This is a genomic window from Bradyrhizobium centrolobii (assembly GCF_001641635.1).
Classification (GTDB): Bacteria; Pseudomonadota; Alphaproteobacteria; order Rhizobiales; family Xanthobacteraceae; genus Bradyrhizobium; species Bradyrhizobium centrolobii.
On sequence record NZ_LUUB01000097.1, the window covers coordinates 1 to 55087 of the forward strand.

Consider the following 55087-nt stretch of genomic DNA (forward strand, 5'->3'; position numbering starts at 1 on the left):
CTGCCGCGTCCACCGCAACCCGGCCCGCGAATCGTGACGACGTACGATCGCCCCTCTTGGTGGACCGGGATGGCCGAGAGTCGTAAAGGTGTTTTGCCCGACGGAGCAAGCAAAATTTACGGTTTTCAGAAACCGCAATCTCGATATTGCTTGTTCACGAGGCGGAGGTGCGAGCCCACCTCCACGAAGTCCACGCCGATGCACTGACGTCCTCGGCGAAATTCACCAAGGCCCTCGCATCGAAGATGTTCGATGTTTATTCGCCAGCGCCTTTCGGACGGAGAATAGGTTGCAAAGTCATGTTGGGCGATGGCCGGCCCCCTTGCAAAGCCTTGCGATGGACTGACGGACCTCCGGGGACAAACTGTTGACGTGCTCCGGATTCCTGGGATCGCCCTTGGCAACACCGCCCCCTTGGGGATGGCCGGCAGCGTACTCAAATGAGAACTGAGATTCCCAAAAAGAGGGTGCGTAACAGCATTCTCCTCTCCACCCATCACGATGATCAACGAATATTGTCCCTCTTTTGGGCTGCCTGCGTTCAAGGAGTCGCGAACGTTGCGCGGAATAATTTGAAGGCACGGCGGTCTATTGCAATGCTGCAGTTGAGAAAGCTTGGCCTTGGCGGTTCTGGTTCGGCCTGATCGGGGGACGGTGGTTCGGCTTTGCGGTCGCGGCTGCATGCTGGCCCTGCTCATGTTGGCTTCGCTTGGGGCACGCGCAGACGGTTGCCCCAAAGCATCGGACGAAATTGCGACGGACCGCCCGGATGTCACGAATTCAAGCCTCGTCGTGCCCGTCGGCAGCTTCCAGAGCGAAAACGGCCTCAACCTGAGCACGCGGGACGGCGGTCGGACTCTCGACGGCAGCAACAGCCGCTGGCGGCTCGGCATCGCTCCGTGCCTCGAGGTCTTCGTCGATCTCCCAACCTACTTCGCGAATATCAGGCCGCCTGGTGTTTCGGGATTTTCGGATGTCGGCCCCGCCGTCAAATGGCAAATCAGCCCGATGCCGGGCAAGGTCGACCTGTCGATGACGATGGGCGTGCTGCTGCCGACAGGCCCAGCGGAGCTGGCCGGCCGCGGTGCACAGCCCTATCTCCAGTTTCCCTGGTCATGGGAACTGCACGATGGCTGGGGATTGAGCGGCATGTTCACGGAGTTCTTCCGCCCCGCGGACTTTACGGCGAAGCAGATCACCGAAGCGACATTCGTCATCGAGAAGAAGCTGTCTGACAGGATCAGCGTCTTTACGGAGTACGTCGGCGACTATCCGCAAGGCGGCGTGCCGAGCCAACTCGTCAATTCAGGGGCGCTGTATCGTCTCACGCCGACGCAACAGATCGACTTTCATCTCGCCGTGGGACTGAACCACAATTCGGCGAACTACATTGTCGGCATAGGCTACTCGTTCCGCGTTGACGGCCTTTTCCACCAACCCGTGCGCTCAGGTGGTCGGACGCCGTAACGGCCGACCTCCGCGCGCACTCGATAACGCGTCGTTCGACACGCGGGCGCATTGACTAATATAGGGTACCCCCCTATCTTATCGGCATGTCGCACACGATCAAGCACAAGTCGAAGCTCATTGGCCGCGTCAGGCGCATCAAGGGACAGCTTGAAGCGGTCGAGCGGGCGCTCGAATCGGAAATTGGATGCGCCGACGTTCTGATGCTGGTGGCTTCGGTCAAAGGCGCAATCAGCGGTCTCACGACCGAGTTGCTCGAGGACCACATCCGCCATCACGTCGTGGACCCCGCCCACGAAAAGGATCCGGAGAAAGCCAAAGGCGCCGCGGACCTGATCGACGTCGTCCGAACGTATTTGAAGTGAGTCACATGACCGATCTGTCGCAACTGCTCCAACAGAGCAGCGCACACGCATGGCTATTCGTGCCCAGCGCCATCCTGCTCGGCGCGCTGCACGGCCTCGAGCCCGGTCATTCCAAGACCATGATGGCGGCGTTCATCATCGCCATCAGGGGGACCGTGCTTCAGGCCGTGCTCCTCGGCCTGTCGGCGACCATATCCCACACCGCCATCGTCTGGGCGGTCGCGCTCGCGGGGCTCTATTTCGGCCAGGAAGTGTCCGGCGAACGGAGCGAGGCGTACCTGCAACTGGCATCCGCCGTCATCATCATCGGCATCGCCGGCTGGATGGTCTGGCGCACATGGCGGGAGCAGAACGATGAGCACGACCATCACCATCACGACGAGGCGCACTCCATCTCGCTCGCCGGGCTATCGCTTTTGCTGGAGGTCTTTGAAGACGGCGTGCCGCCTCGCTGGCGGATCCGGAGCGAGCCCGGCGCGCTGCCGGCTGCCGGCGATATCCAGGTGACGACCATTCGCGGCGACGGCTCGGAGCAAACCTTCGCGTTCACCGCCCGCGATGGCTACCTGGAGAGCGTCGAGGAGATTCCGGAGCCGCACGCGTTCAAGGCGCGGGTCACGTTCGCCGGCAACACCACCGAGGTTCTGTTCGAGGAGCACGATCATGACCACATGGATCTCGGCGAACAGGACGACGCGCATGCGCGCGCCCATGCGGCCGATATCCGCAAGCGTTTTGCGGGACGCAACGTCACGACCACGCAGATCGTCCTTTTCGGTCTCACCGGCGGACTGATCCCCTGCCCCGCCGCGATCACCGTGCTGCTGCTCTGCATTCAGTTGAAGCAGTTCAGCCTGGGCTTCGTCCTGGTGCTATCCTTCGGAATCGGGCTCGCGATCACCATGGTGTCGGCAGGCGTATTGGCAGCGCTCAGCCTGCGGCACGTGGAGCGTCATTGGAGCGGCTTCAGCCGCTACGCCCATCGCGCGCCCTACGTGTCGGCGACCTTGATCGTTCTCGTCGGCGCTTACACCGGGTGGATCGGCTTGCACGAACTCATTTCGTGACGAGGGGCATGATCGCCTCGCGAGCGCTAGCGGGGAACGAACGTCGAGACGGACACGATCAACGACACAGCAGAAGCACCAACACGGTCTTGCGGAAGGTCTCGTCATCAATCCTTCCGAACAGCTTGAAGCCCGACCAAAGACCGACGACCATGAACGGGACGCCGCCCGCATAGAGCGCCAACATGTCCTTGGTGATGGTGCCAGCAGCGACTTGAGACAGCGAGATTCTACAGCAAGTTATTCTGCCGTGCCGACTTTCAGCTCTTCGTGCTCGCGGTCTTGTCGAGCGCGGCGCGCAGGCCTTTTGCAAGTTTGATTGCGTCGTCGTTTGCCCAGAAATGCATGAAGAACATCCGCGGCTGCTCGTTCAGCATGTGGCTGTGCAGCGCGGTCACTTCGATTCCGTTTGTCCGCAATGCAGTGATCACCGGGTTCACCTCCTCACCCGTCAGCACGAAGTCGCCAGTGATGGCGGCTTTGCCGCCGCCCGTCGGCTGGAAGTTGATGCCGATTGCAACGCCCATCGGCCCGACCGGGGTCAGCGGCATGCCGCCTTCGGTGACGGGATCGCGGCGCGGCACGTTGAACTGATAGACGCCGCCATTGGCCTGTCCCTTGACGCCGATGATCTGGTCGAGCTGAGCGGTATCGAGATCGACGGCGGGCGGCGGGCTGGCCGATGCTGCTGCCGTCAGCGGCGTCTTGCTTTCGGCAAGGGCGTCATGGATGGCCGACGCGAGCTTGGCCGGATCGCCGTGTCCCAGGATATGCATGTAGAACGTTGCGGGGTTTGCCCGCAGCAAGTGATTGTGCACGGCGGTGATTTCGATGCCGCTCGCAATCATCCTTGCCATCACCGGATTGATCTCGGGCTCCAGCAGGACCAGATCGCCCATGGCCATCACGCCACCATGGGCGGGCTTGAACGCCACCCAACCGCCGAGCGCGAGCGCCGGCTTGATGGTCACGCCATCGAGCGTCACGGTGAGATCGGACCGTGGAAAGCCGTAGCGATGCACATCGCCGCTGACGGCTGGCTTTCTGCCCAGCGTCTCATCGACCTTTTGCCAGTCGACATCCTGCGCCTGGGCCGTCGAAATGAGTGGCGGGACGAACCCGCGCCAATCGGCGTTCTGCGTGTTCGCGCCGAGGGCAAAGAGGCAAGCGCTGGCGCCAATCAACACGGAGATTCTGTTTCGCATTGCTCTACTCCTTGAATCGAATTTCGGGGTTGTTGCGGACCGGTCGCGACCTCAATTCTGCTGCTTGATCTGGCCGCTGCTGTCGACGACGAGCCGGACTTGCTTGCCGTCCTTTACCGCCCGGACGACCACGCCTTCAGCGGTCGACTTGATGTCACTGACCTCTGAGTAGCCGGCGGCCTGGAGCTTGGCGACAAGCTCCGCATTAGTCAGGGCTTGCGCGGGCGGCAGTCCGCCCACGATTGCCAGCAACGCGGCGGCAGAACAGATGATCCGTTTCCGCATGATTGTTCTCCTGGTTGGAACTCTGCCCCAGGTGAAGTTCGTTCGATCGCCGGCCAATCGCGCGCCTCCTTCGTTGCGTCACGGCACCAGCGATAGAGCGTTTCGTAGAGAAGAGGCCCGGCATCCAACCGTTCCAGATCGCCCTCGCACATTCGCGACAAGCCGAGCGAGGCGGCGAGCAATCCGGAGGCTTTGGAGATCGAGGCGCGCCGTCCCGTACCATGCGGATCAACGGCCAAACCGCCGTCGACGCGGACGTCGATAATCGCCGGCGCGTTGCTGGCGCCGAGCGGTCGGGAAGCTTATCGGGAGAGATTGAGCAGTATGGAGACATGCTGCGCCCTTCGTGATCAGGACGCGATTCTTGGGCATGTCGCCTCGCGGGGAGATCGCTTTCCCCGTCGGGCGAATTAAATATCCGTGGCCAGCGATGTCAACATGTGTGCGTTCACGATTGGAACGGAACCGAGCGGCGATTTTTCAGTTTGCAGCCCCGGAAACTGGCCCGGATCTAGGCGCTCATCTCCGCTCTACGATCGAAATGCGCGAAGATCGCGCTCGTCAACGCCCCCAGGAGGCTCCAGAACACGAGGCTGGTCATCGTCACCGCGACCATGAACTGATGCGACAGCGAGGATGGCACGTTGGTCTCGACGTGCTCCAGCTCCGGCGCGCCGATGAGATGCGGCAATATCAGTAGGATCACACCGGCGATTGCCGCCGGCACGGAGCGGCGGAAGACGATCAAGGCGAGGCCCGCTGCCGTCGCCAGCACGGCGGTCAGCCACCAGATCTGGCGCGACAGCAGCGGCGCAGCGGGCACGCCTGGCAATTCCGGTGGCAGGCCGAGGCCGGGCGCGATCGTGAATACGGCAAAGCCCGCCAATCCCCACATCAGGCCTTCGTGCCAGGAGACGCTCTCGCCGGTCGCACCGCTGCGGACCGCGAAGAAGCCGGCCAGAAGCAGCGCGAAGCCGATCGCGGTCAGCACGTTCGCGGCGGCCGTATAGGCGTTGCGCTCCAGCCCCTCGCGCGGCTCCCATGCCTCGGCGCCATGGTCATGATCGGCATGGCTATGGCCTGCATGATCATGGCCGGCCGCAGCCGCCTGCGGGGCCGCCGCGGCGTCATGCTGGTGCGTCTCCGCCGCCTTCTCGAAGACCTCGGCCTTCAAGATCAGCGGAACGGTGCCGAACTGCTGAGCAACCGTGACGATGAGACCAACGATGAAACCGGCAATGACAGACGAGAAGACGATCGAGCGAAATGTGCTCATGCCACCCCGGTCAGTGGCAGGGGAACGCGTTCGAATGGCGCACGTCGTGCGCGGCGTTGTGGATGACATCGATGTGGGAGAAGCCGACGACGCCGACGATGAAGACGCCGAGCACCATGGCCATCAGGGCCTGCGAAAGCCGCCCCACCTGTCCGGACGCGACCGGCAGATGCGTAACCTGGGCATTCGTGAGCTGGGATTGGCTCATAGCTGTTCTCCACTTGCGATTTGGCCGTCTTCTAGCAGCTTCCGGGCGATGTCGCGACTGGTAAGATGCAGGCTCGTGCCTGCCGGAATGGCCGCGCGGGCGATCTTGGCGCTTGCGGCTGCCCGGAATGCCCCCTCAGACCGCCGGAAATAGCCGAGGCAGTCGTCGACCGAGGGCTCCGCGCCAAGCAGCGTCCGAAATGCGCCCCGATGCACGGCGCAAATCGCGCCGTGTCCCTGGACTGGAAAGACCAGGGACGTGATGTCGGTGCGCCAGTGCACCTCGTCGTTCAAGTCGAGATCGCGCGTCCCCGCCCGAGCGGATTGATCAGGCGGACGATTTCGCAGGCCGCGACCAGGCCAACGAGCCAGACGGCGCTGAGCAGCCCGAGCCGGGTCACGATGGCGGCGGTGAAAGCCATCTCCCCGCCCAGGAACGGCGTCGCGGCAAACAGCACGAGCTCATAGGCGGCGTAGGCGCAAATCAGCGTGAGTGCCAGGATCAGCGGCGTGCGGTTCTGCGGCAGCGCGCGGAGAACGGCCGACGAGACGACGGTCGCTGCGAGCGCGGCGGCGCCGATGACAAAGCCCCAGGCGATCGTGCTGGCATCGATCGGATAATGCAGCGCGCCGAATCCGATGGTCTGGTTGACGAGCCACGCGCCGGTCATGACGAGCAGCGCCGGACGCAGCGGCAGCATCGCCGCCGCCACCACGGCGAATGCCGCAAACGGCGTCGCGCAGGCCAGCGCAAAGCTCGCCAGCGCGCACGATACGGTCAGCAGCGCGAAGCAGAACAGCGGCACATGGCGCGGCTCGACCGGATGCAGGCGGAAGCGGTCGGCGTGAGGCGGCAGGATATCGAGAGCCATGAATGATCTCCTTGCCGGACTCTTAGCATATTTTGCGAATTTCATCTGATATCGCCGGGAACCTATCAGGTTGATACGGCCGGCACGATGCCAGGATGGGGCGTTGTGGTCTACGAAAAGTAGACGAGGCAGCTGGCAGACCTGCGATTGCGACGACAGGTCAATCGGCGCGGTGCGCCGACGGCCCGGACGGCTGCTGCCAGGCCTCGCCCGTCCGCTGCGCAAGGGCAAGACGCAGCGCGGCTTCGAGGTCACATTGCTGGAACGGCTTCTGAAGGATGGGAGTATCCCCAAAGCCCGAGAGCAGGCTCGCAGCCCCGTAGCCGGTCGCGAAGACGAAGGGGATGCCCCGCCCGGCGATGCAGCGCGCCACGTCGAAGGTCTGCCGTCCGTTGAGATTGACGTCGAGAACCGCGACGTCGAAAGTCAGCGCGGCGGCCTTCTCGAGCGCCTCATCGACGCGGGAGGCGACGCCGGCGATTTCGCAGCCGGCCTCAGCCAAGGTGTCCTCAAGCAGCATCATGACCAGCGCCTCGTCCTCGATGACGAGAACTCGCAGACCGGCCAAACCGATTTCAGATGCCATCATTCCTCCCGTCAGCGGCGGCTTCCAGGCCATAGGCAGCCAGATTGGCGCGGATTTCACGCAGAGGCGCGCGAATGACGCAGACGACACCCTCGCGCTCGAACCTCAGATCGACATGCGCGCCGCCGAATTCGTGCGGCAGGCCCTGCTGGATCAGCCGCGTTCCGAAGCCGCGCCGCGACGGGGCGACAACGGCAGGACCGCCACGCTCGATCCAGCGCAGCTCGAAATAATCGTCCACGTCCCATCCGACCTGGATCTTTCCGGAGCCGCTGGAGAATGCGCCGTACTTGACGGCATTGGTCGCGAGCTCATGCAGCGCCATCGAGATCGCGAGCGCGGCCGTGGGCCTGATCCGCAAGTCGGGCCCGCCGATCGCGATCCTGCCGTCCGCACCCTCGGCGTACGCACCGAGAGCCTCGACGACGACCTCGCGCAACTCCGCCGATTCCCAGTTCTCCCGAACCAGCACGTCGTGCGCCTTGGAAAGCGCGATCAGGCGGGCATCGAAGGCCTTGCGGCCCTCGCCGAGGCTCGGCGCGTTGCGCAGGGTCTGCAGTGCAAACGACTGCACGGTGGTCAGCGTGTTCTTGACGCGGTGATTGAGCTCGTTGACGAGCAGCTCGCGATGGCGCTCCTGGCGCTTGCGCTCGGAAATGTCGATGGCGGCGCAGACCGCACCCTGGAACTGGCCGGTCGGGTCCACGATCGGCGAGGCCTGGAAGATCGCGGTTGCGGACGCGCCGTCGTCGAAGCGGATCTCCAGCTCCTCGTTGCCGACTTCCTCGCCGCGCGCGGCGCGCTGCAATGGCAGCTCGGACGCCGCAAGTTCCCGGCCGGCGCGAAACAACCGACAGGCGGGTCGCTCGTCCGGCGGCGCCGACAGCGACATGTTCGCATCGGGCCGCACCCGCAGCAGCCGCGAACCATAGGCATTGCCGAAGATGCGCTTCGCGCCCCGATCATGCGTGAACCACACCGCCGCCGGCACCGTGCTGACGACGGCTTCCAGCCGCGCCGCCTGCTGGCGCTGCGTCTCTTCGGCTTCTCGCCGGATCCGCGCTAGTTGCAGGTTGGCGCGCACGCGCGCCAGCAATTCGCGCGCCGAAAACGGCTTGTTGACGTAGTCGTCGGCCCCGGCCTCCAGCCCCTCGACGCGCGCTTCTTCGCCGGCCCGCGCGGACAGGAGGATGACGGGCAATCCGCGCAGTTGATCATCGCCGCGCAGCGCGGCGAGCAGCGCGATGCCGTCGAGGCGCGGCATCATCACGTCGGAGAGGACGAGGTCAGGCCGCTGCCGCCGGGCCGACTCCAGTGCGCCCTCTCCGTCTGAAAACGCCTCGACCCGATAACCCTGCGCATCGAGCAGACGTTTGACGTAGTCGCGCAGGTCGGCGTTGTCATCGGCGAGGATGATCCGCTCGCCTCGCCCGCGCGTCAGCGCGTCCGGCGTCTCCGGGGCGCTTTCGAGGACCACGCCGCTGCGCAGATCGGTCCCGCCGCCATCCTGCGGTAGCCAGCGCAGCGCCTCCTGGACGTAGGCTTCGACGCGGCTTCCGACCGGAAGCGAGACGGTCGCCTGCTCGGCGACGCGGTCGGCGGCCAAATGCGCGCGACCGAACGGTATCGTCACGGTGAACACGCTGCCGCGGCCGAGATCGCTCTCGACCGCGAGGGCGCCGCCGTGCTGCTTGACCAGTTCGTGAACCAGCGCAAGGCCGATGCCGCTGCCCTCGAACGTCCGGCCCCGTGCCCCCTTGATCCGATGGAAGCGCTCGAACAGGTGCGGCAGCTCATGGCCGGGAATGCCCGTACCGGTGTGTCGCACCTTGAGCTCGGCCGCGGTTCCGTCGGCGCTGACGCGCGTCTCCACCGCGATCTCGCCATCGAAGGTGAATTTGAACGCGTTGGAGATCAGGTTGAGGACGATCTTCTCCCACATCTCGCGATCGACAAAGACCGGCTGCGGCAGCGCCGGGCACGCGATGGTCAAGCACAGCCCCGCCCGATCGGTCGCCGAGCGGAAATTGGAGGCGAGCTCCGCGGTGAAGGCGGCAAGATCGGTCGGCGCGAAACTGGCGCGCATGCGGCCAGCCTCGATGCGGGAGAAATCGAGGAGGCTGTTCACGAGCCTGAGCAGCCGCAACGAATTGCGATGTGCAACGTCGAGCCGCTCGCGCTGGATCGCATGCAGCGCCACCTGCGAGGTGTCGTTGAGCGCGTCCTCGATCGGGCCCAGCATCAAGGTCAGGGGCGTGCGGAACTCGTGGCTGATGTTGGAGAAGAACGTGGTCTTGGCGCGATCGATCTCGGCCAGCGCCTCGGCGCGCCGCCGCTCCTCCTCATAGGCCTGCGCATTGGCAAGGCACGCGCCGATCTCGCCGGCGGCGAGCTCGAGGAAATGGCGGTAATCGTCGTCGAACAGGCGGAACGGGTTGAGGCCGGCGACGAGGATGCCCTTGCGCGCGGTCTCGCCGCGCGCCGGGATCGGGATCACGGCCGCCTGGCGCGGGCTCTGGTCCCAAACGCCACGCGGAAACGCGGCCCCGAACCGCGACACGAGGAGGGACACCAGCTGCGACTTCTGCTTGCGAATGACATCAGTGAGCGACCAGGGTGACGGCGCATCGAGCGATATCCTGACGACAGCCGCCGGGTGGTCGCCGTCGAAGCCGGACGAGCCGACCAGCGTGATGTCGCGGCCGTCGGGCTCGACGAGGTAGATCAAGGCGAACGGCAGATCCTTGGCGTCTGTTGCGAGCGCATGGCCCGCGCGACGGCAGGCGCCCTGAAGCGTGCGGGCTTCCGCGGTCGCCGCCGCGAGTTCACGCAGCAGCGCAAGCTGCCGATCGCCGATGACGCGTCGCGTATCGTCCGTATTGGCGCAGATGATGCCGCCGGTCGTCCCGTCATCGTCGGGAACGGGACTGTAGGAGAACGTGTAGTAGGTCTCCTCCGGGTAGCCGCTCCGCTCCATGATCAGGAGCTGCTCCTCGACGTAAGTCCCCTCGTCGCCCCGCATCGCGGTCGCAAGCATCGGCTCGATCTCGGACCAGATCTCGCGCCAGACCTCCGCCGTCGGCCGGCCCAGAGCCCAGGGATGCTTGCCGCCGATGATCGACTTGTAGGCGTCATTGTAGAGGTAGATCAGCTCGCGCCCCCAACCGATCCAGATCGGCTGACGCGACGTCAGCATGATGCGTACGGCAGTCTTCAGACTGCGCGGCCATGACGCCGGCTCGCCGAGCGGATTGGACGACCAGTCGTGGGCGCGCAGGCGGGCGCCCATTTCTCCTCCGCCTGACAGGAAATCTGCGGGAGCCCGGGCCTTCGTTAGCTCATAGGCGCTGCTCACATCTGACTCCGACGCACACGGCACGCGGAAGCGAATGGCACATGACCGCGTTCGCGATGCCCCAGCATCGCGCCCGGTATTTCTTGTTTGAGCATGATCCTCTCGGAAAGCCGCCGCACCCTGTTCCGGACCATGCGCTATGCGGACTTCCTTTCCGTGCGCATCTGGACGACCGCCCGCTCGCCGGCGTCGACGAGCTGGCCCAATCGGGTGCGTCCCGTCAGCGCGCAGCGAATGATATTTTCGGCAATCGCCCTGCGGAAATCGTGGCTCTCGCCATCGGGGCGATTGCGGCAAATCCGATCCAGCGCCAGCTCCATGTTGATCCGTGTACGGGTGTCGAAATGCTCGCCGATCATTCGCCCGGCCTCGATGAGTTGATGTCCGGGCACAAACGTTCGACGGCCGCGCGGAGTTCCTTTCGAGGGGAAAGCGCAGTGCCGCGTGACACCCTACCGCGCGAAGGCGCGGCTTACGTCCGACCTCTCGCGCGCTGGGCCTGGGCCCAGGCAATCTCGACATCCCGGGGCGGCGCGTCCAGTTGCCGGATCGGCGTCAGCTCGCCGGATGCAGAGATAATGGCGGTCTCCTCGCGGCGGCAGCGCGGGCAGACGAAACGGACCTCATGCGGGGATGCCGACCAGCTCGACCGTTTGACGTTGGCTGCCATTGGCCAGGCCTCGCAATGCGAGCAGGATACCAGGAACCGACCGGGATCGAGCATACCCATCTTAGCCTCCGGCCTGCCCGCCCCCTTCAATGATTAACTCATGTGAATCGTTCCGGCACGCTGATACCTCAGCGCGCGCCCTTGAGCGTGCAGGACGTCGTGCAGGTCACCGTCGTACCGCGGTCGCACGCCTTGCAGGCGCTGACGCACTGGTTCATGTCGCGCGGATTGTAGGAGCTGTAGTTCCGCACCGGGCAGGCCGCGGTCGAGCCGGTGACGTCCTGCTCCGGCTCGCAGGCCGCGGTCATGAGCGCAACGAGGATGATCGCAACAACCCGCATGGGATTGCCCTGTGAGACCTGGCAAAGCGACATCTGCGGGATGCGCTGCGCGACAGCGAACCCCGGCATTCCCATCGAGAGCAATCGCGCATCGCGACGCTCACATCCCTTAGAGGATGCGCGGCAAATATTAAGAACGGATTGCAGCCGACGTCAGGCCGCGGCCCTGTTCGCGATAGCCTGCCGCATATCGCCCGCGAGCTGGTAGTAGTGGTCAGCGAGCTTGAGATAAAACTCGCGCTTGGCCGTGTCGGTGGCGAGCTTGGCGATCAGCTCGCATTCGGCGCGCAGCGTCTCGAAACGTTCCAGTCTGTCCTGAAGGTCGGTCATCGGCGTGTCCCCATCTAACGCCTCAAGGACGATCAACCTAAGCCCGGGAAATAGGTCACCGCCAACATCGTTATCGCGTAGAAGCAATTTTTCCCGACAGAGGCGGCAACGGTCCGCGAATGGCTATTTGCTGTCCATTCGCCAGGCCCCGTCCCAATCGGCGGTCGGCGGATTGGCCTCGAACTGCGCGATGCGGCCGAGCATCGTCAGCGACGGGCCGTCGGCGGGGACGCTCTCCAGCGCCGCATTGAACGCGGCGCGTGCATCGTCGAAGCGGCGCGCGCGATAGGCGGCAAGGCCCTCGGCGTAATGCGTGCGCAGGATCTCTTGCGGACCGGTGAGCGCGCCGGCCCTTCCCATCACCTCGAAGACTGCTTGCGGCGCGCTCTGGCCGACAACCGCGAGACGGTCAATCTCGCGCAGCTCGAGGCCCGATCCGACCCCATCTGCGGTCGTCTGCGAAATCAGGATGCGAGTGCCGTACGCCTTGTTGACGGCCTCGAGGCGCGAGGCCAGGTTCACCGCATCGCCCATCACGGTAAAGCTCATCATCAGGTCGGAGCCGATGCTGCCGGTCAAAACCTCGCCGGTGGCGATGCCGATCCGCAAGTCGCATGGCGCCGGCATGGCGCGGATGCCGAGCAGATCCGGCAGCTGCTGCTGGAGCGCGGGCACCTGATCGGCCATGTCGATGGCGGCGTGGCAGGCAAGCTCTGCCTGCTCCGCCTCCTCGATGAAGGGCGGCCCCCAGTAGGACATGATGGCGTCGCCGATATATTTGTCGATGACGCCGCGATTGTTCCTGATCGGGCCGGACATCACCGTAAAGTAGTGGTTCATGACCTTGACGAGGCCGCGCGGGGTCATGCCCTCGCTCATCGAGGTGAAACCGCTCATGTCGCAGAACATGATGGTCATCACCCGGCGCTGGCCGTCGATGGCCACCTCGGGCCGGTCGATCAACCCCTGCACCACCTTTGGATCGATGTAGCGGCCAAAGGTCTCGCGGATGCGCTCGTTCTGACGCAGCTGCTCGATCATGCGGTTGAAGGCGGCAGCGAGCTCACCGATCTCGTCCCGGGTCGAGACGGTGATGGGCTTGTCGAAGTGGCCCGCCTCGACCTCGCGGGTGCCGGCCAGCAACAGCCGCACCGGCCGCGTGATGCCGCTGGAGACCAGCAGCGCAAAGGCAAATCCAACGACCGCCGCGAGAAGCGTCACGACGCCCGAAACGATGATCGCCTGATGCTGATGGCCGATCACCGTCGACGTGCTGGCGTAGACCTGCTTCAGCATGTCGGCGCGGATCAGATCGATCTTCTGGTTGAACTGGTCGCGTATGGCGTCGATATGCTCCAGCGTGTTGCGAGCCTCCGCTGCCTGCTTGGCGTCGACTTGCTTGAGGAGCTTTGCGTGGTCCTCGTTCATGTCGCGGCGCAGCTCGGTGACGGCGGTTTCGATGCGGGTCTCGATCCGCGCCAGCGCGGCATTGTCGGAAGGAGTCCTGGTGTCGTCGATGATCGCGTTGATGAGGGTGCGCGCGCGCTCGGCCTCCTCCTCGATCTTCCGGTCCGCTGCCTCAAACTCACGAAGGCGCGCCGCGTAAGCCTCCTCGTCCGATGGCGACTGCATCTTGGTCATGACCATGCGCCGCAGCGCCACCGCCCGTTCCAGCGAGCGGATATTGGCGCGCGCCAGGTCTCCGTAGGCCGGGATGTAGCGGTTGGTCAGCTCGTCGAGCAGAACACCAACCTGGCTGGACATCACCATCGACAGGATCGCCGTGACCAGCATCAGGACGATCAGTCCGAGGGCGATGCCGACGATCTTGCGTCGGATCGACTGGTTGAAAATCGGCATGGGTGCGGGCAAAGGGCTGAAAGGATCGGTTCCGGAACTGAATATACCGGATTGGGCCGCGGGAACACGCGCAATCTGGCCAGGTCTAGGCGTCCTGAGCCGCCACGACTGACGTACGCGCCCCATTCGTTAACAAGCATTTAAGTGGCCCGGCTTTCCTCTTTCCGAAAGTTCCCGGACGTTCCATCCGCATTTTGCCGCATTGTTGCGTGAGCGTGCCCAACGCGAAACGGTGCCACATCATCACTGCGGCATCGTTTCTGAGTCTCAAGCCGCATCCGGTCGCGGACTTTGGTTTGTAGTGGTTTCGCAGGGGGACCATGGAATGAACCAGTGCCTACGCTCGCTCGCGTATGTCCTCGCTATTGCCGCACTTTCGCTCGTTTCGACAGAGGCAGTGGCGAAAACCAGTCACAAATCATCCGCGCCGAAGAAGACGCATGAGGCCAAGGCCGGCAACAAGGCCGGCAAGCAACGCCAAGCCGCAACGGCCAAGGCCCGGCACGCCAGGCATGCCGATGCCAAACGCAAGTCGAACAAGCCGGCGGACGACGAGCCCTCGGACAAGCCGGCCCCGCCGCCCCTCACCGGCGATCTCGCCGCGGTGAAGGACGCGATCGACCTCGCGCGCAAGGGCAAGACCGACGACGCCACTGCAGCGCGCGACCGGATCGCCGACCCCGCCGGACAGAAGCTCGCTGAATGGTTCATCCTGCGCCATTCCGAGACCACGGCGAATTTCAACCGCTACGCAGCCTTCCTTGCCGCCAATCCGGACTGGCCGAGCAACGCGCTGTTGCGCCGCCGCGCGGAAGCACATTTGTGGCAGGAGAAGAGCGACGCCGCCACCGTGCACAAGTTCACGATGGACCGGCCGACCAGCGCCAAGGGCAAGTTCGCGCTCGCCCGCGTGCTGCTCGCCGAGGGCGATCGCGACCGCGCGCAAAACCTGGTCCGCGATGCCTGGCGCACCGACGAACTGTCCGAACGCAGCGAGGAGGACGCCTTTGAGGCGTTCCGCGATCTCCTGACCGCCGACGACCATCGCGCCCGCATGGACAAGCGCCTGGGGGCCAAGGACTATGCCGGTGCGAGGCGCGCGGCCAAGCGGCTCGGCAGCGACGCGCTTGCGATCGTCAAGGCCTGCGCAGGGGTCACCGGCAAGGCGAACAACGCCAAGGATTATCTCGACGACGTGGCGGCCGAGGCACGCCGCGATCTCGGCTATGTCCTGTGTCGTGCACAGTGGCACCTCCAGAAGGACCGCATCGATGACGCCGCCGAGGTGATCCTCGCCGCCGCGCCCGACACCATGGCGGCCCAGGACACCGACGCCTGGTGGCGCGAGCGGCGCCTGCTCGCGCGCAAACTGCTCGACCAGGGCAAGGCCAGGACGGCCTATGACGTGGTGCGCACGGCCGCAGTGCCCGAGAAGGAGGTCTATCGCGTCGACTACCACTTCATGTGCGGCTGGATCGCGCTGCGGTATCTGGACGATCCCAAAACGGCGCTGGCGCACTTCGCTGCGATCGACGAGGGCTCGGTCAATCCGATCGCGCTGTCGCGGGGCCATTACTGGCGCGGCCGCGCGGCGGAGGCGATGGGCGCGACGACCGATGCGCGCCTGAGCTATCAGGCGGCGGCGCGCTATTCGACCGCCTATTACGGCCAGCTCGCCCGCGCCAGGCTCGGCCTCGACCGGATCGAGCTGCGCGCGCCCTCACCCGTTCTGGCCTCGGCCGACACGCCGCCCGCGGACGAGCGCGTGCGCGCCGCCGACATGCTCTATGCCATCGGCGAACGCGACGTGGTGTTCTATTTCGCCGACGATTTCGCCGAGCAGAGCAGCGACGTCGCCGCCCTCGAAGCGCTCGGCGAACTCGCCGGTCGGCGCAACGACGCCCATGCGATGCTCGAGATCGGCAAGTCCGCCCTGGCACGCGGGCTCGCGCTCGACCATTACGCCTTCCCGATCATCGGAATCCCGGCGCACAAGCAGGTCGCGCCCGAGATCGAGCAAAGCGTGATCTATTCGGTGGTACGCACCGAAAGCGCCTTCGACCAGCGCGACAAGTCGCCCGCCAACGCGGTCGGCCTGATGCAGGTGACGCCGGAAGCGGGACGCGACACGGCCAAGCGCTTCGGCGTGACCTATGACTGGGACCGCATGGTCTCAGATCCCGTCTACAATACGCAGATGGGCGCGGCCGAGCTCAGTGCGCTCCTGTCGGAATACCGCGGCAACCAGATCATGACCTTCGCCGGCTACAACGCCGGACGCGGCCGGGTGCGCGAATGGGTGCAAGCGCACGGCGATCCCCGCGACCCCAAGGTCGATCCGGTCGACTGGGTCGAGCGCATTCCGCTGTCGGAGACGCGCAACTACGTGCAGCGGGTGATGGAGAACGTGCTGGTCTATCGCGAGCGCTTCGAGGGCAGCAGCCTGGCCACGGCGAAGTCCGAGCAGCGCGTCACGACGCACGAAGTGAGCGCGGCACCGACGGCATCGGCCGCAGCCCCCTCGCCCTAGGCTCGCACCGCCGGGGCTGGACGCGGCGCGAAGCTGGACGCGGTGACTGCGGCCGACCTTTCTGCGCGGCCTGCATTGTTCGGCTAGCCGTCAACTCCTTCCGTGGTAAGAAGGTCGTGCGCGCGCAGGTATGCCTCTGTCAGCGAGCGCGAGAGCGCGCCCATCTGCATCATGCAGCTCCAGGTCGAGATGGCCGCCAACACCGTGATCGCCTCGAGCGAGCTTCCGTAGGGCCAGAGCATTCCCATGGCCGACGGCTGATAGCGACGGTAGCAATCATAGTCGCAGTACCGCCGTTGCGTGGACATATGCCGGATGTAACTCGAGCCCAGCGGCTGGGCGCACGCGCTGCAGGCGGCGCCGTGGCGAGCTTGTCCCTGATTGACGAGCATGTATTTCAATGTCGTGCCCTCTCCTGCCGAAAGACGCATCCGCCGATCACCCCGACCGCCTGTCCGCTCAAGACGCTGCTCGCGTTTGCGTCCCGATCGACGACACCGCTTCGTGATGTCGTGCGTAACACTCGTGGTCGCAGTAGGGCAGCAGCGTCCTGACGTCGCGCAGATAGCCGCCGCTGATCTCCTCGCAGCACCACAGACAGTACGTCTTGCGGAAAGGGGTTCTGCCATTCACCAGTATGAACCTCATGTGGCACCTCCCAGCGCGAAGCAGTAGACCGTGTCGACCAGAGAGGCGGACGGCGGCGGGGCGCAAAGATGGTTGCGGCCGTCTGGATTGTCCCTGTTTCGTTCTACCTTCTGGGACGGGATCAGGATGTATTTCCCGTCTTCCCGGCGCCGCGCGTAGATCCTGCCGTCGAGGTACCGTATCTCGGTCGGATAGCAATCCGCGTTGTTGCAGCAGCTCAGCGCCGGATTGTCGGGCATGTGCCAGTTCGAATAGAACTTCTCGTGCAGGGGCTGATCCTGGGGCGGATGGTGACGATGTGCACCATCCTGTCCAACCTCCTCAGCCTCCGCTCCCGTCATCAGCGGAAGCGGCAGCGCCATCGCCAAGAGGAGCTTGCAAGCACGGTTCAACACGCAGCCTCCCGATTCAGAATTGCCTGATGGAGCGGATTCGGCGGCTAATCCTCACGCCGCCTGAAATCGGAACAGCCATCGGCGGTCGCGTTCGCGGCGCGCCCTGAAATGGTCGACGCATTTCCTGGAGCACAGCGGCGCTCGCCAGGAATAGTATCGGATCAGGCCAAACTTCCCGCCACAAACAGCGCAGCCTTTTGCGGCGGGACGACGCTCGGAATGTTCAGACCTATCGCACATTATGGTCTCCTCCTGGCCTCTTATGGATCGAAGCTTCCCTGGTGCGCTGATGCTCACCTTGGTCGTCACTGAAATGCGGCTTCTCAATCGTGACCCGCCAAGTCATGCGGCAGGTCGGGGCAGCGGACGCAGAGCTTGGCTCTTTGTGTGCGGCACACCGAGCTTCTCGGCACTTTGTGCTCCGCAATCGACTCCTCTCGATTGGCTGTGAGGCTAGTCCGCATGCAACCGATCCCTCAATTGTACGGAGGTAAATGCGCGCTATGACTTGGGATGGGCGAGCTATACCTAGGTTTGTCCCGTAGTTTTCCGGACTTTCGCCGCGCCTGCGCAACGAGACGGCGCAAGGCGCGCAAGCTGCACGGAGCCCGCGAATTTTGGGCGCGCGCAGTCCTACTTTGGTCGGGAGGAATTGCCCCCCTGGTCGCAAAATGCTCTACTTGCCTTGCCGCCAGCGAGCCGGGACGCCTGCGATGATGCCTGGCCAGATCGCGAAATTTGGGAATTCGGCCGCACAGTTCCTGCTCGGCGGCCTTGCGGCGCTTCGATCATTCGGCAACGGAGAGAAGGACAAGCCCGCGGTCGGAGACGGCTCGCGGCAAGATCTCGATCTGCGCGACGCCGTGAAGCAATGGCGCGAGGTGTTCGAGCACAATCCGGTCATGTACTTCATGGTCGATCCGAACGGAACCGTGCTCAACGTGAATACATTCGGCGCCGCACAGCTGGGCTACACGGCGGCCGAGCTGATCGGCCAATCCGTGCTGAACGTATTCTTCGAAGAAGACCACGACTTCGTTCGCGGGTGCGTGGCGTTGTGCCTGGAAACCGTGGACCAGTCGCATACCTGGGAGATTCGCAAGTTCCGGAAGGACGGCTCGCTCCTCTGGGTCCGTGAAAACGCCAAGGCCATGTTGCGCGGCGACGGCACGCCGATCGTGCTGGTCGCCTGCGAGAACATCACCCAGCGCAAGGAGGCGGAGGATGCGCTGCGGCAGAGTGAGGCCTACCTCGCCCAGGCGCAGGAGTTGAGCCACACCGGCAGCTTCGGCCTGAACCTCACGACCGGCGAGATCGTCTGGTCAAGGGAGACCTTTCGCATCTTCGAATGTGACCCGGCGGCGAAGCCGACCTTTGACTTCGTCTTCCAGCGCATCCATCCGGAAGATCGCGATAGGGTCCGCAAGACCCTTGATCGGGCCTCCCGTGAAGCAAGCGATTTCGACCATGAGTATCGCCTGCTCATGCCGGATGGGTCGGCCAAATATCTCCATTCCGTGGCGCGCGCAGTCCGACCTGCATCCGGACGCATCGAGTTTGTCGGAGCCGTCACCGATGTCACGGTTGCAAAGGAAGCGGAACAGCGGCTGCGTCGCAGTGAAGCCTATTTGGCCGAAGCCCAGCGCCTCAGCCAGACGAGCAGCTGGGCCTGGGACGTGCGTCGTCAGGAGTTCGCCTACCGATCGGCTGAACTCTACCGCCTGTTCGGGTTTGAGCCGGACCAGATCGATGTACCGGCACGGGCTTTCCAGCAACGCATCCTGCCGCAGGACTTTCGACGGATGGCCGAGGTGGAACGTCAGGCAGTCCGGCAAAAGGAGCCCTTCGAAATCGACTTTCGGATTGCGCGTCCGGACGGCTCGATCAGACGCGTCCATACGGAGGGACATCCCGTCATCGGCAGCGACGGCGAGGTGGTGGAAATCATTGGCACGCACGTGGACGTCACCGAACAGTTCACGGCAAAAGAGGCGCTGCAAAGGGCATTTGACGAGCTCAAGACATCCGAGCAGCGTTTCCGCGACTATGCCGAAACCGCATCGGACTGGTTTTGGGAGACCGGGCCGGACCACCGCATCACGCGGATATCGGAACACGCCGATACGGCCGGTGCGGCGCCGACAGGCTTGATCGGCATGACCCGTTGGGACATTCCGCCCGATGCCGAGCTCGAGTCCGAGAAGTGGGAGCAGCATCGCGCGGCTCTCGATGCCCATCTTCCGTTCCGCGATTTGGTTTACCGCATCAAGGATCGCAACGGATCTCCAATCTACGTGCGCACCAGCGGCAAACCCTTCCATGACGCGAGCGGCAATTTTCTCGGCTATCGTGGCGTCAGCACCGATGTGACGGCGGCGATCCGCGCCAAGCAGGCCGAGGAAGCGCTGCGCAAAGCGCAAGCCGAGCTTGCCCATGTCACGCGCGTCACGACGCTCGGCGAGCTCACCGCCTCGATTGCGCATGAAATCACCCAGCCTCTGGCCGCCGTGATCTCCAATGCGGACGCCTGCGTCGCCTGGCTCGACCGCGACCCGGCCGACCTGAAAGCCGCGCGTCGCTCCGTGGAATGGATTGTCGAGGACGCCAATCGGGCCAGCGAGGTGATCCGAAGGATCAGGGCGCTTGCGAAGAAGACCGAGATCGAGGTGGTCCCACTCGACATCAACCAGGTCGTCAGGGAAGCCGTGGCCCTCGTTCAGCGCGAGCTCGCCACCCATGCGGTGTCGGTGCGAATGGAGTTGACGTCCGGTCTGCCCCGGATTTGCGGCGATCGGATCCAGCTCCAGCAGGTGCTGATCAACCTGGTCATGAACGGGATCGAGGCCATGCAAGGCAATGTCGACCGCCCGCGTGAGCTGGCGATCCGCTCGAGCCAGGCGGGCGAGGACGGCGATGCCCGCCTGCTCCTCACCGTGACGGATCGCGGTGTCGGCCTTGGCAAGGACGTGACGGACCGCATCTTCACGCCGTTCTTCACCACGAAATCGGGCGGCCTGGGGATGGGGCTATCAATCTGCCGATCGATCATTGAGGCTCACGCGGGCCGGCTTTCGGCCTTTCCAAATGAGGGCAGCGGTGCAACATTCCAGATCGCCCTGCCCTTGCCGCACAAGGACGCGTCGTGACCGACAATGCCAAGCCGACACAGACGCAGGCGAGCGCCGATAATCCGATCGTCATGATCGTCGATGATGATCCGTCGATGCGCCGCGCACTCACCAATCTTTTTCAATCGGTCGGCCTGAGGGTCGAGGCCTTCGGCTCGGCGGCGGAGATCATGGAAGCCAAACCGCCGGTGGTCCCCAGTTGCCTTGTGCTCGACATCCGCCTGCCGGGCTCGAGCGGACTCGACCTCCAGGCGGACCTCGCCAAGGCCAACATTCACACGCCCATTATCTTCATCACCGGTCATGGCGATATTCCCATGACCGTCAGGGCCATGAAGAGCGGCGCCGTCGATTTTCTGACCAAGCCGGTGCGCGATCAGGACATGCTGGATGCGGTCCAGGCCGCGATCGAGCGGGATCGCAAGCGGCGCGATGCCGAGAAGACGGTGTCGGGCGTGCGGTCCCGCTTCGAGAGCCTGACAGAGCGCCAGCGCGACGTCCTCAGCCTGGTCGCATCAGGGCTGATGAACAAGCAGGTCGCCGCTGAGCTTGGATTGGCTGAGATTACCGTGAAGATCTATCGCGGGCAGATCATGCGGAAAATGGGCGCGAAGTCATTGGCCGATCTCGTCAGAATGACCGAAGCGCTCGGAATCCGACGCACAAAGGGAAATTTACAAACCTAAGTATGCTTTCCAATCTCGCTCCGGGGGCCCACTTTCCGATGGGCGGCTGTGCCGCGGCCGGCGGCTCCCCGATCAGGAGCGATCCTTTTGTCAGTGCCTTCGATTGTTTCCGTCATTGATGATGATCCGTCCGTCCGCCTTGCGACGAACAATCTCCTGGCGTCGCGGGGATACACGGTCTACACCTTTGGCTCCGCTCACGAATTTCTCCAATCGGCCGAACTGAACGCGACCTCCTGCGTGATCGCGGACGTTCAGATGTCGACCATGAGCGGCGTCGATCTGCTGATGCATATGCGCGGCCTCGGGCACCTCACGCCTTTCATCTTCATGACGGCTTTTCCCGACGACGCCGTGCGCGAGCGCGCGCTGAAAGCCGGTGCCATCTGCTTTCTGGCGAAGCCGTTCTCCACGCCGGCCCTGCTTCAATGCCTGGAGACGGCACTGTCGGAGCCCGGTGACGCCACGATGTGACGCGACCGCGCCGAGCCCTGGCGCTCAATCCACCTTGATGTTGGCGGCCTTGATGATCGGCCACCATTTTGCGATCTCGGCCTTCTGACGGGCGCCGAGGGCTTCCGGGGTGAGTTGATCCTGCGGCGTCATCTCAAGGCCTTGGTTTTCGAGCTGCTTCTTCACGGCGGGATCATTGAGTGCTTCGACGGCCGCGGCGTTGAGCTTGGTCACGATCTCCTTCGGCGTGCCCTTCGGCACCCACATGCCCGACCACAGCGTCATGTTGAAGCCCTTCAGGCCCGCCTCCTCCGCGGTCGGAATCTCCGGCGCCGACGACAGGCGCTTGTCGTCGCTGATCGCGTAGGCGCGGATGGTGCCGGCGCGAACCTGGTTGATGGAGTTGGAGGTCTGGTCGACGATGACGTCGATCTGGCCGGCGATGAGATCGTTCAGCGCAGGTCCTGTGCCGCGATACGGCACGTATTGCAGCTTGATGCCGGTGACGTTCTCGAAATAGACGCCGGCGATGTGGCTGCCCGAGCCCGCGCCGGCGGTGCCGGCGGTCGCGGGCGACGGGCGCGACTTGAGCCACGCCAAAAGATCCTTCAGCGAGGTCGCAGGCACCGCGTTCTTGCTGACGACGATCATCGGGTTGCTGGGCAGCAGCACCACCGGCTCGAGATCGGCGACGAGATCGTAGTTGAGCTTGTAGACGGCGCCGTTGGCGACATGGGTGCCGAGATGGCCGAAGGAGACGGTGTAGCCGTCGGGCGGCGAATGCACGGCGCGGCCGACGCCGATCGAGCCGCCGGCGCCGGTGACGTTCTCGGTCACCACCGCCTGGCCGAGCGTCACCCGCATGCGCTCGGCAAGCACGCGCGCCATCGCATCCGACGGCCCGCCGGCCGCGAATGGCACGATGATGGTGATGGGATGTGAGGGAAAATCATCGGCGCGCGCAACGCCCGTGAACGCGACAATGCCGATCAGCGCAGCCCAGACGGCCTTCTTCATTGTGTCCTCCCCGTGATTTTCTTTTTCTTCACCTCTCCCCGCTTTGCGGGGAGAGGTCGGAATTCAAGCGCAGCTTGAATTCAGGGTGAGGGGAGCCTCCGCAAATTCGGCTGTCACCGCCCTCGCGGAGACTCCCCCTCACCCCAACCCTCTCCCCGCGAGCGGGGCGAGGGAGAACTACGAGCTCGCGAGCGGCCTTTCGCTCGCGCTAGAACTGCGAGAAATCGATCGGCTTGTGGCGATCGAGCGTGCGGGTGACCGGCGGCAGCGGATATTTCAGGCCGGTCGCGCAGTTGAAGAGCATCACGCGATCGTTCTTCGTGACGCGACCATCCGCGAGGCTCTCCTTATAGGCGGCATAGGTCGCGGCGCCCTCGGGGCACAACAGCAGCCCCTCCTCGCGCGCGACCTCGCTCAGTGCGGACGAAATCTTGTCGTCGTCGACCGCGATGGCAAAGCCCTTGCTCTCGCGCACGGCACGCAGGATCAGGAAATCGCCGATCGCCTGCGGCACGCGGATGCCGGAGGCGATGGTGTGGGCGTCCTCCCAGCGCGTCGCATGCTCGGTGCCGGCCTCATAGGCACGCACCATCGGTGCGCAGCCGGATGCCTGCACCGCGACCATGCGCGGGCGCTTCGAACCGATGAAGCCGATCTTCTCGAGTTCGTCAAAAGCCTTCCACATGCCGATCAGGCCGGTGCCGCCGCCGGTCGGATAGAAGATCACGTCGGGCACGTCCCAGCCGAGCTGTTCGGCGAGTTCGAGGCCCATCGTCTTCTTGCCCTCGATCCGGTACGGCTCTTTCAGCGTCGAGGTGTCGAACCAGCCGACCTTGGCCTTGCCCTCGCCGACGATCTTGCCGCAATCGTCGATATAGCCGTTGACGCGGTAGACGGTCGCGCCCTGGAGCTCGATCTCGCTGACATTCACTTCAGGTGTATCGGCCGGGCAGAAGATCGTGGTCTTGATGCCGCAGGCCGTCGCATAGGCCGCGAGCGCCGCGCCCGCGTTGCCGTTGGTCGGCATCGCCATGTGCTTGATGCCGAGCGCCTTGCCCATCGACACCGCCATCACGAGCCCGCGCGCCTTGAACGACCCGGTTGGCAGGCGTCCCTCGTCCTTGACGATGATCTCGCCGCCACCGAGCTTTGCCCCGAGCTTCGGCAGCCGGATCAGCGGCGTCGCTACTTCGCCGAGCGAGACGATGTCCTTGCATTTGCGCACCGGCAAGAGCTCGCGGTAGCGCCACATGTCGGTGGGGCGCTGGGCCAGCGCGTCCTTGGTCAACACCTTCTTCACGCCGGCGAGGTCATACCGCAGCAGGAGCGGCTTGCCGGCCTTGGAGAGGTTGTGGACCTCATCGGCGGGATAATGATCGCCTTCCATCGCGCATTCGAGATGCGTGACGAAGGTCGGACGTTCGATGGTGAGGTTGTCGTTGTCTTGCATGGCTCGCTTCTTTCTTCTTGCTTATTCCGCCAGTCTCTCCCGTCCGTCATTGCCGGGCTTGACCCGGCAATCCATCGATTTGCTTGATGGATGCGCGGGTCAAGCCCGCGCATGACAAGCAGAGAGTGCGGCTAGATGTTCAGCACTCGCCCGTAGGCATCCAGCACGGCTTCCTTCATCATCTCCGACAGGGTAGGATGCGGGAAGACCGTGTGCATCAGCTCTTCTTCCGTCGTCTCCAGATTCATCGCGACGACGTAGCCCTGGATCAGCTCGGTAACCTCCGCGCCGATCATGTGGGCCCCCAAGAGCTGGCCCGTCTTCTTGTCGAAGATCACCTTGACCAGGCCCTGGTCCTCGCCGAGCGCGATCGCCTTGCCGTTGCCGACAAAGGGGAAGCGGCCGACGCGAATCTCGCGGCCATTCTCCTTGGCCTTGGCTTCCGTCAAGCCGACCGAGGCGACCTGCGGGTGGCAATAGGTGCAGCCCGGGATCATGTTCTTGTCCATGGCGTGCGGATGCAGGCCCTTGATCGCCTCGACGCAGATCACGCCCTCATGCTCGGCCTTGTGAGCCAGCATAGGCGGACCTGAGACGTCGCCGATGGCGTAGATACCAGGGACGTTGGTCTTGCCGTAGCCATCGATCACGATGCAGCCGCGGTCGGTTTTGACACCGAGCTTCTCGAGGCCGAGATTCTCGATGTTGCCGACGACACCGACCGCAGAGATCACCCGTTCGAACTCGGTCGTGACCGGCTTGCCCTTGCCGTCGTCGATGGTGGCGACGACGCTGTCGGCCTTCTTCTCGAGCTTCGTGACTTTGGTCGAGGACATGATCTTGATGCCCATCCTTTCGAATCGCTTGCGGGCAAGGCCTGCAATCTCCGCATCCTCGACGGGCAGGATCTGCGGCAGCACCTCGACCACGGTCACGTTCGAGCCCATGGTGTGGAAGAACGAGGCGAACTCGATGCCGATCGCGCCGGAGCCGACGACGAGGAGCGATTTCGGAATCCGGTCCGGGATCATGGCCTCAAAGTAGGTCCAGACCAGCTTCTTGTCGGGCTCGAGCCCCGGCAGCACGCGCGGCCGCGCGCCGGTCGCGACGATGATGTGTTTTGCCTGGTAGGTGCCCTCGCCGAGCGAACCCTTCGGTCCCTCGACGTCGGACTTCTTCACGATGATCTTGCCGGGCGCATCGATCGAGGCGGCGCCCCAGATCACGCTCACCTTGTTCTTCTTCATCAGGAAGCCGACGCCGTCGTTCAGCCGGTTCGAGACGCCCCGCGAGCGCTGCACCACGGCCTTCGGGTCGAACGAGACCTTCTCCGCCGACAGGCCATAATCCTTGGCGTGCTGCATGTAGTGATAGATCTCCGCCGAGCGCAGCAGCGCCTTGGTCGGGATGCAACCCCAGTTCAGGCAGATGCCGCCGAGATACGACTTCTCGACGATCGCCGTTTTAAAGCCCAGCTGGGCAGCGCGGATCGCGGTGACATAGCCGCCCGGGCCGGAGCCGATGATGATGACGTCGAAGGATGTGTCGGCCATTATCTATACTCCAGCCAAATTCCGCCCAGGATCGCCGTCCAGACGAGCGCAAGCGCGCCCGCGCCGATGGTCATGATCCTGAACTGCGTCGTGGATACGAGGTCACGTTGAAAGGCAACTAGCGAGGCGATGATGATGGCGATGAGCAGGACGTACGGACCGTAGATCACGTACATGGCTGCCGCTCATCACACCATCATCATGACGGGGTTTTCGATGAGCTGCTTGAACGCGCCGATCAGCTCGGCGCCGAGCGCGCCGTCGATGGCACGGTGATCGCAGGACAAGGTCACGCTCATCATCTGCGCGATCTCGATCTTGCCGCCGCGCACGACCGGCCGCTCCTCGCTGGTGCCGACCGCGAGGATGGTCGCGTGCGGCGGGTTGATCACCGCGGTGAAGTGGTTGATGCCGTACATGCCGAGGTTGGAGACGGCCGTGGTGCCGCCCTGGTATTCCTCGGGCTTGAGCTTGCGCGAGCGTGCGCGCGCGGCAAAATCCTTCATCTCGTTGGAGATCGTCGAGAGCGTCTTGGTCTCCGCCTTGCGGATGATCGGCGTGATCAGGCCGCCGGGCATCGCAACGGCAACGCCGACGTCGGAATGGTGGTGCTTGACCATGCCGGACTCGGTCCAGCTCACATTGCAGTTCGGGATCTTCTGCAGCGCGACCGCCATCGCCTTGATGACGAAGTCGTTGACCGAAATCTTGTAGAGCGGCTTCTTCTCCTTGTCCTTCGGAGCTGCGGCGTTGATCTCCTCGCGGGCGACGAGCAGCTTGCCGATGTCGCAGTCGATGGTGAGGTAGAAGTGCGGGACGTTCTGGATCGACGCAGTCAGGCGCTGCGCGATGGTGCGGCGCATGCCGTCATGCGGGATGATGTCGTAGGAGCCGGGCTCGAACAGCGCCAGGATCTGCTTGTCCGACATGGTCGGCGCGATCAAGGGACCGGCGGACGGCGCGGCCGCCGGCGCCTTGAGGCCCTTGCCGGACTTGGCCTCTTCGACGTCGCGCGCGACCACGCGGCCGTGCGGGCCGGTGCCCGTGACCATCGAAATCTCGATGCCGGCGTCCTTGGCAAGTCGCCGCGCCAGCGGCGAGGAGAACACGCGGCCGCCCTGGCCGTTGCCCTTCGCAGCCGGAGCCGCGGCCTGCGGCGCCGGTGCGGCGGCGGGCGGCGCAGCCTTTGGCGCGGCTGGAGCGGGCGCGGGAGCCGGCGCAGCGGCGGGCGCTTCCGCGGCTTTCGGCGGCGCAGCCGAAGCGCTGGGCTTGGCGGCGCCTGCGCTCGCGGCCTTCACGTCCTCGCCCTCGCCGGCGAGCACCGCGATGACGTCGTTGACCGCGACATCCTGCGTGCCCTCGGGCACCAGGATCTTGGCGATCGTGCCCTCGTCGATGGCCTCGACCTCCATGGTGGCCTTATCGGTCTCGATCTCGGCGATGACATCGCCGGATTTGACCTTGTCGCCCTCTTTCTTCAGCCACTTGGCGAGGTTGCCCTTCTCCATCGTCGGCGAGAGAGCGGGCATCAGGATGTTGATGGGCATGCTGACCTCACGAAGAACTTCTCAAAACGTCGCCTTCCATGCGGAAGGACGAACAGACCAGGTTTAGTTGCCGATGTCGCCCTGCCACAGGCGCTCATTGGCGGGATTGGAACGCCACGTCTTCATCATGGTGATGGAGCGGTCGTCGGCAAGATCGATCCAGGGGATGCTGAACTTGTCGAGGATGTCCTTGGAGCCCGGAAACGTGACGGACTCGCCGATCACCACCAGCGAGACCTTGAACAGGCCGAGCGCGCCGGCGCACATCGAGCATGGCGACAGCGTGGTGTACATGACGGTGTCGTGGAACGAGATGACGCCGGCGTCGCGCAGGCAGCTCATCTCGCCGTGCAGGATGACGTTCTTCTCCTGCACGCGGTTGTTGTGGCCGCGGGCGATGATTTTCTTCTCGCGCGTCAGCACGGCGCCGATCGGCAGGCCGCCCTGCGCGATCGAGGCCTCCGCCTCGCGGATCGCCTCCAGCATGAAATCGTAGTGATAGGCTTCGACCGCCACGCTCAGTGCCCCTTCTGCCCGCGAGGCGTCGTGGTGCCGAGATCGGTCGGCCGCTCGATCTCGGCCTGGAACATCTCGAGGATCCGGTCCAGCGCCTCTTCCTCGGTGTATTCGCTTTCGCGGGCATAGGCACGCGCGGCGTGGCGGGCGAGATCGACCAGTAGAAGGCCCCACATGTCGGGTTCTTCGAAGGCGCGTTGGAACGCCATCGACAGCCCGCCGTCCAGCACGAACACGCGCAGGATCTCGACCGCGTCCTCGCGGGCGATGACGTCGGGCGGCAGTGGCTGCTCCTTCGGGCCTGCCATGGTCTACCTGTAGCAGACGGCTTTGGCTGCCTCGACGACTTCAGCCGCCGAGGGCAGCGCGAGCTTCTCCAGGTTCGCGGCATAGGGCATCGGCACGTCCTTGCCGGAGACGCGCGTCACCGGCGCGTCGAGATAATCGAAGGCATGCTCCATGATGCGGGCGGCGATCTCGGCGCCGACGCCGCTCTGCGCCCAGCCCTCCTCCACCGTGACGGCACGGCCGGTCTTCTTCACGGAGTTGACGATGGTCTCAGTGTCCATCGGACGCAGCGTGCGCAGGTCGATGACCTCGGCCTCGATGCCCTCCTTGGCGAGTTCGTCGGCGGCCTTGAGCGCGTAGGTCATGCCGTTCGACCAGGAGATGATGGTGACGTGGCTGCCCGAACGCACGATGCGCGCCTTGCCGATCGGAATCACGTAGTCGTCGAGCTTCGGCACCTCGCCGGTATGGCCGTAGAGCACCTCGTTCTCGAGGAAGATCACCGGATTGGGGTCGCGGATCGCCGCCTTGAGCAGGCCCTTGGCGTCGGCCGCCGAATACGGCGCGACCACCTTGAGGCCCGGGATGTGCGAGTACCAGGCGGAATAATCCTGGCTGTGCTGGGCCGCGACGCGGGCCGCCGCGCCGTTTGGTCCTCGGAATACGATCGAGCAGCCCATCTGGCCGCCTGACATATAGAGCGTCTTGGCGGCGGAGTTGATGATCTGGTCCATCGCCTGCATGGCGAAATTGAAGGTCATGAACTCGACGACCGGCTTGAGGCCGGCCATCGCGGCGCCGATGCCGATGCCGGCAAAGCCGTGCTCGGTGATCGGGGTGTCGATGACGCGCTTGGCGCCGAACTCCTGGAGCAGGCCTTGGGTGACCTTGTAGGCGCCCTGATATTCGGCGACCTCCTCGCCCATCACGAAGACGTCCGCATCGCGGCGCATCTCCTCGGCCATGGCATCGCGCAGCGCTTCGCGGATGGTTTGCGTTACCATCTCGGTGCCGGCGGGCACTTCCAGATCGGGCTCGGCGACGGCCTGCGGCGCGGACGGCGCGGCGAATTTCGGCTGCGGCGCCTCGGCCTTCGCGGCGGCCGGCGGTGCTTCCGCAGCAGGCTTGGGCGCGGGCGCCTTCGCAAGATCAGCGGCGCTCTCGCCGTCGGCGAGGATCGTCGCGATCGGCGTGTTCACGGCGACGTCAGCCGTGCCTTCGGGGATCAGGATCTTGCCGAGCGTCCCCTCATCGGTCGCCTCGACCTCCATGGTCGCCTTGTCGGTCTCGATCTCGGCGATCACGTCACCCGACTTGATCTGCTCGCCCTCTTTTTTCAGCCACTTGGCGAGGTTGCCCTTTTCCATCGTGGGCGACAGCGCGGGCATCAGCACTTGAATTGGCATATCGGCTCCAAAAGAAAGCTTGCGCGCGTTCAGCGGTAAACGTCGGTCCAGAGCTCGGAAGCATCCGGCTCGGGATCATGCTGGGCAAAGTCGGCGGACGCATTCACGATGTCGCGAACCTCGGCGTCGATCGCCTTGAGATCCTGCTCGCTCACCTTGGCAGCCAGCAGGCGGTTGCGCACCTGCTCGATCGGGTCCTGGTCGTGGCGGACCTTCTCGACCTCCTCGCGCGTTCGGTACTTCGCGGGATCTGACATCGAGTGGCCGCGATAGCGGTAGGTCTGCATCTCCAGGATGACCGGGCCCTTGCCGGCACGGCACCAGGCGACCGCCTCGTCGGCGGCAGCCTTCACAGCGCGGACGTCCATGCCATCGACCTGATGACCGGGGATGTTGAAGGAGAGGCCGCGCTTGGAAAAATCCTGCTGCGCCGAGGCCCGCGAGACCGACGTGCCCATGGCGTAGCGGTTGTTCTCGATGACGAAGATCACCGGCAGCTTCCAGAGCTCCGCCATGTTGAAGCTCTCATAGACCTGGCCCTGGTTCGCCGCACCGTCGCCGAAATAGGTGACGGCGACGTTGTCGTTGCCGCGATAGTGATTGGCGAAGGCGAGCCCCGCGCCAAGCGAGACCTGGGCGCCGACGATACCGTGGCCGCCGTAAAACTTCTTCTCCACGCTGAACATGTGCATGGAGCCGCCCTTGCCCTTGGAATAGCCGCCGCGGCGGCCGGTGAGCTCGGCCATGACGCCTTTGGCCTCCATGCCGGTGGCGAGCATGTGGCCGTGATCGCGGTAACCGGTGATGACCTGATCGCCGTCCTTCAGCGCCATCTGCATGCCGACCACCACGGCCTCCTGGCCGATATAGAGATGGCAGAACCCGCCGATCGCACCCATGCCATAGAGCTGGCCGGCCTTCTCCTCGAATCGCCGGATCAGGAGCATGTCGCGGAGCGCCTTGAGCTCCTGCTCCTTCGTGAATTCCGGGGGCGAACCGCCGTTGGTCTTGTCCTGTGGAGTGCTTGCGGCGGCTTTCTTGGGTGCGGCCATGGGAATTCCGGGTCAGAGAGAACTTCAGCCCTCTCTAACCCAAGTCAAACGCGTGCGGAAGCGCTGCGGCGTCATGGCACGACTTTCATTATGCCGCACTGCAACGTGACCGAAATATTGCAAAATCTTTGGCGCCGATCAGGCAACATTAGCTCTCCGCGAAGCCGGCCTCACCAGCCCAGCTCGCGCAGATAGGCTGCACGGGCGCCAACTCCGGTATGCGTGAAGTCGGTGAAGACCCCATCCACGCCGAGACGGAAGAATTTGAGATATTCCAGGCTTGGGTCGCCGTGATAGTCGGCAGCCAGATACTTCTTCTCGTTTCGGAAAGTGAAGACATGCACGAACAGGCCGAGCTTGTGCGCGTCGGCAACGAGGCTGGTTGCTTCCTGCGTCGAAGCCTCCGGCGTCGATCCCTTGTAGGGAGTGCCATCGGCGTTGCTGTCCTTCCACGGAGAAATCTTGAGTGGAACGATATAAGCCTTCCACGGCCCTATGCCGTCGGCATAGGTCTTGATCTCCGCAAGGCCTTCGGGAGTTAGCATCGCATCGTACAAGCGCGCGTCACCCGAGACCGTCCAATCGAACGGACGCGAATTGGTGACGTTGTTGAGGACGACATTGCCGGTCTTGAAATCCACACCGTTGCCATCGATGAGCTGGACCTGACGTGTCTCCAGGCCATGGCTACGCATATATTTCAGGCTACCTGGCTCGAAGCTCTGAACAAGGATGGGGGCGTCCTTCGAGTTGAGGCCGTTGTCCTTGATGATCTTGATCAGAGCATCCTCGAGCGGGTGGCTGCCGGGCGCGCCACAGCCATTGGCAATCGCCTGGGCATTGTTCCAGGTCGGATTCTTGGTTTCCGGATAGACGGCGATGGGACGCCCCGTCTCCTTGCTCTTGGCCTTGGCGATGTCGATGATTTCCTGGAAACTGATGATCGGGAACTTGCCGTTGAAGACCTTCGGCCTTTCGTTGGCCGCATCATAGGTGGTGCCGGCGATCCAGTCCTTCAACTCGGCCATGGTGAAGTCGGAGATCGACCAATCATTGGTGTGGTTTTCGCCGTCCACGATCAGCGATTTCAGCACCGATTTTGGGTCGGCCGGATCGGTGAGATCAGTGAGGTATTCAGCAGGCCCGCTGGTGGGAGATTGGGCCCACTTCACTTTGACGAGGACACCGGGCACCGTGCGCTTGCGGGCCGCAACCGCCGCATTGGTCTTCGCCACCTCGGCAACGTTGGTATTGTCGCTCAGCCAAGGGTTGTGACGTGCGACCAAGATACAATCCTTGGTCAGGTGCAGGTCCTCTTCGAGCGCGTCGGTTCCCAGCGCTGCGGCAAGGTCATACGATGCCTCGGTCTCTTCAGGCACCAGCCCCGGCACGCCGCGATGCCCGAGGATCAGGGGCGGCCTTCCATCAAGGGTCAGGAGATGCTTAGCGCCGGCTGGCGCCGAACCGGTCTGCGCGAAGGCCATCGATGGCGGGAGGAGCGCCAAAGCCGCCGCGCCGAACAGCATCGCTCCAACACGCACGTTCCGTCGTGAACGACTGTTCTTCATGGCCAAGCCTTTCGTCTTTTGCCTGGCATCGCTTCGAATGCCACGGCGCTCTCGTCGTCTTGTCTCAATTCTCTGACAGACGGATGACGGGGGCTGGGTAGACAAAGCTCCCGGGATGCACGGTGCGGATTGGCAACCGCATCCGGAGGCGTGCGCGCCTTGTCGCATTGTTCGGAACGGGCGGCGCCGAAACGGCGCCGCCCTCTCCGCCGATCAGAAGAAGCCGAGCTTCTTCGGGCTGTAGCTGACCAGGAGGTTCTTGGTCTGCTGGTAGTGATCGAGCATCATCTTGTGGGTCTCGCGCCCGACTCCCGACTGCTTGTAGCCGCCGAACGCTGCGTGCGCAGGATAGGCGTGATAGCAGTTGGTCCAGACCCGGCCGGCCTGGATCGCGCGGCCGAAGCGGTAGCAGCGGTTGGCGTCGCGGCTCCAGACGCCGGCCCCGAGGCCATAGAGCGTGTCATTGGCGATCGCGAGTGCCTCGTCATCGGTCTTGAAGGTCGCGACCGAGACGACGGGCCCAAAAATCTCCTCCTGAAAGATGCGCATCTTGTTGTGGCCCTGGAAAACGGTCGGCTGGACATAGAAGCCGCCGGCGAGATCGCCGGCCAGGCTGGCGCGCCCGCCGCCGGCCAGAACCTTCGCCCCCTCCTTCCTGCCGATGTCGATATAGGAGAGAATTTTCTCCAGCTGCTCGCGCGAAGCCTGGGCGCCGATCATGGTGTCGGCCTCACGCGGATCGCCCTGCTTGATATCCGCGACGCGCTTGAGCGCCCGCTCCATGAAGCGATCGTAGATGTCCTCATGGACCAGCGCGCGGCTCGGACAGGTGCAGACCTCGCCCTGGTTGAGCGCGAACATGACGAAGCCTTCGATCGCCTTGTCGAAGAAGTCGTCGTCCTCAGCAGTGACGTCCTTGAAGAAGATGTTCGGCGACTTGCCGCCGAGCTCGAGCGTGACGGGAATGAGGTTCTGGCTGGCATATTGCATGATCAGCCGGCCCGTTGTGGTCTCGCCGGTGAAGGCGATCTTTGCGATCCGCGGGCTCGAGGCGAGCGGCTTGCCGGCCTCGAGGCCAAAGCCGTTGACGATGTTGAGGACGCCGGGCGGCAAGAGGTCGCCGACGATCTCGGCCCAGACCATGATCGAGGCCGGCGTCTGCTCGGCGGGCTTGAGCACCACGCAATTGCCGGCGGCGAGCGCCGGCGCAAGTTTCCAGCACGCCATCAGCAGCGGGAAATTCCACGGAATGATCTGGCCGACGACGCCGAGCGGCTCGTGGAAATGGTAGGCGATGGTGTCGTGATCGATCTCGCCGATCGAGCCTTCCTGGGCGCGCACCACGCCGGCAAAATAGCGGAAGTGATCGATTGCGAGCGGCAGGTCGGCGGCGCGCGTCTCGCGGATCGGCTTGCCGTTGTCCCAGGTCTCGGCGATCGCAAGGCGCTCGAGATTCTCTTCCATGCGGTCGGCGATCTTGTTCAGGATCGCGGCACGCTCGGCGACGCTGGTGCCTCCCCAGGCGGCCTTGGCGGAGTGCGCGGCATCGAGGGCAGCCTCGACGTCCTGATGGTCGGAGCGCGCGATCTTGCAGACGATCTGGCCGTTCACCGGCGAGGCATTGTCGAAATAGCGGCCCGAGATCGGCGCGACGAATTTGCCGCCGATGAAATTGTCATAGCGTGCGGCGAAGGGAACATTGGTGACGCTGAGGAATTCAACCTTGTTCATTGATCACTCCCGATGTTTGCTGTTTGCGCTATCCGTCGCGTGGTCACGACTTGCGCCGACGATGTCGCGGGAGCGATTTCCTGTCAGCCCGGGCGGAAGCGATGGTCAGACCGACCTGTCGCAGTTCTGCGACACTCGTTCGGGCCACACTGAAGGTCCTCATCGTGAGGGGCGCGCTTGCGCCCCGTCGTCATTGCGAGCGCAGCGAAGCAATCCAGAGTCCCTCCGCGGAAAGATTCTGGATTGCTTCGCTACGCTCGCAATGACGACGAGGGAACAGCGAACGCTCAGTGCTTCAGCTCGAACCGCTTGAGCTTCCGGTGCAGCGTGGCGCGGCTGACGCCGAGCGCCTTGGCGGCCGCCGAAACATTACCGCCCGCGCGTAGCAGCGCCCGCTGCAACACCGCGCGCTGACCGCCTGCAAGGTGGTCGTGCGCCGCATCGCCACCGAGGACATCGGCCGCAGGCACCGGCTGCAACGGGCGGCCGGGCGCGATCCCCAGCCCCACCCGGGCGGACCGGGTCGCGCCGATCACGAGATCGTCCGCATCGACCGCGACGAGGCCGCCGCACTGGCCATCCGACGCAGCCGTCAGCACGATGCGGGCATGGGCGAAGGCTCTGCGAAACAGATCTGCCTCGATGCGCTTGGCCGCTTCGCCCGCTGCGAGCGCGATCAGGCTGGAGAACGCGTCGGTCCGGTCGGCGCGGCAGGAGGAGACGTCGAGCACGCCCGCAAGCGCGGCCTCGTGATCGTAGATCGGAACGGCGGTGCAGCTCAGAAGCGTGTTGCGGGTGAAGAAGTGCTGGTCGCGATCAATCGTCAACGGCCGCTGCTCGACGAGACAGGTGCCGATGCCGTTGGTGCCCTCATGCTCCTCGCTCCATAGCGCGCCGGTCCACAGGCCCCAGGATCGAAACGTCACGTCGTCGGCCGGCGTGCCGCGGCGATCGACCGGCACGCCCTCCCCGTCGGCGAGCAGCACGCAGCAGCCGGCCGCGCCGACCGCCTGATACAGCCGGTCCATCGCGGCTTGCGCGGCAGCCAGAAGTGGCGCGATCCGCTCGCGCGCCCGATGCAGCTCTGCCTCGGTCAGCCGCATCGGCTGACTGTGGCCGGCGGGATCGAGATGATGCAGTCGGGAGGAACGGCGCCATGAGGCCACGAGGGCGGAACGTGCCGCCTGGCCTGACGCGATGGCGGCCTCGACGCGGGCCGCGTGATGCCGGGACGTTGGCCCATTCATCACTGTTTCCTCCGGAGGGCAGTCTAGGCGGTGCCGGCACGGCCCGATTGATCTTCGTCAACCTTGGGCGGCACGGCACCCGGCCAAGCCATGAACCCGACGCTGCGCCGTCGTCAAGGCGGCAATCCGGCCGCGGCCCTACGACTTTCGGTACGCGGCTATCGGAATTCGGTGGCGGCTTTCGCTGGCAGTTTCGGAACGTTCGGAAAGCGTCAGTTCGGCAGGTTCATCCGAACGAGATCATGCGGATTGACATAATCAAGCTGGAAACGCGCCCGCTCATCCAGCATGTCGGGATCGATCTTTTCCGAGCGGAGCAGCGACACGCGCTGCTCGCTCCTGGCACGCTCGCGCTTGAGCTGCGCCAGTTCGCTGGTGAGCGCGATGATCTCCTGGTCGAGTTCCTGGCGCGCGTTCAGGCCGTACTTGCCGGTGTAGGCGTTGACGCCGAAATAGCCGACGATCGCGGCCGCCATCATGTAGAGGGCAAGGCCGGTCAGGATCGACTTCAGACGCGCGCGGGTGACCATGTCCGGCAAGATGGGACAGGTTGGTTAAGGGAGTGCTAATTCCAAGCGATCCCGCCTGCTCTCCGCTCCGTCGTCCGGCAAGAAGAGCCAGCCATGGAACGAGGTCTCGCCACGCGTCATGCCCGGCCTTGTGCCGGGCATCCACGTTCTTGTCACCGCGCAGTAAAACGTGGATGGCCGGGACATATAGCGCGAAGACGCGCTTTGCGCTTTTGCCCGGCCATGACGGAGAGTTGGCAGGCCTCGGCGGGAGAGCGTCAGCCGTGATGCTTCGCCACGTGCGCTGCAAAGGCGTCGATATAGGCCTGGAGCACGGTCTTCAGCGAGTCCTTGACTAGGCTGCCGTCAGCGTCGAAGGCGTCGCCGACCGCATTCAGATAGGTCTCCGGCTGCTGCATGATCGGGCCGGCGATGCCCGGCAGGATGTTCTGAAGCGTCTTTGCCGCGCTCACGCCACCGAGCGGGCCCGGTGAGTTGGAGATGATGCCGACCGGCTTGCCGTTGAACGAGCTCTTGCCATACGGCCGCGAGGCGACGTCGATGGCATTCTTCAGCACGCCCGGGATCGCGCGATTATATTCGGGCGTGACGAACAGGACGCCGTCCGACTTCTGGATTTTTTCGCGGAAGGCCAGCCAATCGGCGGGCGGCGCGCCCTCGAGATCCTGGTTGAAGAACGAGATGCCCGCCAGCGTGATGACCTCGAGCTTGAGAGATGCCGGCGCGAGCTTGGCAAGCGCATTGGCGATCTTCAGCGAGAAGCTGTCCTTGCGCAGGCTGCCGGCGATCGTGACGATGTTGTAGGCCATGGGTTGTCCTTGAGACTTTGAGCGGGAGTGCCGGGTCGGCACTTAATCCACCTGCGTCAGTCGATGCAAGTGCATGAACCGTTCCGATTTGGAAACGCTGCGTTCGCGGAAATGAACCGTTGCCAAAACAATCAGGCCGCCAAGAGGCGGCCTGATCTTTAGCGCAAATCTGTAACCTCAGATCGTCGGATTCCACGCCGACGGGATCAGGCGATATTTGGCGCCGTCCTTCTCGACATGGCCGACCGAGGGGAAGGTGAAGTGGAAGCCGACCACGGTCGCCTTCTCCGCCGCTGCCATGTCGTAGAATTTGTGACGGGTTTCCTGCGCCAGAGCACCATCGGTGTCGAACGCCACGTGCCAGTCCGGATTGCGCAGGAACAGCTCCGGAATGTTGGTGACGTCGGACTGGATCAGCACCTTCGCATTGCCCGAGGCAACCGCGAACGAGGTGTGACCGGGCGTGTGGCCGGGCGTCGCGATCGACGTGATGCCGGGCGCGACCTCCTTGCCCCATTCGTACTTCGTCACCTTCGACTCGAGACCGGCGAAGGTCTTCTTCACGTTCGCGAAGTAGTTCTTCATCATGTCGCTGGAGGCCTTGCCGGCGTTCTCCTCGCTGGCCCAAAACTCCCAGTCCTTCACTGGGACCATGATCTCGGCATTCGGGAAGGCCATCGAGCCGTCGGCCAGGCGGATGCCATTGGTATGATCGGGATGCAGATGCGACAGCAGCACGATGTCGATGCTCTTGGGATCGACGCCGGCGGCCGCGAGGTTTTGCAGCGCGCGGCCGACCGCACCCTTGCTCGCCTCGAAATTCGCGATGCCGTTGCCGCTGTCGATCAGCACCAGCTTGGAGCCGGTGTTGATGAGCTGCGGGTTGAAGGGCACCGTGACCATGCCCTTCGGCATGTAGGCGGCGTCAGCGGCGGCGAGCGCCTCTTCCTTGGGAATGTTGACGACGAACTTGTCGGGCATCGGAAAGCTGCGTGCACCGTCATTGATCGAGGTGCATTCGAAGCTGCCGACCTTGTAGCGGTAGAAGCCCGGCGCCTGCGCGCCGGTTTGCGGCACCGCGGCATTGGTTGCGATTGGTCGCAGTCCGGTCACGGCAGCCGCGCCGACGGCGGCCGCGCCCGCGAGCAAATGGCGGCGATTAAGATCGGTCATGGAGATGTCCCCTTCTATGCGCGTGCGGTTGCCCCGCTTTCAATTGCGGCGCGAATGTTCTCCCGCTTCGCTCAGAAGGCAAGACCTTCTTTGGGCGACGTGCCGCCGCACATCACGAAGATTTATTTGGGTTGATGAGGAATTTTTCGCCGGTGGCACGTTTGGCGTACACGGCGATGTTGGCCGGATCGAGCGCCTCAGGAAGCGAAACCACCTTGGTGTAGTGGCTCGCAAAGGTGGTCTTCAATTCATCGACCACGCGCTGACGCAGCCTGGCGGCATCGGCCTGCCCGATCTTCATAAGGAACGGAAACAAGAGCCAGCCGCCGACGCCCCAGGCCATGCCGAAGCCGCGCGGCAGTTCGATCGGCCGCGTGTCGAGCGCGCCATAGACATAGACCTGCTTGTGCACGTTGGAGCCGTAGCGGCTGTATTCCTTGGCGGTCTTGTTGATCGCGACTTCCATGCAATTGAGGATGTCGCCGGCGAGCTTGCCGCCGCCGATGGCGTCGAAAGCGATGGTGGCGCCGGTCTCGACCAGCGCATTGGTGAGATCGTCAAGGAAGCTCGGCGCGGTGGAATCGACGACGTACTTGGCGCCGATCTGCTTGAGGATGTCCGCCTGCTCCTTGCTGCGCACGATGTTGACGAGCGCAATGCCGTCCTTGATGCAAATCCTGTTCAGCATCTGGCCGAGATTGGAGGCGGCTGCGGTATGCACCAGCGCCTTGTGGCCCTCGCGCCGCATGGTCTCGGTCATGCCGAGCGCGGTGAGCGGATTGACGAAGCAGGATGCGCCTTCGGCGGGCGTGGCGCCGGCCGGCAGCGGCAGGCACTCCCTCACCTTCAGCGTGCGATATTGCGCATACATCGCGCCACCGATCATCGCCACCGTCTTGCCCATCAGCGCCTTCGCAGCATCCGAGGAGCCGGTCCTGATCACGACGCCGGCGCCCTCATTGCCAACCGGCATGGACTGGTCGAGCCGGCCCGCCATCGCCCGCATTGCGGCCGCCGGCACCTGCGCGGTGATGACGGGCGCTTGCTTCGTGCCCGAGGCCTTGGCGGTGCTCATGTCGGCGGCGCCGACGAGCAGGCCGAGGTCGGACGGGTTGATCGGCGTCGCCTCGACGCGGACGACGACTTCGTCCGCGGCGGGTTCGGGGGTCGGCACGTCGAGAAGCGAGATTTCCAGCTCACCGCTCGCCTTGATCAGCGAACGCAGTTGCAGTCCGGTCATGCCGTCGCTCATGTCGATCCTCCCCTGTTCTGTCAAAGCGCCGGCTTACGCCAGCGCCTTCAGCGCCGCCTTGCCGGCATAGAGCGCCTGCTTGCCGAGCTGCTGCTCGATGCGCAGGAGCTGATTATATTTGGCGGTGCGGTCGGAACGCGCAAGGGAGCCGGTCTTGATCTGACCGCAATTGGTGGCGACCGCGAGGTCGGCGATGGTGGAATCCTCGGTCTCGCCGGAGCGGTGCGACATCACCGAGGTGTAGCCCGCCTTATGCGCCATCTCGACGGCGGCGAGCGTCTCGGTCAGCGTGCCGATCTGGTTGACCTTGATCAGGATCGAATTGGCCCGGCCCGCCTTGATGCCTTCCGACAGGCGCTTGACGTTGGTGACGAAGAGATCGTCGCCGACGAGCTGGCACTTCTTGCCGATGAGATCGGTGAGCTCCTTCCAACCGTCCATGTCGTCTTCCGACATGCCATCCTCGATGGTGACGATCGGATAGCGCGCGACGAGGTCGGCGAGATACCTCGCCTGCTCGGGCACCGAGCGGGTCTTGCCCTCGCCTTCATAGACATACTTGCCGTCCTTGAAGAACTCGGTCGAGGCGCAGTCGAGGCCGATCATGATGTCACTGCCCGCCTTGTAGCCGGCCTTGCCGATCGCGTTCATGACGAAGTCGAGCGCGGCATCGGCCGACGGCAGGTTCGGGGCGAAACCGCCCTCGTCGCCGACATTGGTGTTGTGGCCGGCCTTCTTCAGCTCGGACTTCAGCGTGTGGAAGACTTCGGCGCCGTAGCGCAGGCCTTCGGCGAAGGAGGACGCGCCGACCGGCAGGATCATGAACTCCTGGAAGTCGATCGGGTTGTCGGCATGCACGCCGCCATTGATGATGTTCATCATCGGCACCGGCAGGAGGCGCGCCGAGGTGCCGCCGACGTAGCGATAGAGCGGCATGTCGAGCGATTGCGCGGCTGCCTTGGCGCAGGCGAGCGAGACGCCGAGGATTGCGTTGGCACCTAAGCGGCTCTTGTTAGGCGTGCCGTCGAGGTCGATCATGATCTGGTCGATCTGGACCTGGTGCTCGACATCGATGCCGCTCAAGGCCTCGAAGATCTCGCCGTTGACGGCGCCGACCGCCTTGGAGACGCCCTTGCCGAGATAGCGGGCCTTGTCGCCGTCGCGCAGTTCCACCGCCTCATGGGCGCCGGTGGAGGCGCCGGAGGGCACCGCGGCGCGGCCGAGCGAGCCGTCCTCCAGCACGACGTCGACCTCGACGGTGGGATTGCCACGGCTATCGAGAATTTCACGGCCGATGATATCGATGATGGCGGTCATGATGTTGCACTTCCGTTCGTTGGAGCTGATCGGTTCGCCGCGCGTCTTACACGGAGCGCAAGCAAATGTGAACGCTTGGACGGGCCGCTTCGACTGACGCGTGAAGTGCCTCAGACTAAGCTCGACCGCATCTGGTCTACGCGTCCAACCTCAATCTGAAACAGTCGAGGTAACGCCATGAATCGTCGCCAGTTTCTCGCCTCGAGCGCCGCCCTGTTCGCGGTCCGCCCAAGTTTTGCCCAAGAGGGCCCGTTCCGGAAAAAATATTTCCCGATCAGCGCCGGCATCGGCCTGCACGATCTCGCGCCGGCGTCCGACGGTACAGTCTGGTTCACCGCGCAGGGCAAGGGCATGCTCGGCAGGCTCGATCCCAAGGACGGCACCTTCAAGACAGTCAGTCTCGGCCAAGGTGCCGCCCCTCACGGCGTGACGATCGGCCCTGATGGCGCGCCCTGGATCACGGAAGGCGGCCAGAACGCGATCGCCCGCGTCGATCCGGCCGACCTCAAGGTGACGCTGTTCCGCCTGCCCGAAAAGTTCGCCTACGCCAATCTCAACACCGGCGTGTTCGACAAGTCCGGGACCTACTGGTTCACGGGGCAGTCCGGCTATTACGGCCGCCTTGCGCCGAAGTCGGGCGAGATGAGCGTGTTCAAGGCGCCGAAGGGCGTCGGTCCCTACGGCATCGCGGTCACGCCCAAGGGCGACATCTGGTACGCCTCCCTCGCCGGGAGCTATATCGCGAAGATCGACCCGGCGACCGGCAATGCTGGCGTCGTGGAGCCGCCGACGCCGAACCAGGGTTCGCGGCGCGTCTGGTCGGATTCGAAGAGCCGGATCTGGGTCAGCGAATGGAACAGCGGGCATGTGTCGGTGCACGATCCCGCCGACGGCTCCTGGAAGACCTGGAAGCTGCCGGGCGAGCGTCCCCGCACCTACGCGGTCTATGTCGACGACAAGGACAAGGTCTGGCTGACCGACTTCTCGGCCAACGCGATCGTCCGGTTTGATCCGGTGACTGAGCAGTTCAATGTGTTCGCCAGCGACAAGACGAATGCCAATGTCCGCCAGCTCGATGGCCGGCCAGGCGAGCTCTGGGGCTGCGAATCCGGCAACGACCGCATTGTCATGATCCAGACCATCGCCGCCGGTTGACGGCAGTCGCAATTACGTCCATCCCGGGCATCCGCAAAGGATGCAAACGATGGCGCAGAAACCACTTCAGCTCGGCCGCGCGGTCGAATGGCCGCACACGCCGGAAGAAGCCCAGCTCGACCGCGTACCCAATCCGCAAAAGGGCACGGATTATCTGGTGCGCTTCACCGTGCCGGAATTCACCTCGCTCTGTCCCGTCACGGGTCAGCCGGACTTCGCGCATCTGATGATCGACTACGCGCCGGGCGCGTGGCTGCTGGAATCGAAGTCGCTGAAGCTCTACATCGCGAGCTTCCGCAATCACGGCGCGTTTCACGAAGACTGCACCGTGATGATCGGCAAGCGTATCGCCGCCGAGATCAAGCCGAAATTCTTGCGCATCGGCGGCTACTGGTATCCGCGCGGCGGCATCCCGATCGACGTGTTCTGGCAGACCGGCCGCGTGCCGAAGGGACTGTGGGTGCCCGAGCAAGGCGTCGTGCCCTATCGCGGGCGGGGCTAGCTCCTCCGGAGCGCGGAAACCGGATCACCCGTCGCTTTCGCCCGTCAATTTGCTGACTATCATCACGAGATGATCAAGGGCCATCGGCCCAGAATCGTGCCGGAGACGAACGACGATGAAATCGATATCCGCAAAATTGCGCTGCCTTGCCTTGGGCCTCTTGGGCGTCCTGTGGCTGACTAACTCCTCCGATGCTGCCGAGGTCCGGGTGATGATTTCGGGTGGATTGACGGCTGCCTATCAGGCGCTTGTGCCGGAGTTCGAGAAAGCCACCGGCAACACGGTACTGACGGCATTTGGGCCCTCGATGGGGACCACCGTCAATGCGATCCCGGTCCGGCTGGAGCGCGGCGAACCGGCCGATGTCCTGATCATGGTGGGCTATGCGCTCACCGACCTCGTCAACAAGGGCAAGGTCGTTGCCGGCAGCCAGGTCGATCTGACCAAATCGCCGATCGGGATTGCCGTGAAATCGGGTGCGCCGAAGCCGGACATCAGTTCAGCGGAGACGGTCAAGCGCGCGCTGCTGGCGGCGAAAACAGTCGCCTATTCCGATAGCGCCAGCGGCGTCTACGTCTCGACCGAGATGTTTGAAAAGCTCGGCATTGCCGACATCATGAAGGACAAGGCGCGAAAGATTCCGGCAACTCCGGTCGGCGAAATCGTCGCCCGCGGCGAGGCCGAGCTCGGTTTTCAGCAGATCAGCGAACTGAAGCCCGTCCAGGGGATCGATATCGTGGGACCCCTACCGAATGAATTGCAGAAGATCACGGTCTTCTCAGCCGGGATCGCTACCGCTTCCAAAGAACCCGAAGCTGGTCGGGCGCTGATAAAGTTCCTCGCCTCCCCCGCCGCCCGCGAAGCGATCATCTCGAGCGGCATGGAGCCGATCTCGGCAAGTGGAACGAACTAGCGCAGCGCTCCGCTCGTTACGACCTCATCGTCATCCTCAAGGCGGCGGCGCTTGGCCCGAATGCGGGCGATATTAGCGCCCGCGCCGGCGAGGTGCCCGGATGGAGCAGCGCCAATTGTCGGGTCGCGATGGCTTTACGCCACCGCGCGCACCTGGCTGATGAAGCTGTCGACTTCCGATGTCAGCGAGGTCGACTGGCTCGACAAATTGGCAGCGGCCTTGAGCACGCCCGTCGCGGCGCGGCCGGTCTCGTTGGCCGCCGACGAGACGCTCGCGATGTTGCTCGTCCACACGCGACTATGCACCTTCGGCAAATCGGCGCCGGCTGTCATCGGCGCCTTTTCCTTGTCTAGGGCATGGCTGATCAGCCCCTGGCCCAGCGACATGCGTCCCTTCCAAGTGCCTCTCTCGGCGTACCGACGATAGCGTGCCGAACCTGCATAGCGCGCGGCACGTTCCCAACGCATCTTCTTCTCTCGCTAGCAGACTGAAATCAATGAAGGGCGGGAGGGCGCCCGAAAGAGAGCTTGGCGCCGCAGTCCAGCCGTCAGGCCAGTTTGATTATTTGAACAATGGAGTGATGTCATGAAGCGTTTGTGGCTAGTTATTGCAATCCTCCCCGCGCTCGCCAGCGGAGGCGCATCGGCACAATCGATCAACCTTACCGGCATTTATACGTGCGTTGACAAGTGCCGGGGAGGCCTACCTGCTCATATCACGCAGAACGGAGCGGCACTTAACCTCCTGACCGAAGCAGGCGTCCCAGCACAAGCATGGCCAGACTGGTTTTCGCCGACAAGCCGGATCTGGGTCGATGCCTTCAACGAAGGCGCAGTTTATTCCCCGGACGGCATGGTCATTCAGTTCGACAACGGGACCATCTGGCAACGAGGCTTGCCGCCGCCCCGACGCCGGTAGAGCGCAGCTTCAGTCATCTGGCATCAGCCGAATCCGCATAGCGCACAACTCGCTCGCGGCCGCACTCCGGGAGTCCGATCTTCTTGATCGGTAGTCTCATCCCTGCCAGGTGCTACGCTGAATTTGCTCAACATTGAAGGGGTGACTTTCGCCTTGGGTCAGAACCGGTAAGTCTCAGGTCGAGGAGAACAGATCCGCTTTGCTCTCGAAGGCGAAAGCCCCGCGAACAACAAGGATAACCAGAAGCCTCAGCGCGCATCCGCGGGCGCGCGCTGCTTCAGCAGCGTCGCGCAGACGAGGCCCAGCACCACCATGATCACGGCGCTCGCGACCAGCGTCGACATCTTGCCGGCATGCTGCAAACCAAGGCCGTAGGCGAGCGGTCCAACCGTCTGTCCCATGAAGAAGAAGAACGAGTGCAGCGACAGCGCGGTGGCGCGCGCCTCCACCGAGAGCTCGCTGGCGAAGACCTGGAGGCAGCCATGGGCCATGTAGAAGCCCCAGCCCATCACCACGAGATTCAGCGTCTGGATTTCCCAGCGCGGCCCGAAGGCGACGGCGACGAGTTGCGAGGCCACCAGCGTCATGCCTGCGATCATCATGCCCTTGACGCCCAGCTGCGGCAGCAGGCGCGACACTGTCAGCGTGTAGAAGAGACCGCCGACCGCGAAGCCCGCGATGACGATGCCGGCGATCGAGAGCGAGGTCTGCCCGAGATCGAACAGGAAGGACGCGATATAGGGAAACAGGCCGAGCACGCAGCAGCCTTCGACGAACACGGCCGAGTAGCACACATAGGCGTTCGGATTGGTGAAGATGGTGCGATAGCCGGCCTTCAGCGCCGACAGGCTCGTCTTCGGCGGATGCTGGACCTTGGCGCCATGAAAACCGGCCGCTACAGCGATGGAGGCGACGATCACGAGCACGCCGAGCACCGCCAGCACGCCGCGCCAGCCAAGGAAATCGCCGATCAGGCCGGAGGCGGAAGCGCCGAGCAGGTTGCCGGTCATCGCGCCGGCGAGCGTGCGGCTGATCGCGACCTGCCGCTTCTCCGGCCCGACGAGATCGCTGGTCAGGCTCAGCGCCACCGGAAACACGCCGCCGGAGCCGATGCCGGCGAGGATGCGGGTGGCGAACAAAAGCGAGAACGAGGTCGAGAGCGCACCGAGGATGTTGGCAAGGCCGAGCAGCGCGAGGCAGCCGATCATCAGCCGCGTCTTGCCGAAGAGGTCGGCGGCGGCGCCGACAATCGGCTGGATGATCGAGAAGGTGAAGGCGAACACCGCGGCAAAACCTGCGGCGGTTGCGATGCTGACGCCGAAATCCTCGGCGACATGCGGCAGCACAGGATCGAGCGCGCGCGCCGAGAGCGCCGCGGCGAAGCTCGCACCGGAAATCACATAGAGCGCGGCCGGCAAGCCGTGATCGTGCGGCCGCGCCTCCTTTTGCGACATCAGCGCGGATTCTTTGCGAGCGCGTCGAACGCCGTCAGCGTGCGGATCAGACCTTCGAACTCGCGCAAGGGCACCATGTTGGGCCCGTCCGACGGCGCATGGTCGGGATCGGGATGGGTCTCGATGAAGACGCCGGCAACGCCCACGGCCACCGCCGCGCGCGCCAGCACGGGCACGAATTCGCGCTCGCCGCCCGAAGACGTCCCCTTCCCGCCCGGCTGCTGCACCGAATGCGTGGCGTCGAAGATCACGGGCGCTCCGGTGGTGCGCGCCAGGATCGGCAGCGCACGCATGTCGGAGACGAGCGTGTTGTAGCCGAAGGAGGCGCCGCGCTCGGTGACCAGCACGTTGGGATTGTTGGCGCTCGTGATCTTGGTCACGACATTGGCCATGTCCCAGGGCGCCAGGAACTGGCCCTTCTTCACGTTGACGACCTTGCCGGTCGCGGCTGCGGCCAGCAGGAGGTCGGTCTGCCGGCACAGGAAGGCCGGGATCTGCAGGATGTCCACCGCCTGCGCCACCTCGGCGCATTGTGTGGCCTCGTGCACGTCGGTGAGCACGGGAAGGCCGAGCGAAGAGCGAATCTCGGCGAAGATCGGCAGCGACTGCGCAAGCCCGAGGCCGCGGGCCGCCGACGCACTGGTGCGATTGGCCTTGTCGAAGGAGGTCTTGTAGACGAGGCCGACCTTCAGCCGCGCGGCGATCTCCTTCAGCGCGGAGGCCACCTCCAGCGCATGCTGACGGCTTTCGAGCTGGCACGGCCCGGCAATGATCGAGATCGGCAGATCATTGCCGAATTTGACCGTGCCAATGGTGACGACCGGCGCTGCTGACGTTGATGAGCTCAAGGCCAATTTCCCCTCGTTTCGGCGCGACCATAGCGGCGATGAGGGTCGGATCAACCCTCTTCGGGTGGGGGCCGGCCGAATATCAGGGTTGCACCTGGGCGGAGCGCGCCTTTCGGCCGGAAGTCACTTCACCGCGGAGAAGGCGGTCGGCGTCAGGAGCTGGCTGACGATATTACCGACGATCTGTCCGTCCGCTTCCGACTTTGCCCGCGCATCGAGCCAGTCCGGATCGGTCATGAACGCGCCCCACTTCTTCTCGCGCTCGGCAAGCGACTCCCAAGCCAGGAAATAGGTCAGCTCCTGATTGGATTCGCCGATCAGCGTGGTGAAGAACCCGGCCTGGCGGATACCGTGCTTCTCCCACAGCTTCAGCGTGACCGTCTCGAACCGCTTGAGCAGTGCCGGCAGACGGCCGGGGACGCAGCGATACTGACGCATTTCGTAGATCATTCTTGTTCCTCCCTGATCAAGTCCGGCGGTTATAACGGCTGGCCATGTCAGTGTCTTGAGCCCTAGCCGGCCGCCCCCTGTGGCGTTCCGCGCATGGCTGACGACCTTGACCGCCATTCAGTCACACCCGCTTCCCGCAATGCTGCCGCAATGATACGGCCGCTAGAACGGTTCGAATGAGATTGAGGTGCCGGATCATGCGGATTTTGCTCGTCGAGGATGAGGCCGAGATGGCCGGCGCACTGGCCTCGGCGCTGACGCGCTATGACATGGTGGTGGACCACGTGCCGACGCTGGCCGAAGCGGAAGAGGCCATTTCCGCCGACGTCCATGCTGCCGTCCTGCTCGACCGCCAGCTCCCCGACGGTGACGGCCTTGCCCTGATCCCGAGGGCGCGCGCCGACGGCGTGCCGATCATCGTCCTGACGGCACGCGGCGAGCTCGCCGACCGCGTCGCCGGGCTCGACAGCGGCGCGGACGACTATCTGGCAAAGCCCTTCGCTGTCGAGGAATTGCTGGCGCGCCTGCGCGCCGTGTTGCGGCGGCCTGCCGGCCTCACGCCCGACGTCATCCGCGCCGGCCGACTCGCCTTCGATGTCGGCCACCGCGAGGCCAGCATCGACGGTTGCCCGTTCGAGCTGCCGCGCCGCGAGCTCCTGGTGCTCGAAGCGCTGATCCGCCGCATGGGCCGCACGGTCCTGCGCTCGGCGCTGGAAGAAGCCGTCTACAATTTCGACGACGAGATCCAGTCCAACGCGCTGGATACCCATGTGTCGCGGCTGCGCCGCAAGCTTGCCGAGGCCGATGCGGGCGTCGAGATCCACGGCATCCGCGGCGTCGGCTATCTCCTGAAGAAGCTGCCGTGAGCGAGCAGTCCGATCCATATTGCCTGCGCTCGCGGCTGAGCTGGCGACTGCTCTCGCTCCAGGCCGTGCTGCTCGTCGCGCTGGTTGCCGTCGTCATCCTGGCGCTGTGCGCGTCCGGCTTCGTGCTCGCCGAGCGCGACGAAGATCGCGTGATCGACGTGGTGCAGCATGCGCTCGCGCGTGATGCGCAAGGCGGCCTGATGCTGCGGCCAACGGCGGAGCTGAAGCAGTTGCGCGCGGAGACGCCCGACCTCTGGTTCCTGGTCCGGGACAGGCAGGGACATTCGATCAGCGAGGGCGCAGTGCCGGCTGAATTCGCCGCAATCGGCGGCGCGCTCGACCAGATCAGCCAGGCGCGGCTGGGCTGGCAGCTTTTCGAGGACGATCCGCGCAAACCTCCGGCACGGCTGAAGCGCGTCGACACCGACGCCGGCAATGTGCAGGTCATCACGGCAACGCAAGGCAGGCTCACCGGCGCCAAGGCCGTTTTCACGACCTCGCTCATGTTCCTCGGCATCGCCCTGCCCGGCCTGCTGCTGATGGGGACAGCGACGTTCATCGCAACGCCGATGATCGTGCGGCGCGCCTTCAGAGGGCTGGACACGACGGCGGACCAGGCGCGCCGCATCGACATCCATCAGCGCGGCGCACGACTGTCGGTGGACCACATCCCGTTGGAGGTCGTGCCGCTCGTGACCGCGGTCAATGACGCGCTGGCGCGGCTCGACGAGGGCTATGCCCGCCACAAGCGCTTCGTCGCCGACGCCGCGCATGAGCTGCGCACGCCGATCGCGATCCTCAACACGCGGCTGGAGTCGCTTCCGCCGGGACCAGACAAGACCCGCCTGATCGAGGATGCCGCACGACTGGCCACGCTCGCCGAGCAGCTGCTGGACATCCAGCGGCTCGACCGCTGCGGGCATCCTTTCGCGCGCGTCGATCTCGTCGCGGTCGCACAAGGCGTCGCCGCCGAGCTTGCGCCGCTGGCGATCGCTGCGGGCTACGAACTGGCGCTCGACGCCCCTACATCACCGATCGAAACGCTCGGCGACGTCGCGGCGCTCGAGCGCGCGCTGACCAACCTCGTGCAGAATGCGATCCAGCACGGCCCTCGCCGCGGCACGATCGGCATCCGCGTCGGCAAGCCCGCATGCATCGAAGTCACCGACGAGGGCGCAGGCATTCCGCCCGATCAACGCGAGATGATCTTCGAGCCGTTCTATCGGCTCACCCCGCTCGATCGCGGCGCCGGCCTTGGCCTCAACATGGTGCGCGAGATCGTGCTCCTGCATCGCGGCCATGTCTCGGTGCTGGACGGAGCGAACGGCGGCGCCTGCTTCCGGATCACGCTGCCGCCACTCAGAGACAGCTGATTCAATTCCGCACGCAATGCTGTCGCAATGCACTCCCGCGACATTGCAGGTCGCCTCACCGCTGATTTGCGAGGCGTGAATCAAAATGCCGGAGTGCGCATGCCCAACGATTTCCTCTCGTTCTTCCTCGCCTGGATGTCGGCCCCGCGTCGGGTCGGCGCGATCGCGCCCTCGAGCGCGGCGCTCGCCGATCTCATCACCCGCGAGATCACCGCGTCGACCGGTCCGATCCTCGAGCTCGGTCCCGGCACCGGCGCGTTCACCTACAAGCTCTTGAAGCGCGGCGTGCGCCAGGAAGACCTCACGCTCGTCGAATACGGTTCCGACTTCATGAAGCTCTTGCAAATGCGCTTTCCCGGCGCGCGTGTGCTGTGGATGGATGCGGCGCGGCTCACAGCGCACCGTCTCTATGACGGCGCGCCGGTCGGCGCGGTCGTCAGCGGACTGCCTCTGCTCAACATGTCGACGCGCAAGGTCGTCTCGATCGTCAGTGGCGCGTTCAGCTACATCCGCCCCGGCGGCGCCTTCTATCAGTTCACCTATGGGATGAGCTGCCCGGTGCCGCGCCCCGTGCTCGACCGGCTGGGGCTGCGCGCCAAGCTGGTGGATCGCGCGATGCTGAACGTGCCGCCCGCCGCGGTCTACCGGCTGACGCGGCGGCCGCAGATGAAGCTCATCACCGGATCGCTCGCGCCGGACGCTTCAACGCCGGTCGTGCCGGATCGTCAGACCAGCCGCGACTGCACCACCGCCGCCTGAACGAACGACGCAAACAGCGGATGCGGCTCGAAGGGGCGCGACTTCAGCTCGGGATGGAACTGAACGCCGATGAACCAGGGGTGGTCCTCGTACTCGACGATCTCCGGCAGCACGCCGTCGGGCGAGAGGCCGGAGAATTTCAGGCCGTGCTGTTCGAGGCGGTCCTTGTAGGCGGTGTTCACCTCGTAGCGGTGGCGGTGGCGCTCGGAAATCTCGGTCGCGCCCCCATAGACCTGCGAGACGCGGCTGCCGCGCTTGAGCGCCGCGGGATAGGCGCCAAGCCGCATCGTGCCGCCGAGGTCGCCCGCCTGCGAGCGCTTCTCGAGCTCGTTGCCGCGCAGCCATTCCGTCATCAGGCCGACCAGCGGCTCCTTGGTCGGGCCGAATTCGGTGGAATTGGCATCCTCGATGCCGACGAGGTTCCGCGCGGCCTCGATCACCGCCATCTGCATGCCGAAGCAGATGCCGAAATACGGCACATCGCGCTCGCGTGCGAACTGCGCCGCCTTGATCTTGCCCTCTGCGCCGCGTTGACCAAAACCGCCGGGCACCAAAATGCCGTTGACGTGCTCGAGGAACGGCGCGGGATCTTCCTTCTCGAAGATCTCGCTCTCGATCCAGTCGAGATTGACTTTCACCTTGTTGGCGATGCCGCCATGCGAGAGGGCCTCGATCAGCGACTTATACGCATCCTTCATGCCGGTGTATTTGCCGACGATGGCGATGGTGACGTTGCCCTCGGGGTTACGGATGCGCTCGTTGATCTGCTGCCAGCTCTGCAGCACCGGCGGAATCCGCGAGCCGATGCCGAAGGCGGCGAGCACTTCGTCGTCGAGACCGGCGGCATGATAGGCCTCGGGCACCGCATAGATGTTGTCGACGTCGCGCGCCTCGATCACGGCGCTTTCGCGCACGTTGCAGAACAGCCCAAGCTTGCGCCGCTCCTCCTTCGGGATCTCGCGGTCGGTGCGGCAAAGCAGGATGTCCGGCTGGATGCCGATCGAGCGCAGCTCCTTCACCGAGTGCTGCGTCGGCTTGGTCTTCAACTCGCCGGCGCTCGGAATGTAGGGGAGCAGCGTCAGGTGGATGTAGACGGCGTGATCGCGCGGCAGCTCGTTCTTGAGCTGGCGGATTGCCTCGAAGAACGGCAGGCCTTCGATGTCGCCGACGGTGCCGCCGATCTCGACCAGCACGAAATCGTAATCGTCATTGCCGTCGAGGACGAACTCCTTGATGGCGTTGGTGACGTGCGGCACGACCTGGATCGTCGCGCCGAGGTAATCACCACGCCGCTCCTTGGAGATGATGTCCTGGTAGATGCGCCCGGTGGTGATGTTGTCGGCTTTTGTCGCCGGCCGACCGGTGAAGCGCTCGTAGTGACCGAGATCGAGATCGGTCTCCGCGCCGTCATCGGTCACGAACACTTCGCCGTGCTGATAGGGCGACATCGTTCCGGGATCGAGGTTGAGATAGGGGTCGAGCTTGCGGAGGCGGACCTTGTAGCCCCGGGCTTGCAGCAGGGCACCGAGTGCCGCTGATGCCAGACCCTTGCCGAGCGAAGAAACCACGCCGCCGGTGATGAATATGTACCGCGCCATGGGACTTAACCTTTAATCCCCCGAATTCGATTCGCCAAAGCGATTCGTCTTCCGCCCCAAAGATTCTGCGGGCCTGTGGGTGAGCCAAAACTAAGAGTGGTGACAGTGCCTTGATGGGGATTGTTGATGCAGGACGGTAGCCGTCGCCCTGCATGGCCCCCCTGCTTTATTGCGAGCGCGGCACCTGCGGACCGGCTGGTGCCTGGTTCTGCTGCTGCTCGTCAGCCTTCTTCAGCGAATCCAGGATACCGCCCGAGGTCGGCGGTGCGACCGGCGCCCCGCCGGCCGGCTGAGTCTGCGCCGGCTGGCCGATGATCGACGAGGGCTTGCGGTCGTAGCCGGCATACCAGGACAGGAACAGGCTGGTGATGAAGAAGCCGACGGCCAGGATCGCGGTCGTCCGCGTCAGCAGGTTCGCGGTGCCACGGCTCGACATGAAGCCCGCGCCTCCCCCCATGCCGAGGCCGCCGCCTTCCGACTTCTGGAGCAGGACGGCACCGATCATCACGGCGACGATCATGAGGTGGATGACGATGACAACAGTCTGCATAGTATCCTTCCGTCACAAGCCGACAGCGCCGAGACGGCGGCTCATCGCGCTTCGCGGGTTTTCCTGAAGTTGCGCGGTGTTACACGATCGAGAGGGGCATTGCCACCCCCGATCGGCCCAGATCGCGCTTGGCCTTTAGCTAGGGGCAGCCCTTGGCAATCGCAAGGAAATCGGCCGCCTTCAGGCTCGCGCCGCCGACCAGCGCACCGTTGACGTTTTTTACCACCATCAGCTCGGCCGCATTCGACGGCTTGACCGAGCCGCCATAGAGGATGCGCATCCTGGCGCCCTCCGCCTTGAAACGGGAGGTCAGGAGTTCCCGGATAAAGCCATGAATCTGCTCGACATCCTTGGCGGTGGGGGTCAGACCTGTGCCGATCGCCCAGACCGGCTCATAGGCCACGACCAGATTGGCGGCGGTCGACCCATCCGGCAGCGAGCCGTTGAGCTGCCCGCGCAGGATGTCCAGGGTCTGGCCGGCGTCGCGCTGGGCTTGGGTTTCGCCGATGCAGACGATCGCGATCACCTTGGCACGCCAGGCTGCCTCCGCCTTCTGTTTCACAAGGAGGTCGCCCTCGCCATGGTCGGCGCGGCGCTCGGAATGGCCGACGATGATGGCGGTCGCCCCCGCATCGACGAGCATTTCGGCGGCGATGTCGCCGGTATGGGCGCCGGAGGCCTTGGGATGGCAATCCTGAGCCCCCAAGGCCACCGCCTTTCCGCGGGCTTTCTCCGCAAAAGCCGCAACCAGGGTCGCCGGCGGACAGACCAGCAGATCCGCCTTCGCGGTCACCTCTGCCGCGCCGTTGAGCATGGCGTCGAATTCGGCAATCGAGGCCTTCAGGCCATTCATTTTCCAGTTGCCGGCAATCAGAGGTCGGATGGCGTCGGTCATGTCATTTTCCAGCGAAATCGGGGTTTGCCATGCGCTAGCAGAGCGGGCGCCTCAGTTCCAGAGACCACGGTCCGTTAACACAGCTTAAGGCGCGGCAGGTTGCGGGGGAAAAGCCGCCACTTTATGATGCCATATCAATTCGGTGATGCGCTTTTGCGGATTTTGCTTTAAGGCGCGCTCCCGTTCCCTTCCTGCCAAACAAGTTGGACCCAATGCTTCGAGGAATGCGCAAGGCCTCATCAAACTGGCTCGGCAAGACCATTATGGCCGCGGTGATGGGCGTGTTGATCATCAGTTTTGGCATTTGGGGCATCGCCGACATCTTCCGCGGCTTCGGTCAGTCCACGTTGGCCAAGGTGGGAAGCACCGAGATTTCGCTGAACGAATTCCGTCAGATATACACCGACCGCCTGCAGCAGATCGGCCGCCAGTTCGGCCGCCCGCTGACCCCTGACCAGGCCCGCGCCTTCGGGCTCGACCGCCAGGTGCTGCAGCAGACGATCGCGGAAGCCGCCCTCGACGAAGAGGCGCGCCGGCTCGGGCTCGGCCAGTCCGACGAACAGATCCGCCAGCTCATCATGAACGACCCGAACTTCAAGGGCGTCGGCGGCAACTTCGACCCGAACCGCTTCCAGGCCGTGATCCGCAATTTCGGCTACACCGAGCAGCGCTATGTCGCCGAGCAACGCAAGGTGTCGCTGCGCCGGCAGCTCACCGGCACGATCGGAGCCGGCCTCGAGCCGCCGAAAGCCCTGATCGATGCACTCACCCGCTTCCAGAACGAGCAGCGCGCGATCGAATTCGTCAGGCTCGATGCCGCGCAGGCCGGCACAATCGATCCGCCCTCGCCCGAGGCGCTCGCCGCCTATTTCGAGGACCACAAGGTCCAGTTTCGTGCGCCCGAATACCGCAAGATTGCCTTTGTCGTGATCTCGCCAGAGGAGATCGGCAAGTGGACCGAGGTCTTCGACGAGGACGCAAAGAAGCTGTTCGAGCAACGCAAGGACCGGCTCGGCACGCCGGAGAAGCGCCAGATTCACCAGGTCGTGTTCCCGAACGCGACCGAGGCGCAGGCCGCGCGTGAGCGTCTCGCCGGCGGGCTGCCCTTCGAGGACCTCGCCAAGGAGCGCGGACTGAGCGCCGCCGACGTCGATCTCGGCCTCGTCACCAAGTCGGCGCTCGATCCTGCGGTCGGGGACGCCGCCTTCGCGCTTCCGGTGGGCGAGATCAGCCCGCCGATCCAGGGCCGTCTCGGCACCGCGATCGTCAAGGTCGACAAGATCGAGCCGGGCGTTGAGGCGAACTACGCCAGCGTCGCGGCCGACCTAAAGCGCGAGATCGCGACCGAACGCGCGCGCGTCAAGGTCGCGGACCTGCGCGACAAGATGGAGGATGAGCGCGGCGGCGGCTCCAGTGTGACGGATGCGGCGAAGAAGCTCGGGCTCACCGCTGTGACCATCGACGCCGTCGACCGCTCCGGCCGCGCGCCGGACGGCCAGCCTGTCGCCAACATTCCGCAGGGCCTCGACGTGGTGTCGCAGGCCTTCAACAGCGACGTCGGCGTCGACAATGACCCGGTCTCGTTCCGCGGCGGTTACGTCTGGTACGACGTGCTCGCCGTCACCCCCTCGCGCGACCGCAATCTCGACGAGGTCCGCGACCAGGTTGAGGCGCGCTGGCGTCAGGACCAGATCGCGACCAAGCTGAAGGCCAAGGCGACCGAGATGGTGCAGAAGCTCGAACAGGGCGGCAAGCTCGCCGACGAAGCCGCCGCGATCGGCGCCAAGGTCGAGACCACGACCGGCTTCAAGCGCGACGACTCGCCGGCCGGCGTGCCCTCGAACGTGGTCGCCGCCGCCTTCCGCACCGCCAAGGATGGCGTTGCACAGACGCCTGTGAGCGGGGGCAGCGACGTGATCGTCTTCCGCGTGACCGACATCGTCGATCCCGCGGTCGACTTCGCCTCCGACGCGGTGAAGAAGCTGAAGGACAGCCTCGACCGCGCGCTGACGGAGGAGCAGGTCGCCTCCTACGTCAACAAGCTTGAAACCAACATCGGAACCAGCATCAATCAGGCCGCCTTCGCGCAGGTGACGGGCGCGAACCAGTAATGAATTGAAAGCACGCGATGGACGACCTGAAATCGATCATTGGAAAAGTGGCGACCGGCGCCAGCCTGTCGCGTGACGAAGCGGCTTCCGCCTTCGATGCCATGATGTCCGGCGAGGCCACGCCCTCGCAGATGGGCGGCCTTCTGATGGCGCTGCGCGTACGCGGTGAGACCGTGGACGAGATCACCGGCGCGGTCTCGGCGATGCGCTCCAAGATGCTCAAGGTCACGGCGCCAACGGACGCCGTCGACATCGTCGGCACCGGCGGCGACGGCTCGGGCTCGGTCAACGTCTCGACCTGCGCCTCCTTCATCGTCTCGGGCGCCGGCGTACCGGTGGCCAAGCACGGCAATCGCGCGCTGTCGTCGCGCTCGGGCGCGGCCGACGTGCTCGCCTCGCTCGGGGTCAAGATCGATCTCAGGCCCGACGAGGTCGGGCGCTGCGTGAGCGAATGCGGCATCGGCTTCATGTTCGCACCTGCCCACCATCCTGCCATGAAGAACGTCGGCCCGA

General features: G+C 64.5%; 57 protein-coding genes and 1 pseudogene (1 of these 58 cut by a window edge). 16 read left to right on the forward strand and 42 right to left on the reverse strand.

Features of this window, described 5'->3' with window-relative positions:
• Nucleotides 1–681: 681 nt before the first annotated feature.
• The 3 genes from AYJ54_RS35450 (at nucleotide 682) to AYJ54_RS35460 (ending at nucleotide 2899) form a co-directional block, all read left to right on the forward strand.
• Nucleotides 682–1467, forward strand: coding sequence for a transporter (locus AYJ54_RS35450; protein WP_063706514.1), 786 nt, complete (start codon nucleotides 682–684; stop codon nucleotides 1465–1467).
• A gap of 86 nt (nucleotides 1468–1553) precedes the next feature.
• On the forward strand, nucleotides 1554–1832 hold the full coding sequence (locus AYJ54_RS35455) for a metal/formaldehyde-sensitive transcriptional repressor (RefSeq protein ID WP_063706516.1): 279 nt from the start codon (nucleotides 1554–1556) through the stop codon (nucleotides 1830–1832).
• 5 nt (nucleotides 1833–1837) lie between these two features.
• The gene (locus AYJ54_RS35460; protein ID WP_063706518.1) at nucleotides 1838–2899 is read left to right on the forward strand and encodes a nickel/cobalt efflux transporter; all 1062 of its coding nucleotides are present in this window, start codon (nucleotides 1838–1840) and stop codon (nucleotides 2897–2899) included.
• Between the two features lie 58 nt (nucleotides 2900–2957).
• On the opposite strand, the gene AYJ54_RS53605 is transcribed toward AYJ54_RS35460, so the two are convergent.
• The 15 genes and pseudogenes from AYJ54_RS53605 to AYJ54_RS35520 all read right to left on the reverse strand — a co-directional run bounded on the left by AYJ54_RS53605 (nucleotide 2958) and on the right by AYJ54_RS35520 (nucleotide 13886).
• Nucleotides 2958–3086, reverse strand: a complete 129-nt coding sequence (locus tag AYJ54_RS53605) for a hypothetical protein (protein WP_283808756.1) — start codon at nucleotides 3084–3086, stop codon at nucleotides 2958–2960.
• A 73-nt stretch (nucleotides 3087–3159) separates the two neighbouring features.
• Nucleotides 3160–4104 (reverse strand): DUF1259 domain-containing protein, encoded by a 945-nt coding sequence (locus AYJ54_RS35465; protein WP_063706520.1) that lies wholly within the window; start codon nucleotides 4102–4104, stop codon nucleotides 3160–3162.
• 51 nt (nucleotides 4105–4155) lie between these two features.
• Complete coding sequence (locus AYJ54_RS35470) at nucleotides 4156–4389, reverse strand: PepSY domain-containing protein (RefSeq protein WP_063706522.1); 234 nt, start codon at nucleotides 4387–4389, stop codon at nucleotides 4156–4158.
• A gap of 50 nt (nucleotides 4390–4439) precedes the next feature.
• Nucleotides 4440–4580 (reverse strand): annotated as a pseudogene (locus AYJ54_RS53030) (sulfurtransferase); the annotation flags it as partial.
• 320 nt (nucleotides 4581–4900) lie between these two features.
• Nucleotides 4901–5665 (reverse strand): CbtA family protein, encoded by a 765-nt coding sequence (locus tag AYJ54_RS35475; RefSeq protein ID WP_063706525.1) that lies wholly within the window; start codon nucleotides 5663–5665, stop codon nucleotides 4901–4903.
• Between the two features lie 10 nt (nucleotides 5666–5675).
• Complete coding sequence (locus AYJ54_RS35480; protein ID WP_082906009.1) at nucleotides 5676–5873, reverse strand: CbtB domain-containing protein; 198 nt, start codon at nucleotides 5871–5873, stop codon at nucleotides 5676–5678.
• Nucleotides 5870–6166: a hypothetical protein gene (locus AYJ54_RS35485; RefSeq protein ID WP_136624151.1), complete on the reverse strand. Its 297-nt coding sequence runs from the start codon at nucleotides 6164–6166 to the stop codon at nucleotides 5870–5872. The genes AYJ54_RS35480 and AYJ54_RS35485 overlap by 4 nt, the downstream gene beginning before the upstream one ends.
• Complete coding sequence (locus tag AYJ54_RS35490; protein ID WP_063706527.1) at nucleotides 6163–6744, reverse strand: hypothetical protein; 582 nt, start codon at nucleotides 6742–6744, stop codon at nucleotides 6163–6165. Before AYJ54_RS35490 ends, AYJ54_RS35485 begins: the two co-directional genes overlap by 4 nt.
• Before the next feature lie 160 nt (nucleotides 6745–6904).
• Nucleotides 6905–7330: a response regulator gene (locus AYJ54_RS35495; RefSeq protein ID WP_245329211.1), complete on the reverse strand. Its 426-nt coding sequence runs from the start codon at nucleotides 7328–7330 to the stop codon at nucleotides 6905–6907.
• On the reverse strand, nucleotides 7320–10619 hold the full coding sequence (locus tag AYJ54_RS35500; protein WP_063706529.1) for a response regulator: 3300 nt from the start codon (nucleotides 10617–10619) through the stop codon (nucleotides 7320–7322). Before AYJ54_RS35500 ends, AYJ54_RS35495 begins: the two co-directional genes overlap by 11 nt.
• 203 nt (nucleotides 10620–10822) lie before the next feature.
• A complete protein-coding gene (locus tag AYJ54_RS35505) occupies nucleotides 10823–11044 on the reverse strand; it encodes a hypothetical protein (protein ID WP_063706531.1) in 222 nt (73 codons plus the stop codon).
• Nucleotides 11045–11157: 113 nt separating this feature from the next.
• A complete protein-coding gene (locus tag AYJ54_RS35510) occupies nucleotides 11158–11415 on the reverse strand; it encodes a hypothetical protein (protein WP_063706533.1) in 258 nt (85 codons plus the stop codon).
• A 68-nt stretch (nucleotides 11416–11483) separates the two neighbouring features.
• Complete coding sequence (locus tag AYJ54_RS35515) at nucleotides 11484–11771, reverse strand: hypothetical protein (protein WP_245329212.1); 288 nt, start codon at nucleotides 11769–11771, stop codon at nucleotides 11484–11486.
• A gap of 78 nt (nucleotides 11772–11849) precedes the next feature.
• Nucleotides 11850–12026, reverse strand: coding sequence for a hypothetical protein (locus AYJ54_RS51580; protein WP_201724299.1), 177 nt, complete (start codon nucleotides 12024–12026; stop codon nucleotides 11850–11852).
• 123 nt (nucleotides 12027–12149) lie between these two features.
• Nucleotides 12150–13886, reverse strand: a complete 1737-nt coding sequence (locus tag AYJ54_RS35520; protein WP_063706535.1) for an adenylate/guanylate cyclase domain-containing protein — start codon at nucleotides 13884–13886, stop codon at nucleotides 12150–12152.
• Between the two features lie 325 nt (nucleotides 13887–14211).
• On the opposite strand from AYJ54_RS35520, the gene AYJ54_RS35525 reads away from it, so the two are divergent.
• Nucleotides 14212–16416, forward strand: a complete 2205-nt coding sequence (locus tag AYJ54_RS35525; protein ID WP_063706537.1) for a lytic transglycosylase domain-containing protein — start codon at nucleotides 14212–14214, stop codon at nucleotides 16414–16416.
• An 83-nt stretch (nucleotides 16417–16499) separates the two neighbouring features.
• Here AYJ54_RS35525 and AYJ54_RS35530 read toward each other — a convergent pair whose 3' ends face one another.
• From AYJ54_RS35530 to AYJ54_RS35535, 3 genes are read right to left on the reverse strand one after another with little or no spacing between them, the layout of a single operon-like run.
• Nucleotides 16500–16817, reverse strand: coding sequence for a hypothetical protein (locus tag AYJ54_RS35530; protein WP_063706539.1), 318 nt, complete (start codon nucleotides 16815–16817; stop codon nucleotides 16500–16502).
• Between the two features lie 58 nt (nucleotides 16818–16875).
• On the reverse strand, nucleotides 16876–17064 hold the full coding sequence (locus AYJ54_RS48230; RefSeq protein ID WP_082906010.1) for a hypothetical protein: 189 nt from the start codon (nucleotides 17062–17064) through the stop codon (nucleotides 16876–16878).
• On the reverse strand, nucleotides 17061–17459 hold the full coding sequence (locus tag AYJ54_RS35535; RefSeq protein WP_245329213.1) for a hypothetical protein: 399 nt from the start codon (nucleotides 17457–17459) through the stop codon (nucleotides 17061–17063). The genes AYJ54_RS48230 and AYJ54_RS35535 overlap by 4 nt, the downstream gene beginning before the upstream one ends.
• A gap of 713 nt (nucleotides 17460–18172) precedes the next feature.
• Between AYJ54_RS35535 and AYJ54_RS35540 the strand changes: the two genes are divergently transcribed.
• The 3 genes from AYJ54_RS35540 to AYJ54_RS35550 all read left to right on the forward strand — a co-directional run bounded on the left by AYJ54_RS35540 (nucleotide 18173) and on the right by AYJ54_RS35550 (nucleotide 21747).
• Entirely contained in the window at nucleotides 18173–20605 is a 2433-nt protein-coding gene (locus AYJ54_RS35540) for a PAS domain-containing sensor histidine kinase (protein ID WP_063706543.1), read from the forward strand.
• A complete protein-coding gene (locus AYJ54_RS35545; RefSeq protein ID WP_063706545.1) occupies nucleotides 20602–21273 on the forward strand; it encodes a response regulator transcription factor in 672 nt (223 codons plus the stop codon). Before AYJ54_RS35540 ends, AYJ54_RS35545 begins: the two co-directional genes overlap by 4 nt.
• Before the next feature lie 87 nt (nucleotides 21274–21360).
• Entirely contained in the window at nucleotides 21361–21747 is a 387-nt protein-coding gene (locus AYJ54_RS35550; RefSeq protein WP_063706547.1) for a response regulator transcription factor, read from the forward strand.
• A 24-nt stretch (nucleotides 21748–21771) separates the two neighbouring features.
• Here the strand turns inward: AYJ54_RS35550 and AYJ54_RS35555 are convergent, their stop codons facing one another.
• The 17 genes from AYJ54_RS35555 to eno form a co-directional block, all read right to left on the reverse strand.
• On the reverse strand, nucleotides 21772–22743 hold the full coding sequence (locus AYJ54_RS35555; RefSeq protein ID WP_063706549.1) for a tripartite tricarboxylate transporter substrate binding protein BugD: 972 nt from the start codon (nucleotides 22741–22743) through the stop codon (nucleotides 21772–21774).
• A 208-nt stretch (nucleotides 22744–22951) separates the two neighbouring features.
• The gene (locus AYJ54_RS35560) at nucleotides 22952–24193 is read right to left on the reverse strand and encodes a threonine synthase (protein WP_063706551.1); all 1242 of its coding nucleotides are present in this window, start codon (nucleotides 24191–24193) and stop codon (nucleotides 22952–22954) included.
• Nucleotides 24194–24324: 131 nt separating this feature from the next.
• On the reverse strand, nucleotides 24325–25746 hold the full coding sequence (lpdA, locus tag AYJ54_RS35565; RefSeq protein WP_063706553.1) for a dihydrolipoyl dehydrogenase: 1422 nt from the start codon (nucleotides 25744–25746) through the stop codon (nucleotides 24325–24327).
• Complete coding sequence (locus tag AYJ54_RS51585) at nucleotides 25746–25922, reverse strand: hypothetical protein (RefSeq protein WP_201724300.1); 177 nt, start codon at nucleotides 25920–25922, stop codon at nucleotides 25746–25748. Before AYJ54_RS51585 ends, lpdA begins: the two co-directional genes overlap by 1 nt.
• Before the next feature lie 12 nt (nucleotides 25923–25934).
• Complete coding sequence (locus AYJ54_RS35570; RefSeq protein WP_063706556.1) at nucleotides 25935–27293, reverse strand: pyruvate dehydrogenase complex dihydrolipoamide acetyltransferase; 1359 nt, start codon at nucleotides 27291–27293, stop codon at nucleotides 25935–25937.
• Between the two features lie 63 nt (nucleotides 27294–27356).
• Nucleotides 27357–27809 carry a nucleoside deaminase gene (locus tag AYJ54_RS35575; protein WP_082906011.1) on the reverse strand — a complete coding sequence of 151 codons (453 nt, stop codon included), beginning with the start codon at nucleotides 27807–27809 and terminating at the stop codon, nucleotides 27357–27359.
• A gap of 2 nt (nucleotides 27810–27811) precedes the next feature.
• A complete protein-coding gene (locus tag AYJ54_RS35580) occupies nucleotides 27812–28117 on the reverse strand; it encodes a DUF5076 domain-containing protein (protein ID WP_063706559.1) in 306 nt (101 codons plus the stop codon).
• Between the two features lie 3 nt (nucleotides 28118–28120).
• The gene (locus tag AYJ54_RS35585) at nucleotides 28121–29503 is read right to left on the reverse strand and encodes a pyruvate dehydrogenase complex E1 component subunit beta (RefSeq protein ID WP_063706561.1); all 1383 of its coding nucleotides are present in this window, start codon (nucleotides 29501–29503) and stop codon (nucleotides 28121–28123) included.
• A gap of 29 nt (nucleotides 29504–29532) precedes the next feature.
• Nucleotides 29533–30555 (reverse strand): pyruvate dehydrogenase (acetyl-transferring) E1 component subunit alpha, encoded by a 1023-nt coding sequence (gene pdhA, locus AYJ54_RS35590; RefSeq protein ID WP_063706562.1) that lies wholly within the window; start codon nucleotides 30553–30555, stop codon nucleotides 29533–29535.
• Nucleotides 30556–30725: 170 nt separating this feature from the next.
• On the reverse strand, nucleotides 30726–32291 hold the full coding sequence (locus tag AYJ54_RS35595) for a glycerophosphodiester phosphodiesterase family protein (protein WP_245329214.1): 1566 nt from the start codon (nucleotides 32289–32291) through the stop codon (nucleotides 30726–30728).
• Nucleotides 32292–32336: 45 nt separating this feature from the next.
• A complete protein-coding gene (adh, locus tag AYJ54_RS35600) occupies nucleotides 32337–33854 on the reverse strand; it encodes an aldehyde dehydrogenase (RefSeq protein WP_063706566.1) in 1518 nt (505 codons plus the stop codon).
• 287 nt (nucleotides 33855–34141) lie between these two features.
• Entirely contained in the window at nucleotides 34142–35101 is a 960-nt protein-coding gene (locus AYJ54_RS35605; RefSeq protein WP_063706568.1) for a GAF domain-containing protein, read from the reverse strand.
• Nucleotides 35102–35313: 212 nt separating this feature from the next.
• Entirely contained in the window at nucleotides 35314–35631 is a 318-nt protein-coding gene (locus AYJ54_RS35610) for an FtsB family cell division protein (protein ID WP_063706570.1), read from the reverse strand.
• Between the two features lie 257 nt (nucleotides 35632–35888).
• A complete protein-coding gene (locus tag AYJ54_RS35615) occupies nucleotides 35889–36440 on the reverse strand; it encodes an NADPH-dependent FMN reductase (RefSeq protein ID WP_063706572.1) in 552 nt (183 codons plus the stop codon).
• Between the two features lie 177 nt (nucleotides 36441–36617).
• The gene (locus AYJ54_RS35620) at nucleotides 36618–37613 is read right to left on the reverse strand and encodes an MBL fold metallo-hydrolase (protein WP_063706574.1); all 996 of its coding nucleotides are present in this window, start codon (nucleotides 37611–37613) and stop codon (nucleotides 36618–36620) included.
• Nucleotides 37614–37725: 112 nt separating this feature from the next.
• Complete coding sequence (locus AYJ54_RS35625; protein ID WP_063706576.1) at nucleotides 37726–38865, reverse strand: zinc-binding dehydrogenase; 1140 nt, start codon at nucleotides 38863–38865, stop codon at nucleotides 37726–37728.
• 33 nt (nucleotides 38866–38898) lie between these two features.
• Nucleotides 38899–40182 carry a phosphopyruvate hydratase gene (eno, locus tag AYJ54_RS35630; RefSeq protein WP_063706578.1) on the reverse strand — a complete coding sequence of 428 codons (1284 nt, stop codon included), beginning with the start codon at nucleotides 40180–40182 and terminating at the stop codon, nucleotides 38899–38901.
• Between the two features lie 177 nt (nucleotides 40183–40359).
• On the opposite strand from eno, the gene AYJ54_RS35635 reads away from it, so the two are divergent.
• From AYJ54_RS35635 to modA, 3 genes are all read left to right on the forward strand, one after another.
• Nucleotides 40360–41337 carry a Vgb family protein gene (locus AYJ54_RS35635; protein ID WP_063706580.1) on the forward strand — a complete coding sequence of 326 codons (978 nt, stop codon included), beginning with the start codon at nucleotides 40360–40362 and terminating at the stop codon, nucleotides 41335–41337.
• 40 nt (nucleotides 41338–41377) lie between these two features.
• Nucleotides 41378–41839, forward strand: a complete 462-nt coding sequence (gene queF / locus AYJ54_RS35640; protein ID WP_063706582.1) for a preQ(1) synthase — start codon at nucleotides 41378–41380, stop codon at nucleotides 41837–41839.
• 115 nt (nucleotides 41840–41954) lie between these two features.
• Nucleotides 41955–42752, forward strand: coding sequence for a molybdate ABC transporter substrate-binding protein (gene modA / locus AYJ54_RS35645; protein ID WP_063706584.1), 798 nt, complete (start codon nucleotides 41955–41957; stop codon nucleotides 42750–42752).
• A gap of 134 nt (nucleotides 42753–42886) precedes the next feature.
• On the opposite strand, the gene AYJ54_RS35650 is transcribed toward modA, so the two are convergent.
• On the reverse strand, nucleotides 42887–43138 hold the full coding sequence (locus AYJ54_RS35650) for a hypothetical protein (RefSeq protein ID WP_063706586.1): 252 nt from the start codon (nucleotides 43136–43138) through the stop codon (nucleotides 42887–42889).
• A 199-nt stretch (nucleotides 43139–43337) separates the two neighbouring features.
• Between AYJ54_RS35650 and AYJ54_RS48240 the strand changes: the two genes are divergently transcribed.
• A complete protein-coding gene (locus AYJ54_RS48240) occupies nucleotides 43338–43670 on the forward strand; it encodes a hypothetical protein (RefSeq protein ID WP_082906013.1) in 333 nt (110 codons plus the stop codon).
• 248 nt (nucleotides 43671–43918) lie between these two features.
• On the opposite strand, the gene AYJ54_RS35655 is transcribed toward AYJ54_RS48240, so the two are convergent.
• The 3 genes from AYJ54_RS35655 to AYJ54_RS35665 all read right to left on the reverse strand — a co-directional run bounded on the left by AYJ54_RS35655 (nucleotide 43919) and on the right by AYJ54_RS35665 (nucleotide 46422).
• Nucleotides 43919–45124, reverse strand: a complete 1206-nt coding sequence (locus AYJ54_RS35655; RefSeq protein ID WP_063706588.1) for an MFS transporter — start codon at nucleotides 45122–45124, stop codon at nucleotides 43919–43921.
• A complete protein-coding gene (gene kdsA, locus AYJ54_RS35660; RefSeq protein ID WP_063706589.1) occupies nucleotides 45124–45972 on the reverse strand; it encodes a 3-deoxy-8-phosphooctulonate synthase in 849 nt (282 codons plus the stop codon). The genes AYJ54_RS35655 and kdsA overlap by 1 nt, the downstream gene beginning before the upstream one ends.
• 123 nt (nucleotides 45973–46095) lie before the next feature.
• On the reverse strand, nucleotides 46096–46422 hold the full coding sequence (locus AYJ54_RS35665; protein WP_063706591.1) for an NIPSNAP family protein: 327 nt from the start codon (nucleotides 46420–46422) through the stop codon (nucleotides 46096–46098).
• Between the two features lie 197 nt (nucleotides 46423–46619).
• Here AYJ54_RS35665 and AYJ54_RS35670 point away from each other — a divergent pair, with 197 nt between their 5' ends.
• The 3 genes from AYJ54_RS35670 to AYJ54_RS35680 all read left to right on the forward strand — a co-directional run bounded on the left by AYJ54_RS35670 (nucleotide 46620) and on the right by AYJ54_RS35680 (nucleotide 49420).
• Nucleotides 46620–47288 carry a response regulator gene (locus tag AYJ54_RS35670; RefSeq protein ID WP_063706593.1) on the forward strand — a complete coding sequence of 223 codons (669 nt, stop codon included), beginning with the start codon at nucleotides 46620–46622 and terminating at the stop codon, nucleotides 47286–47288.
• A complete protein-coding gene (locus AYJ54_RS35675) occupies nucleotides 47285–48661 on the forward strand; it encodes a sensor histidine kinase (RefSeq protein WP_063706595.1) in 1377 nt (458 codons plus the stop codon). Before AYJ54_RS35670 ends, AYJ54_RS35675 begins: the two co-directional genes overlap by 4 nt.
• 99 nt (nucleotides 48662–48760) lie before the next feature.
• On the forward strand, nucleotides 48761–49420 hold the full coding sequence (locus AYJ54_RS35680) for a class I SAM-dependent methyltransferase (protein ID WP_063706597.1): 660 nt from the start codon (nucleotides 48761–48763) through the stop codon (nucleotides 49418–49420).
• Here the strand turns inward: AYJ54_RS35680 and pyrG are convergent.
• The 3 genes from pyrG to tpiA form a co-directional block, all read right to left on the reverse strand.
• Complete coding sequence (gene pyrG, locus AYJ54_RS35685) at nucleotides 49387–51018, reverse strand: CTP synthase (RefSeq protein ID WP_063706599.1); 1632 nt, start codon at nucleotides 51016–51018, stop codon at nucleotides 49387–49389. The genes AYJ54_RS35680 and pyrG overlap by 34 nt on opposite strands.
• A 166-nt stretch (nucleotides 51019–51184) precedes the next feature.
• Nucleotides 51185–51568 carry a preprotein translocase subunit SecG gene (secG, locus tag AYJ54_RS35690; protein ID WP_063706601.1) on the reverse strand — a complete coding sequence of 128 codons (384 nt, stop codon included), beginning with the start codon at nucleotides 51566–51568 and terminating at the stop codon, nucleotides 51185–51187.
• Nucleotides 51569–51707: 139 nt separating this feature from the next.
• Entirely contained in the window at nucleotides 51708–52463 is a 756-nt protein-coding gene (tpiA, locus tag AYJ54_RS35695) for a triose-phosphate isomerase (protein ID WP_063706603.1), read from the reverse strand.
• A gap of 212 nt (nucleotides 52464–52675) precedes the next feature.
• Between tpiA and AYJ54_RS35700 the strand changes: the two genes are divergently transcribed.
• Together AYJ54_RS35700 and trpD are read left to right on the forward strand one after the other, a co-directional pair.
• Nucleotides 52676–54574 (forward strand): SurA N-terminal domain-containing protein, encoded by a 1899-nt coding sequence (locus tag AYJ54_RS35700; protein ID WP_063706605.1) that lies wholly within the window; start codon nucleotides 52676–52678, stop codon nucleotides 54572–54574.
• A gap of 17 nt (nucleotides 54575–54591) precedes the next feature.
• On the forward strand, nucleotides 54592–55087 hold the 5' portion of the coding sequence (gene trpD / locus AYJ54_RS35705; protein WP_063706608.1) for an anthranilate phosphoribosyltransferase. 518 nt of this gene lie beyond the right edge of the window; the window shows 496 of its 1014 coding nt (coding positions 1–496); its start codon is at nucleotides 54592–54594; the stop codon falls past the right edge of the window.

What these genes read in the sequence shown, in the direction of transcription:
- AYJ54_RS35450 (WP_063706514.1), top strand. Translation starts at nt 682, where the DNA reads ATGCTGGCCCTGCTCATGTTGGCTTCGCTTGGGGCACGCGCAGACGGT.
- AYJ54_RS35455 (WP_063706516.1), top strand. Translation starts at nt 1,554, where the DNA reads ATGTCGCACACGATCAAGCACAAGTCGAAGCTCATTGGCCGCGTCAGG.
- AYJ54_RS35460 (WP_063706518.1), top strand. Translation starts at nt 1,838, where the DNA reads ATGACCGATCTGTCGCAACTGCTCCAACAGAGCAGCGCACACGCATGG.
- AYJ54_RS53605 (WP_283808756.1), bottom strand. Translation starts at nt 3,086, where the DNA reads ATGTTGGCGCTCTATGCGGGCGGCGTCCCGTTCATGGTCGTCGGTCTT.
- AYJ54_RS35465 (WP_063706520.1), bottom strand. Translation starts at nt 4,104, where the DNA reads ATGCGAAACAGAATCTCCGTGTTGATTGGCGCCAGCGCTTGCCTCTTT.
- AYJ54_RS35470 (WP_063706522.1), bottom strand. Translation starts at nt 4,389, where the DNA reads ATGCGGAAACGGATCATCTGTTCTGCCGCCGCGTTGCTGGCAATCGTG.
- AYJ54_RS35475 (WP_063706525.1), bottom strand. Translation starts at nt 5,665, where the DNA reads ATGAGCACATTTCGCTCGATCGTCTTCTCGTCTGTCATTGCCGGTTTC.
- AYJ54_RS35480 (WP_082906009.1), bottom strand. Translation starts at nt 5,873, where the DNA reads ATGAGCCAATCCCAGCTCACGAATGCCCAGGTTACGCATCTGCCGGTC.
- AYJ54_RS35490 (WP_063706527.1), bottom strand. Translation starts at nt 6,744, where the DNA reads ATGGCTCTCGATATCCTGCCGCCTCACGCCGACCGCTTCCGCCTGCAT.
- AYJ54_RS35495 (WP_245329211.1), bottom strand. Translation starts at nt 7,330, where the DNA reads ATGGCATCTGAAATCGGTTTGGCCGGTCTGCGAGTTCTCGTCATCGAG.
- AYJ54_RS35500 (WP_063706529.1), bottom strand. Translation starts at nt 10,619, where the DNA reads ATGGGCGCCCGCCTGCGCGCCCACGACTGGTCGTCCAATCCGCTCGGC.
- AYJ54_RS35505 (WP_063706531.1), bottom strand. Translation starts at nt 11,044, where the DNA reads ATGATCGGCGAGCATTTCGACACCCGTACACGGATCAACATGGAGCTG.
- AYJ54_RS35510 (WP_063706533.1), bottom strand. Translation starts at nt 11,415, where the DNA reads ATGGGTATGCTCGATCCCGGTCGGTTCCTGGTATCCTGCTCGCATTGC.
- AYJ54_RS35515 (WP_245329212.1), bottom strand. Translation starts at nt 11,771, where the DNA reads ATGGGAATGCCGGGGTTCGCTGTCGCGCAGCGCATCCCGCAGATGTCG.
- AYJ54_RS51580 (WP_201724299.1), bottom strand. Translation starts at nt 12,026, where the DNA reads ATGACCGACCTTCAGGACAGACTGGAACGTTTCGAGACGCTGCGCGCC.
- AYJ54_RS35520 (WP_063706535.1), bottom strand. Translation starts at nt 13,886, where the DNA reads ATGCCGATTTTCAACCAGTCGATCCGACGCAAGATCGTCGGCATCGCC.
- AYJ54_RS35525 (WP_063706537.1), top strand. Translation starts at nt 14,212, where the DNA reads ATGAACCAGTGCCTACGCTCGCTCGCGTATGTCCTCGCTATTGCCGCA.
- AYJ54_RS48230 (WP_082906010.1), bottom strand. Translation starts at nt 17,064, where the DNA reads ATGAGGTTCATACTGGTGAATGGCAGAACCCCTTTCCGCAAGACGTAC.
- AYJ54_RS35540 (WP_063706543.1), top strand. Translation starts at nt 18,173, where the DNA reads ATGATGCCTGGCCAGATCGCGAAATTTGGGAATTCGGCCGCACAGTTC.
- AYJ54_RS35555 (WP_063706549.1), bottom strand. Translation starts at nt 22,743, where the DNA reads ATGAAGAAGGCCGTCTGGGCTGCGCTGATCGGCATTGTCGCGTTCACG.
- AYJ54_RS35560 (WP_063706551.1), bottom strand. Translation starts at nt 24,193, where the DNA reads ATGCAAGACAACGACAACCTCACCATCGAACGTCCGACCTTCGTCACG.
- lpdA (WP_063706553.1), bottom strand. Translation starts at nt 25,746, where the DNA reads ATGGCCGACACATCCTTCGACGTCATCATCATCGGCTCCGGCCCGGGC.
- AYJ54_RS51585 (WP_201724300.1), bottom strand. Translation starts at nt 25,922, where the DNA reads ATGTACGTGATCTACGGTCCGTACGTCCTGCTCATCGCCATCATCATC.
- AYJ54_RS35570 (WP_063706556.1), bottom strand. Translation starts at nt 27,293, where the DNA reads ATGCCCATCAACATCCTGATGCCCGCTCTCTCGCCGACGATGGAGAAG.
- AYJ54_RS35580 (WP_063706559.1), bottom strand. Translation starts at nt 28,117, where the DNA reads ATGGCAGGCCCGAAGGAGCAGCCACTGCCGCCCGACGTCATCGCCCGC.
- AYJ54_RS35585 (WP_063706561.1), bottom strand. Translation starts at nt 29,503, where the DNA reads ATGCCAATTCAAGTGCTGATGCCCGCGCTGTCGCCCACGATGGAAAAG.
- pdhA (WP_063706562.1), bottom strand. Translation starts at nt 30,555, where the DNA reads ATGGCCGCACCCAAGAAAGCCGCCGCAAGCACTCCACAGGACAAGACC.
- AYJ54_RS35595 (WP_245329214.1), bottom strand. Translation starts at nt 32,291, where the DNA reads ATGCGACAAGGCGCGCACGCCTCCGGATGCGGTTGCCAATCCGCACCG.
- adh (WP_063706566.1), bottom strand. Translation starts at nt 33,854, where the DNA reads ATGAACAAGGTTGAATTCCTCAGCGTCACCAATGTTCCCTTCGCCGCA.
- AYJ54_RS35605 (WP_063706568.1), bottom strand. Translation starts at nt 35,101, where the DNA reads ATGAATGGGCCAACGTCCCGGCATCACGCGGCCCGCGTCGAGGCCGCC.
- AYJ54_RS35610 (WP_063706570.1), bottom strand. Translation starts at nt 35,631, where the DNA reads ATGGTCACCCGCGCGCGTCTGAAGTCGATCCTGACCGGCCTTGCCCTC.
- AYJ54_RS35615 (WP_063706572.1), bottom strand. Translation starts at nt 36,440, where the DNA reads ATGGCCTACAACATCGTCACGATCGCCGGCAGCCTGCGCAAGGACAGC.
- AYJ54_RS35620 (WP_063706574.1), bottom strand. Translation starts at nt 37,613, where the DNA reads ATGACCGATCTTAATCGCCGCCATTTGCTCGCGGGCGCGGCCGCCGTC.
- AYJ54_RS35625 (WP_063706576.1), bottom strand. Translation starts at nt 38,865, where the DNA reads ATGAGCGACGGCATGACCGGACTGCAACTGCGTTCGCTGATCAAGGCG.
- eno (WP_063706578.1), bottom strand. Translation starts at nt 40,182, where the DNA reads ATGACCGCCATCATCGATATCATCGGCCGTGAAATTCTCGATAGCCGT.
- AYJ54_RS35635 (WP_063706580.1), top strand. Translation starts at nt 40,360, where the DNA reads ATGAATCGTCGCCAGTTTCTCGCCTCGAGCGCCGCCCTGTTCGCGGTC.
- queF (WP_063706582.1), top strand. Translation starts at nt 41,378, where the DNA reads ATGCAAACGATGGCGCAGAAACCACTTCAGCTCGGCCGCGCGGTCGAA.
- modA (WP_063706584.1), top strand. Translation starts at nt 41,955, where the DNA reads ATGAAATCGATATCCGCAAAATTGCGCTGCCTTGCCTTGGGCCTCTTG.
- AYJ54_RS35650 (WP_063706586.1), bottom strand. Translation starts at nt 43,138, where the DNA reads ATGTCGCTGGGCCAGGGGCTGATCAGCCATGCCCTAGACAAGGAAAAG.
- AYJ54_RS48240 (WP_082906013.1), top strand. Translation starts at nt 43,338, where the DNA reads ATGAAGCGTTTGTGGCTAGTTATTGCAATCCTCCCCGCGCTCGCCAGC.
- AYJ54_RS35655 (WP_063706588.1), bottom strand. Translation starts at nt 45,124, where the DNA reads ATGTCGCAAAAGGAGGCGCGGCCGCACGATCACGGCTTGCCGGCCGCG.
- AYJ54_RS35665 (WP_063706591.1), bottom strand. Translation starts at nt 46,422, where the DNA reads ATGATCTACGAAATGCGTCAGTATCGCTGCGTCCCCGGCCGTCTGCCG.
- AYJ54_RS35670 (WP_063706593.1), top strand. Translation starts at nt 46,620, where the DNA reads ATGCGGATTTTGCTCGTCGAGGATGAGGCCGAGATGGCCGGCGCACTG.
- AYJ54_RS35680 (WP_063706597.1), top strand. Translation starts at nt 48,761, where the DNA reads ATGCCCAACGATTTCCTCTCGTTCTTCCTCGCCTGGATGTCGGCCCCG.
- pyrG (WP_063706599.1), bottom strand. Translation starts at nt 51,018, where the DNA reads ATGGCGCGGTACATATTCATCACCGGCGGCGTGGTTTCTTCGCTCGGC.
- secG (WP_063706601.1), bottom strand. Translation starts at nt 51,568, where the DNA reads ATGCAGACTGTTGTCATCGTCATCCACCTCATGATCGTCGCCGTGATG.
- tpiA (WP_063706603.1), bottom strand. Translation starts at nt 52,463, where the DNA reads ATGACCGACGCCATCCGACCTCTGATTGCCGGCAACTGGAAAATGAAT.
- AYJ54_RS35700 (WP_063706605.1), top strand. Translation starts at nt 52,676, where the DNA reads ATGCTTCGAGGAATGCGCAAGGCCTCATCAAACTGGCTCGGCAAGACC.